Source organism: Yinghuangia aomiensis, from assembly GCF_039542225.1.
Classification (GTDB): Bacteria; Actinomycetota; Actinomycetes; order Streptomycetales; family Streptomycetaceae; genus Yinghuangia; species Yinghuangia aomiensis.
The window spans coordinates 115344-172494 of record NZ_BAABHS010000006.1 but is presented as its reverse complement, the minus strand read 5'-3'; the positions used below and the strand labels follow the sequence as shown (position 1 = coordinate 172494).

52 protein-coding genes and 1 pseudogene (2 of these 53 only partly in view) are annotated in these 57151 nt (G+C 73.1%); 25 read left to right on the top strand and 28 right to left on the bottom strand.

Going from position 1 to position 57151, the window contains the following annotated elements; translation table 11 throughout:
• On the bottom strand, positions 1-247 hold the start of the coding sequence (locus tag ABEA93_RS10260) for a cobalt-precorrin-5B (C(1))-methyltransferase (protein ID WP_345675072.1). It extends 842 nt beyond the left edge of the window; only the first 247 of its 1089 coding nucleotides appear in the window; its start codon is at positions 245-247; its stop codon lies beyond the left edge, outside the window.
• Between the two features lie 71 nt (positions 248-318).
• Between ABEA93_RS10260 and ABEA93_RS10255 the strand changes: the two genes are divergently transcribed.
• Positions 319-1059 (top strand): cobalt-precorrin-6A reductase, encoded by a 741-nt coding sequence (locus ABEA93_RS10255; protein ID WP_345675071.1) that lies wholly within the window; start codon positions 319-321, stop codon positions 1057-1059.
• A 113-nt stretch (positions 1060-1172) separates the two neighbouring features.
• Here the strand turns inward: ABEA93_RS10255 and ABEA93_RS10250 are convergent, their stop codons facing one another.
• From ABEA93_RS10250 to cobG, 3 genes are all read right to left on the bottom strand, one after another.
• Positions 1173-2753: a precorrin-2 C(20)-methyltransferase gene (locus tag ABEA93_RS10250; RefSeq protein WP_345675070.1), complete on the bottom strand. Its 1581-nt coding sequence runs from the start codon at positions 2751-2753 to the stop codon at positions 1173-1175.
• Between the two features lie 117 nt (positions 2754-2870).
• Positions 2871-3497, bottom strand: coding sequence for a precorrin-8X methylmutase (locus ABEA93_RS10245; RefSeq protein WP_345675069.1), 627 nt, complete (start codon positions 3495-3497; stop codon positions 2871-2873).
• A gap of 62 nt (positions 3498-3559) precedes the next feature.
• The gene (cobG, locus tag ABEA93_RS10240) at positions 3560-4873 is read right to left on the bottom strand and encodes a precorrin-3B synthase (protein ID WP_345675068.1); all 1314 of its coding nucleotides are present in this window, start codon (positions 4871-4873) and stop codon (positions 3560-3562) included.
• Between the two features lie 100 nt (positions 4874-4973).
• Between cobG and ABEA93_RS10235 the strand changes: the two genes are divergently transcribed.
• Positions 4974-5474, top strand: coding sequence for a Fur family transcriptional regulator (locus tag ABEA93_RS10235; RefSeq protein WP_345675067.1), 501 nt, complete (start codon positions 4974-4976; stop codon positions 5472-5474).
• Here the strand turns inward: ABEA93_RS10235 and ABEA93_RS10230 are convergent.
• From ABEA93_RS10230 to ABEA93_RS10220, 3 genes are read right to left on the bottom strand one after another with little or no spacing between them, the layout of a single operon-like run.
• A complete protein-coding gene (locus ABEA93_RS10230) occupies positions 5471-5893 on the bottom strand; it encodes a PIN domain-containing protein (RefSeq protein ID WP_345675066.1) in 423 nt (140 codons plus the stop codon). The two genes, ABEA93_RS10235 and ABEA93_RS10230, sit on opposite strands and share 4 nt — an antisense overlap.
• Positions 5890-6108: a hypothetical protein gene (locus ABEA93_RS10225; protein ID WP_345675065.1), complete on the bottom strand. Its 219-nt coding sequence runs from the start codon at positions 6106-6108 to the stop codon at positions 5890-5892. Before ABEA93_RS10225 ends, ABEA93_RS10230 begins: the two co-directional genes overlap by 4 nt.
• Positions 6109-6161: 53 nt before the next feature.
• Positions 6162-6413, bottom strand: a complete 252-nt coding sequence (locus tag ABEA93_RS10220; RefSeq protein ID WP_345675064.1) for a hypothetical protein — start codon at positions 6411-6413, stop codon at positions 6162-6164.
• A 154-nt stretch (positions 6414-6567) separates the two neighbouring features.
• Between ABEA93_RS10220 and tsaD the strand changes: the two genes are divergently transcribed.
• From tsaD to ABEA93_RS10205, 3 genes are read left to right on the top strand one after another with little or no spacing between them, the layout of a single operon-like run.
• Positions 6568-7626, top strand: a complete 1059-nt coding sequence (gene tsaD / locus ABEA93_RS10215; RefSeq protein WP_345675063.1) for a tRNA (adenosine(37)-N6)-threonylcarbamoyltransferase complex transferase subunit TsaD — start codon at positions 6568-6570, stop codon at positions 7624-7626.
• Positions 7627-7631: 5 nt separating this feature from the next.
• Positions 7632-8666 carry an aminoglycoside phosphotransferase family protein gene (locus ABEA93_RS10210; RefSeq protein WP_345675062.1) on the top strand — a complete coding sequence of 345 codons (1035 nt, stop codon included), beginning with the start codon at positions 7632-7634 and terminating at the stop codon, positions 8664-8666.
• 44 nt (positions 8667-8710) lie between these two features.
• On the top strand, positions 8711-9244 hold the full coding sequence (locus ABEA93_RS10205; RefSeq protein ID WP_345675061.1) for a DUF1697 domain-containing protein: 534 nt from the start codon (positions 8711-8713) through the stop codon (positions 9242-9244).
• A 16-nt stretch (positions 9245-9260) separates the two neighbouring features.
• Here the strand turns inward: ABEA93_RS10205 and ABEA93_RS10200 are convergent, their stop codons facing one another.
• From ABEA93_RS10200 to ABEA93_RS10190, 3 genes are all read right to left on the bottom strand, one after another.
• Entirely contained in the window at positions 9261-9800 is a 540-nt protein-coding gene (locus ABEA93_RS10200) for a DUF5134 domain-containing protein (RefSeq protein ID WP_345675060.1), read from the bottom strand.
• Positions 9801-9871: 71 nt separating this feature from the next.
• On the bottom strand, positions 9872-10534 hold the full coding sequence (locus tag ABEA93_RS10195) for a response regulator transcription factor (RefSeq protein ID WP_345675059.1): 663 nt from the start codon (positions 10532-10534) through the stop codon (positions 9872-9874).
• The gene (locus ABEA93_RS10190; RefSeq protein WP_345675058.1) at positions 10531-11883 is read right to left on the bottom strand and encodes a sensor histidine kinase; all 1353 of its coding nucleotides are present in this window, start codon (positions 11881-11883) and stop codon (positions 10531-10533) included. Before ABEA93_RS10190 ends, ABEA93_RS10195 begins: the two co-directional genes overlap by 4 nt.
• Positions 11884-12161: 278 nt before the next feature.
• Here ABEA93_RS10190 and ABEA93_RS10185 point away from each other — a divergent pair, with 278 nt between their 5' ends.
• From ABEA93_RS10185 to ABEA93_RS10175, 3 genes are all read left to right on the top strand, one after another.
• Complete coding sequence (locus ABEA93_RS10185) at positions 12162-12923, top strand: ABC transporter ATP-binding protein (RefSeq protein WP_345675057.1); 762 nt, start codon at positions 12162-12164, stop codon at positions 12921-12923.
• A complete protein-coding gene (locus tag ABEA93_RS10180; protein ID WP_345675056.1) occupies positions 12920-15520 on the top strand; it encodes an FtsX-like permease family protein in 2601 nt (866 codons plus the stop codon). Before ABEA93_RS10185 ends, ABEA93_RS10180 begins: the two co-directional genes overlap by 4 nt.
• 84 nt (positions 15521-15604) lie before the next feature.
• Positions 15605-16129 carry an NUDIX domain-containing protein gene (locus ABEA93_RS10175; RefSeq protein ID WP_345675055.1) on the top strand — a complete coding sequence of 175 codons (525 nt, stop codon included), beginning with the start codon at positions 15605-15607 and terminating at the stop codon, positions 16127-16129.
• 9 nt (positions 16130-16138) lie between these two features.
• Here the strand turns inward: ABEA93_RS10175 and ABEA93_RS10170 are convergent, their stop codons facing one another.
• Complete coding sequence (locus ABEA93_RS10170; protein ID WP_345675054.1) at positions 16139-16699, bottom strand: YceI family protein; 561 nt, start codon at positions 16697-16699, stop codon at positions 16139-16141.
• Between the two features lie 347 nt (positions 16700-17046).
• On the opposite strand from ABEA93_RS10170, the gene ABEA93_RS10165 reads away from it, so the two are divergent.
• The 3 genes from ABEA93_RS10165 to ABEA93_RS10155 all read left to right on the top strand — a co-directional run bounded on the left by ABEA93_RS10165 (position 17047) and on the right by ABEA93_RS10155 (position 20332).
• Positions 17047-18330, top strand: coding sequence for a hypothetical protein (locus tag ABEA93_RS10165; protein ID WP_345675053.1), 1284 nt, complete (start codon positions 17047-17049; stop codon positions 18328-18330).
• Positions 18331-18447: 117 nt separating this feature from the next.
• A complete protein-coding gene (locus ABEA93_RS10160; RefSeq protein ID WP_345675052.1) occupies positions 18448-19461 on the top strand; it encodes a serine hydrolase in 1014 nt (337 codons plus the stop codon).
• Positions 19462-19516: 55 nt separating this feature from the next.
• Positions 19517-20332 carry an enoyl-CoA hydratase-related protein gene (locus ABEA93_RS10155; RefSeq protein ID WP_345675051.1) on the top strand — a complete coding sequence of 272 codons (816 nt, stop codon included), beginning with the start codon at positions 19517-19519 and terminating at the stop codon, positions 20330-20332.
• Between the two features lie 9 nt (positions 20333-20341).
• Here ABEA93_RS10155 and ABEA93_RS10150 read toward each other — a convergent pair whose 3' ends face one another.
• Together ABEA93_RS10150 and ABEA93_RS10145 are read right to left on the bottom strand one after the other, a co-directional pair.
• A complete protein-coding gene (locus tag ABEA93_RS10150; RefSeq protein WP_345675050.1) occupies positions 20342-21250 on the bottom strand; it encodes a LysR family transcriptional regulator in 909 nt (302 codons plus the stop codon).
• A 194-nt stretch (positions 21251-21444) separates the two neighbouring features.
• Positions 21445-23643: a terpene synthase family protein gene (locus ABEA93_RS10145; protein ID WP_345675233.1), complete on the bottom strand. Its 2199-nt coding sequence runs from the start codon at positions 23641-23643 to the stop codon at positions 21445-21447.
• A gap of 182 nt (positions 23644-23825) precedes the next feature.
• Between ABEA93_RS10145 and ABEA93_RS10140 the strand changes: the two genes are divergently transcribed.
• Positions 23826-24587 carry a helical backbone metal receptor gene (locus ABEA93_RS10140; protein ID WP_345675049.1) on the top strand — a complete coding sequence of 254 codons (762 nt, stop codon included), beginning with the start codon at positions 23826-23828 and terminating at the stop codon, positions 24585-24587.
• A 52-nt stretch (positions 24588-24639) separates the two neighbouring features.
• Here ABEA93_RS10140 and ABEA93_RS10135 read toward each other — a convergent pair whose 3' ends face one another.
• The gene (locus ABEA93_RS10135; RefSeq protein ID WP_345675048.1) at positions 24640-26406 is read right to left on the bottom strand and encodes a bifunctional 3'-5' exonuclease/DNA polymerase; all 1767 of its coding nucleotides are present in this window, start codon (positions 26404-26406) and stop codon (positions 24640-24642) included.
• 192 nt (positions 26407-26598) lie between these two features.
• Between ABEA93_RS10135 and ABEA93_RS10130 the strand changes: the two genes are divergently transcribed.
• Positions 26599-28812 carry a CRISPR-associated endonuclease Cas3'' gene (locus tag ABEA93_RS10130; RefSeq protein ID WP_345675047.1) on the top strand — a complete coding sequence of 738 codons (2214 nt, stop codon included), beginning with the start codon at positions 26599-26601 and terminating at the stop codon, positions 28810-28812.
• A gap of 10 nt (positions 28813-28822) precedes the next feature.
• On the opposite strand, the gene ABEA93_RS10125 is transcribed toward ABEA93_RS10130, so the two are convergent.
• Together ABEA93_RS10125 and ABEA93_RS10120 are read right to left on the bottom strand one after the other, a co-directional pair.
• Complete coding sequence (locus ABEA93_RS10125) at positions 28823-29488, bottom strand: class F sortase (RefSeq protein ID WP_345675046.1); 666 nt, start codon at positions 29486-29488, stop codon at positions 28823-28825.
• The gene (locus tag ABEA93_RS10120) at positions 29488-30003 is read right to left on the bottom strand and encodes a hypothetical protein (RefSeq protein WP_345675045.1); all 516 of its coding nucleotides are present in this window, start codon (positions 30001-30003) and stop codon (positions 29488-29490) included. Before ABEA93_RS10120 ends, ABEA93_RS10125 begins: the two co-directional genes overlap by 1 nt.
• Positions 30004-30380: 377 nt before the next feature.
• On the opposite strand from ABEA93_RS10120, the gene ABEA93_RS10115 reads away from it, so the two are divergent.
• Positions 30381-31640 (top strand): hypothetical protein, encoded by a 1260-nt coding sequence (locus ABEA93_RS10115; protein ID WP_345675044.1) that lies wholly within the window; start codon positions 30381-30383, stop codon positions 31638-31640.
• Positions 31641-31740: 100 nt separating this feature from the next.
• Here ABEA93_RS10115 and ABEA93_RS10110 read toward each other — a convergent pair whose 3' ends face one another.
• From ABEA93_RS10110 to ABEA93_RS10100, 3 genes are all read right to left on the bottom strand, one after another.
• Entirely contained in the window at positions 31741-32691 is a 951-nt protein-coding gene (locus tag ABEA93_RS10110; RefSeq protein ID WP_345675043.1) for a zinc-dependent alcohol dehydrogenase, read from the bottom strand.
• 129 nt (positions 32692-32820) lie between these two features.
• The gene (locus ABEA93_RS10105; RefSeq protein WP_345675042.1) at positions 32821-34017 is read right to left on the bottom strand and encodes a sensor histidine kinase; all 1197 of its coding nucleotides are present in this window, start codon (positions 34015-34017) and stop codon (positions 32821-32823) included.
• Positions 34014-34670, bottom strand: coding sequence for a response regulator transcription factor (locus ABEA93_RS10100; RefSeq protein ID WP_345675041.1), 657 nt, complete (start codon positions 34668-34670; stop codon positions 34014-34016). Before ABEA93_RS10100 ends, ABEA93_RS10105 begins: the two co-directional genes overlap by 4 nt.
• A gap of 129 nt (positions 34671-34799) precedes the next feature.
• On the opposite strand from ABEA93_RS10100, the gene ABEA93_RS10095 reads away from it, so the two are divergent.
• The 5 genes from ABEA93_RS10095 to ABEA93_RS10075 all read left to right on the top strand — a co-directional run bounded on the left by ABEA93_RS10095 (position 34800) and on the right by ABEA93_RS10075 (position 39327).
• The gene (locus ABEA93_RS10095) at positions 34800-35405 is read left to right on the top strand and encodes a hypothetical protein (RefSeq protein WP_345675040.1); all 606 of its coding nucleotides are present in this window, start codon (positions 34800-34802) and stop codon (positions 35403-35405) included.
• On the top strand, positions 35402-36496 hold the full coding sequence (locus ABEA93_RS10090; RefSeq protein WP_345675039.1) for an efflux RND transporter periplasmic adaptor subunit: 1095 nt from the start codon (positions 35402-35404) through the stop codon (positions 36494-36496). The genes ABEA93_RS10095 and ABEA93_RS10090 overlap by 4 nt, the downstream gene beginning before the upstream one ends.
• On the top strand, positions 36493-37218 hold the full coding sequence (locus ABEA93_RS10085) for an ABC transporter ATP-binding protein (RefSeq protein ID WP_345675038.1): 726 nt from the start codon (positions 36493-36495) through the stop codon (positions 37216-37218). The genes ABEA93_RS10090 and ABEA93_RS10085 overlap by 4 nt, the downstream gene beginning before the upstream one ends.
• A 1-nt stretch (position 37219) precedes the next feature.
• Positions 37220-38425 (top strand): ABC transporter permease, encoded by a 1206-nt coding sequence (locus ABEA93_RS10080; RefSeq protein WP_345675037.1) that lies wholly within the window; start codon positions 37220-37222, stop codon positions 38423-38425.
• 131 nt (positions 38426-38556) lie between these two features.
• Positions 38557-39327, top strand: coding sequence for an SDR family NAD(P)-dependent oxidoreductase (locus tag ABEA93_RS10075; protein WP_345675036.1), 771 nt, complete (start codon positions 38557-38559; stop codon positions 39325-39327).
• Positions 39328-39418: 91 nt separating this feature from the next.
• Here ABEA93_RS10075 and ABEA93_RS10070 read toward each other — a convergent pair whose 3' ends face one another.
• The 4 genes from ABEA93_RS10070 to ABEA93_RS10055 all read right to left on the bottom strand — a co-directional run bounded on the left by ABEA93_RS10070 (position 39419) and on the right by ABEA93_RS10055 (position 45728).
• On the bottom strand, positions 39419-40129 hold the full coding sequence (locus ABEA93_RS10070; protein WP_345675035.1) for a hypothetical protein: 711 nt from the start codon (positions 40127-40129) through the stop codon (positions 39419-39421).
• Between the two features lie 93 nt (positions 40130-40222).
• Entirely contained in the window at positions 40223-40861 is a 639-nt protein-coding gene (locus ABEA93_RS10065) for a hemerythrin domain-containing protein (RefSeq protein ID WP_345675034.1), read from the bottom strand.
• Between the two features lie 87 nt (positions 40862-40948).
• The gene (locus tag ABEA93_RS10060; protein WP_345675033.1) at positions 40949-42088 is read right to left on the bottom strand and encodes an acyl-CoA dehydrogenase family protein; all 1140 of its coding nucleotides are present in this window, start codon (positions 42086-42088) and stop codon (positions 40949-40951) included.
• Positions 42089-42194: 106 nt separating this feature from the next.
• On the bottom strand, positions 42195-45728 hold the full coding sequence (locus ABEA93_RS10055; RefSeq protein ID WP_345675032.1) for an indolepyruvate ferredoxin oxidoreductase family protein: 3534 nt from the start codon (positions 45726-45728) through the stop codon (positions 42195-42197).
• A 246-nt stretch (positions 45729-45974) separates the two neighbouring features.
• On the opposite strand from ABEA93_RS10055, the gene ABEA93_RS10050 reads away from it, so the two are divergent.
• From ABEA93_RS10050 to ABEA93_RS10035, 4 genes are all read left to right on the top strand, one after another.
• The gene (locus ABEA93_RS10050; RefSeq protein WP_345675031.1) at positions 45975-46421 is read left to right on the top strand and encodes an Lrp/AsnC family transcriptional regulator; all 447 of its coding nucleotides are present in this window, start codon (positions 45975-45977) and stop codon (positions 46419-46421) included.
• 141 nt (positions 46422-46562) lie between these two features.
• Entirely contained in the window at positions 46563-47945 is a 1383-nt protein-coding gene (locus tag ABEA93_RS10045) for a ferredoxin reductase family protein (protein ID WP_345675030.1), read from the top strand.
• Positions 47946-48007: 62 nt separating this feature from the next.
• Entirely contained in the window at positions 48008-48520 is a 513-nt protein-coding gene (locus ABEA93_RS10040; protein WP_345675029.1) for an FMN-binding protein, read from the top strand.
• 157 nt (positions 48521-48677) lie between these two features.
• Entirely contained in the window at positions 48678-49424 is a 747-nt protein-coding gene (locus tag ABEA93_RS10035; protein ID WP_345675232.1) for an FAD:protein FMN transferase, read from the top strand.
• A 24-nt stretch (positions 49425-49448) separates the two neighbouring features.
• Here ABEA93_RS10035 and ABEA93_RS10030 read toward each other — a convergent pair.
• Together ABEA93_RS10030 and ABEA93_RS10025 are read right to left on the bottom strand one after the other, a co-directional pair.
• A pseudogene (locus ABEA93_RS10030) lies at positions 49449-49616 on the bottom strand (AMP-binding protein); the annotation flags it as partial.
• A gap of 41 nt (positions 49617-49657) precedes the next feature.
• Positions 49658-51094, bottom strand: a complete 1437-nt coding sequence (locus ABEA93_RS10025; RefSeq protein WP_345675028.1) for a recombinase family protein — start codon at positions 51092-51094, stop codon at positions 49658-49660.
• A gap of 243 nt (positions 51095-51337) precedes the next feature.
• Between ABEA93_RS10025 and ABEA93_RS10020 the strand changes: the two genes are divergently transcribed.
• Positions 51338-51634 (top strand): DUF1876 domain-containing protein, encoded by a 297-nt coding sequence (locus ABEA93_RS10020; protein WP_345675027.1) that lies wholly within the window; start codon positions 51338-51340, stop codon positions 51632-51634.
• 107 nt (positions 51635-51741) lie between these two features.
• On the opposite strand, the gene ABEA93_RS10015 is transcribed toward ABEA93_RS10020, so the two are convergent.
• The 3 genes from ABEA93_RS10015 to ABEA93_RS10005 form a co-directional block, all read right to left on the bottom strand.
• The gene (locus tag ABEA93_RS10015; protein WP_345675026.1) at positions 51742-53934 is read right to left on the bottom strand and encodes a (Fe-S)-binding protein; all 2193 of its coding nucleotides are present in this window, start codon (positions 53932-53934) and stop codon (positions 51742-51744) included.
• 158 nt (positions 53935-54092) lie between these two features.
• The gene (locus ABEA93_RS10010; RefSeq protein ID WP_345675025.1) at positions 54093-55124 is read right to left on the bottom strand and encodes an electron transfer flavoprotein subunit alpha/FixB family protein; all 1032 of its coding nucleotides are present in this window, start codon (positions 55122-55124) and stop codon (positions 54093-54095) included.
• Between the two features lie 46 nt (positions 55125-55170).
• Complete coding sequence (locus ABEA93_RS10005; RefSeq protein ID WP_345675024.1) at positions 55171-55983, bottom strand: electron transfer flavoprotein subunit beta/FixA family protein; 813 nt, start codon at positions 55981-55983, stop codon at positions 55171-55173.
• Between the two features lie 264 nt (positions 55984-56247).
• On the opposite strand from ABEA93_RS10005, the gene ABEA93_RS10000 reads away from it, so the two are divergent.
• Positions 56248-57151: the 5' portion of an MBL fold metallo-hydrolase gene (locus tag ABEA93_RS10000; protein ID WP_345675023.1), read on the top strand. Its footprint extends 32 nt past the window's final position; only the first 904 of its 936 coding nucleotides appear in the window; the start codon lies at positions 56248-56250; its stop codon lies beyond the right edge, outside the window.

The following is a 57151-nucleotide window of genomic DNA, read 5'->3' as shown; positions in this document are numbered from 1 at the left end:
GGATCAGGGCGCCGTGGGTGGCGTCCGGGTCGTCGCCCGCGTCCTTGACCACGCCCGCCATTGCCGCGTCGTCGGACAGCGACTCGACGGCGAGGGCGAAAGCCGGGGTCTGCCCGCCCGGCAGCGTGATCGTCACCGGGTCGGGGAACTCCCCGGTCAGCAAGGCCTGGTAGGCCGCGGTGGTGGCGGCCGTCGCACACGCCCCCGTCGTCCAGCCGCGGCGCAGCGGTCCCGAAGGGCGGGTCATCGGCGAGCCTCCGAACCGCGGGTGATGGGATGGCGGGGAAAAGCGGAGCGGGGAGCAGCAGAGGAGTACCTGTGCACGTGTTGATCCTCGGCGGGACGTCGGACGCCCGCTCGCTTGCCACGCACCTGCACGGCACCTCCGGCCTCCGCGTCGTCTCGTCGCTCGCCGGGCGCACCAAGGCGCCCGTGCTGCCCGTCGGCGAGTCCCGCATCGGCGGGTTCGGCGGTGCGGACGGGCTCGCGGTCTACCTCGCCCGTGAAGGTGTCACGGCCGTCGTCGACGCCACCCACCCGTTCGCCGCGCGGATCTCCGCCAACGCCGTCGCCGCGTGCGCCCGGGCGGACGTGCCGCTGCTGCGCCTGCAGCGCCCCGGATGGGCGGCGGAAGCGGGCGACGACTGGCGCCGGATCCCCGACGCCGATGCCGCCGCCGCACTGCTCCCCGCGCTCGGCCGCCGCGTCTTCCTCACCACCGGACGCCTGGAGACCGCCCCCTACGCCGGAGCCGCACTCGACGACCTGTGGTTCCTCCTCCGCAGCGTCGAACCCCCCACCGGCCCCGTCCCGGCGAGGCTCGAACTGCTGCTCGCGCGCGGGCCGTTCACCGTCGAGGACGAGATCGCGCTGCTGCGCCGCCACCGCATCGACGTACTCGTCACCAAGGACAGCGGCGGCACCCAGACCGCCGCCAAGCTCGCCGCGGCGCGGGAACTCGGCGTGCCGGTGGTGATGATCGACCGCCCGCCGGTGACCGCCGAGCGGTGCGTGGCGAGTGCGGACGAGGCGGAGGCGTGGGTGCGCGGCCTCCGGTAGGACCTGGACCTGGGCCTGGACCGGGACCTGGGTCGGCCCGCCGCAAAACCGGTGGGACGTGATGGCGCTCATGGCGCGCCCACTGTCCCACGCCCGCCCCCTGCCGCCGTGGTTCACGCCGGGTAGCGGCGCGGCGTGTAGACCCCCGTCGTCCCGTCCGGGCGGGCGTACGTGCGGGTCGTCGACGCGCCGACGATCAGCATCGTGCGCATGTCGACGATCTCCGGGTCGAGGTCGCCCAGCGCCACGATCCGCACCGCCTCGGTCGGGCCGCCGACGTCCCGCGCCACCACGACCGGCGTCGCCGGGTCGCGGTGTTCGAGGAACAGGTCGCGGGCGTCCGCGACTTGGTGGCGGCGCGTCTTCGACGCCGGGTTGTAGATCGCGACCGCGAGGTCGGCTTGCGCGGCGGCGGTCAGGCGGCGGGCGATGACGTCCCATGGCTTGAGCCGGTCGGACAAGCTGATCACCGCAAAATCGTGTCCCAGTGGCGCACCGGCCCGCGACGCGACGGCCTGCATCGCCGACAGCCCGGGCACCACGCGCACCGGCACGGGGCTCTTCGTCTCGTCCGCGGCTTCCAGCACCGCCGACGCCATCGCGAATACCCCGGCGTCGCCGCTCGACACCACGGCCACCCGGGCGCCCGCCTCGGCGAGCGCCAGCGCGTGCCGGGCGCGTTCCGCCTCGACGCGGTTGTCGGTCAGGTGGCGGCGCTGCCCGGGGCGGGGCGGTACGCGGGAGACGTACGGGCCGTACCCGACCAGGTCGTCCGCGGCGGCCAGCGCGGCATGCGCCTCCGGCGTCAGCCATGCCGGGCCGGCCGGGCCGAGGCCGACGACGTCGACCGAGCCGAGGATGCCGGTGGGTGCGGGGACCGCGTACTCCGCCACCGGCTCGACCGGCGTACGGTTCGTCGCAAACGGGGTGCCCGGCGATGCCGACGGGGCCACCACGAGGGCGAAGTAGGGGACGGATCCGGCTGCCACGTCCGGGAGTTGCTCGATCCGCTGACGGTCGGTCGTGGCCCGCTCGACGTACCACGTCCGTTCGGCGATCCCGGCTTCCTCGAACGCGGCCCGCACGTCCGGGAAATGCCGCTTGCCGAGCTTGATGACCGCCGCCGAGTCCGACGTACGCAGCCGGGCCGCGAGCACCTCCGCGGGCAGCGTGCCCGGGAGGATCGTCAGCACCTCGTCGTGCTGCACCAGCGGCCGCCCGAGCACCGCGGCCGCGCCGCTGACCGACGTGACACCCGGCACGACCTCGGCGGGATAGCGGTCGGCCAGCCGCTCGTGCCAGTACATGTACGAGCCGTAGAAGAACGGATCGCCCTCGCACAGCACCGCCACGTCGCGCCCCGCGTCGAGGTGCGCGGCGATCTCGGCGGCGGTGGTGTCGTAGAACTCGGCGAGGGCGCCGTCGTAGCCGCCCGGGTGGTCGGTCGTGCCGGTGGTCACCGGGTACTCCAGCGGCAGCCGTACCTGACCGTCGTTCAGGTAGCGGCCCGCGATGGTGATCGCGACCCCCGGGGCGCCTTTCTTGACCGGGTACGCCACGACGTCCGCGGACGTGATGATCCGGTGCGCCTTGAGCGTCATCAACTCCGGGTCGCCGGGCCCGAGTCCGACACCGTACAACCGCCCGGTCGGCGGCACGGCGGAAACGGGGGCGGGCGGGGCGGACTCGGTCACAGGGGTCTCCGGGGTCGAGCGGGGGACGTGCGGATGCGGGGGGACGTGGGGGAGCAGGGACTTCGCGGTAGGGCGGGCGGTGTGGCGGGCGGCGCGGCGGGTCGCGGTTCCGGTGGCCTATTCCTTCTCGCTCGCCATCGCGTTGAGCGCGGCGGCCGCCATGGCGCTGCCTCCGCGGCGGCCGTGTACGACCAAGTACGGGATGTCGCGCGCGCGTTCGGCCAACGCCTGCTTGGACTCGGCGGCGCCGATGAAGCCCACCGGAACGCCGACGATCGCGGCGGGCCTCGGCGCACCCGCGTCCAGGACTTCGAGCAGCCGGAACAGCGTCGTCGGCGCGTTGCCGACGGCGACGACGGCGCCGTCGAGGTCGTCGCCCCACAGGTCGACGGCCGCCGCACTGCGGGTCGTCGCCTGCGCTGCGGCGAGTTCCGGTACGCGCGGGTCGGACAGCAGGCACTTGACGTCGTTGTCCCGCGGCAGCCGTGCGCGCGTCACTCCCGAGGCCACCATCTGCGCATCGCACAGGATCGTCGCCCCACCGCGCAGCGCGGCACTCGCGGCCCGTGCGACGTCCGGGTGGAACCCGATGTCCTGCGGGAGGTCGGTCATGCCGCACGCGTGGATCATGCGGACGACGACCCGCGACACGTCCTCGGGAAACCGCGCGAGGTCCGCCTCGGCCCGAATCGTCGCGAACGAACGGCGGTAGATCTCGGCGCCGTCTTTGATCCAGTCGTCCACAGGGGGCCTTTCGGGGAGACGGGTAAGAGCAGGGGAATTCCACAGGCCTGACGGAGAGCCGCTCAGCGGTCAGGCGGGGGGAAGCCGGCAAGGGTCGCGGCGGCGGCCTCAACGCCCGCGGAGACCTCCGCCGACGCACCGACGACGGTGACCTCGGCGGCATTGCCGTGCGTGATCGCGGTCGCCGCTCCGGCGGGCTTTCCGCAGGCTCGTTCGCACGCGGCGAAGTGGACAGAGGTGCGGGGAAGTTCCTGGCAGTCGGGCAGCCGGCGAGGGGGGACCGCTGCCGGACCGTCATGCCGCGTCGCGGCCACGCCGCCGGCCTCCGCGAATGCCCGCGCCAACCCCCGGACATCCGCCGCCGCCCGGCGGCACTCGCCGACGCCGCTGCACGCGCTGATGCCCCGCCAGGGCGAGTCCGGGTCGGCGGGCACGTCGATCGCGGCCAGCGCGGCAATCACGTCGGCCACCTGCGATGCCGGTACGTCTCCGACGACGATGCCACGCCACGGGGAAACCCGGAGGCGGCCGTGGCCCGGGGCACTCACCCGGTCGGCAAGGTCGGCAAGCGCGATGAGCTGACGCGACGTCAAGCGGCCGAGCGGGACGAGCGCGGAGACGGCCCAGCGGCCATCGGTTTGCCGGTGGCGACCGAGCTTCGGGCCGGCGCGCCGGGGTTCGGGTGCCGTGGGGGTGCCGCCCAGTGCGTTCGCCACCTCCTCGGCGGCGCCGGGGAGTTCGCGGACATGCCAAGCGCTGCTGTCGGCAGCCGCCCGCAGCCGCAGAAAGGCTTTGGCCGCCGCGAGCGCTACTCCCGGTGCTTCGGCGGCGGTCGCGCGGAGTCCGGTGTCGGTCCCCCCGACCCACAGCGCGACAGCGCCTGGGCCGGCGGCGACCAGGGCCACGTCGTGCCGACGCGTCGCCACCGGGAAGCCCCCGTCGTCGACGGAGAACAGGAATCTCCCTGGAAGTGCGGCGAGTTCGGGTATACGGCACAACGCGGTGTCCAAAGCGACGACGATCGCCTCGCCGTCGACCAGCGCGCCCGGGTCCCGGCCCGCGAACGGCGACGCGACGATGTTCCGGACCCGGTCGTGGGTCCGCGACGGCAGCAGCCCGGCGGCGGCGAGGCGCGGCGCGAGGGCGGTGACGCCGTCGGGGGTGAGGCCGCGGAGCTGGAGGTTGGCGCGGACGGTCAGGTCGACGTGGCCTTTGCCGAGCGCGTCGGCGCACGCGGCGAGCGTGCGCGCCGCGGCGGGGGTGAGCCGGCCGCCGGGGAGGCGGACGCGGGCGATCAGTCCGTCGTCGGCGGGCGCGGCGTCGAGCGCACCGGGGCAGGCGTCGGCGCGGTCGCGGACCACGGGTGTGCCGTCCATGCGCTGCTCCCTCCGGTGTGCGGTGCGGGCCTTCGCCGTGAAGGCTTCCGGCGCCCGGCCCGGATCGCCGGGTGGCGGGCTACATGCAACACTGTTGCATATGGACCCCGCATCGCCACACCCCACCCCGGCGCAAACCGTCGACGAAGCGGTCCGCCGGATCCGCGCCCACGGCGAGCGGGTCACCGTCGCGCGCACGGCGGTTCTGCGGGTGTTGGCCGACCCTTCGGCTCCCGGCTACCTGACCGCGGACGGCATCTTCGCCGAGGTCAACCGCGCGGCGCCGGGGGTGCACCGCACGACGATCTACCGCGCGCTGGACGCGCTCGAACGGCTGGGGCTGGTCGTCCAGACGCGCATGGGCCAGGACGCGGCGGCCTACCGGTTGGCCGGTGAACTGACCGGGGAGGACGAGACGTTCGTCCACGTCCGCTGCAACGTCTGCGGCACGGTGACACGGGCCGCGGGAGACCTGCTCGACGACGCGGCCAAGCGCCTGGCGGACGACTCGGGCTTCAGACTGGACCCGATGGGGGTGGCGCTGACGGGAGTGTGTGCGAACTGTGCGACGACCCCCGCCAGCAGACGTGCTGCGCCTTAGGACACGGACCCGCGCACGGCGATCCAGCGGTGGGGCTGGCCGGTGACCTTGGCGATGGTTTCGAAATCGGCGTCGTAGTGCAGGAGCGTCAGCCCGAGGAGCTGGGCGGTCGCTGCGACCAGCAGGTCCACGACGCCGGGGCCCTGATGCCAACTGCGCTCACGCAGCATGCCCTGGACCTGCTTGGCTCGTCTCACAACACCGTCGGGATCGACGGTCCATGTGAGCGCATTCAGCAGATCGCGTTCCACGAACGCCGGATGGGCGCGGTCGCTCATGCCGTGGACGAGTTCGAGTTGGGTATATCCGCTGACGCCGACCCGACCCTTTTCGACTACCTCGTTCCACTCGCGCGCAACTGCTGCATTGCGGACGAGCCGGTGGCAGGCGCTCGCGTCGATCAAGTAGCTCTCGCTCACGCCGGCCGCTTCTCCCGGACGTTCTCCGTGAACAGGTCGCCATCGGCCGCCATCTGCTGCATCCGCTGCAAGGCGGCGCGGCGTTGGTACACGGCGCCGATGGCCACGGTCACGGCCTCGAGCAGCGTCTCCTCGTTGCCCTCGGTGCGCATCAACGACTTTGCTTCGGCCAAGACCGCTTCGTCGATGCGAATGGTGATTTCGACTTCGGCCATCTGCCCCTCCATGTCACAAGTGGTGCGGCTCTCGCCACAGAACGTAGCAACATTCACGCATGGCCCAAACCATGATGTTGCTGTTCGCTCACCGTTCCACTCAATCCGGTGAGCCACGCGGCCAGTTCGGCCCGGCCGGACATCGAGGGGCCGCACAGCGCGGCGACCTGGGCGTCCGACAAGCGGTTCGGGGTGTCGACGGTCATGCGGGCGAGTTCGTTGACGACGGCGAGCAGGCGTTCCGCGTCCGTGTGGTCGAGAAAGGTCGCCGAGGCGTGGCGGCTCAGGGTGGTCGATCCGGGCATTGGACGTCTCCCTCGATGGCGCTGGAGTTGCCCCTCGCTCCACGCTACGCCGATCGGGGGACCGCGGCCCTGCGGTGGCGGCCCGCTAATCTTGCCCCGGTGCGGCGCAGGAGCCGCGGTTTCCCAGGGTGAGGGCGGTGTCACGGTGGGTCCGGTGGTTCTCGGGATCGAGACGTCGTGCGACGAGACCGGGGTCGGGCTGGTCCGGGACGGGGTCGTGCTCGGGCAGGCGGTCGCGTCGAGCATGGACGAGCACGCCCGGTTCGGCGGTGTCGTGCCCGAGATCGCCGCCCGCGCGCACCTGCACTCCGTCACCCCGGTGGTCCGTGCCGCGCTCGCCGACGCCGGCCTCACGCTCGCGGACGTCGGCGCGATCGCCGTCACCGCCGGCCCGGGTCTGGCCACCGCGCTGCAGGTCGGGGTCGCCGCCGCGAAGGCCTACGCGCTGGCGCTGGACGTGCCGCTGTACGGCGTCCACCACCTCGCCGGGCACGTCGCCGCCGCCACGCTCGACGGCGAGCCGCTGCCGAACCCGTCGATCGTGCTGATCGTCTCCGGCGGCCACACCTCGCTCCTCTACGTCCGCGACCTCGCCACCGACCCGATCGAGCACCTCGGCGACACCGTCGACGACGCCGCGGGGGAGTGCTTCGACAAGGCCGCGCGCGTGCTCGGGCTGCCGTACCCCGGCGGCCCCAACGTCGACCGGGCCGCCAAGACCGGCAACGCGAAGGCGGTCGCCTTCCCGCGGCCGATGACCGGGCCGCGCGACGCCGCGTTCGGGTTCTCGTTCTCCGGGCTCAAGACCGCCGCGGCGCGGTGGGCCGAGGCGGAGCGGCGTGCCGGGCGCGAACCCGCCGTCGCGGACGCCGCCGCGTCGCTGCAGGAGGCCATTGCGGACGTGCTGACCCGCAAGGCGGTGGCAGCCTGCCGGGCCCGCGGGGTCGACACCCTCGTCGTCGTCGGCGGGGTCGCGGCGAACTCGCGGGTGCGGGCGCTCGCCGAGGAGCGCTGCGCGGCCGCCGGGATCGCGTTGCGCGTGCCGCCGCTGCGGCTGTGCACCGACAACGGGGCGATGACCGCCGCGGTCGGCGACCTGCTGATCCGGGCCGGACGCCCGCCCGCGCCGCTCGATCTGACGATCGACCCGTCCGCGCCCCTCGTCGACGCCCTGCTCCAGCCGCGTCCCGCCGGCCTGCGCGCCGCGAGCTAGCAACCGTGCGCGCGGACTGGAAGCCGCCGCGGGCTTTCCGCGACACGATCAGCAGCCTGTACGGAGCCGAAGGCCGGGCCTGGCTGGCCGGGCTGCCCGCGCTGGTCGGCGCGTACGCGGACGCCCACGGGTTGACCGTCGGCGAGCCCTATCCGCTCTCCTACAACTTCGTCGCCTCCGCCGACGCGGCCGACGGCACCGGCCACGTGGTCAAAGCCGCACCGCCCGGCGCCGAGACCGCCGCGCGAGAGGCCGCCGTGCTCGCCGCCTGGCAGGGCCGCGGCGCGACGCGGCTCCACCACCACGACCCCGACGCCCGGATCATGCTGCTGGAACGCGCCGAGCCGGGGTACACCGCCGAGACGCTCGCCGACGCCACCTGGCCGCCGCGCGCCGCAGCACTCGGCATCAAGGCGGACGACGCCGCGGCCACCCGGGCCCTGGCCGCCTCGATGCGCGGCCTGTGGCAGCCGGCCCCCGAAGCCCTCGCGGTGCCCGGCACCACCGACACCGTCCGGATTCCCGAAGTCGTTGAGTACGCCGAGGACTTCGACTGGTACGCGGACACCCACCCCGCCGCCGGGCCCCTCGACCCCGACCTCTTCGCCGCCGCCCGCGGCCTCTTCCGCGACCTGGCCTCCGCCCCGCACGCCGGACTGCTCCTGCACGGCGACCTCCACCACGGCAACCTGCTGCACGCCACCCGCGACGGCGCCCCGGCCTGGCTGGCGATCGACCCCAAGGGGCTGCGCGGCGACCCCGGGTTCGACACCGCGGTCATGCTGTGGAATCCGGGGCTGCTGCCGAGCCGCTCGACCGGCTGCGGTGCCGCGCGCATTCTCGACAGCCGGATCGGCGTGCTCGCCGAGGAACTCGACGGCGCGGTGCCGGGCGCCGATCTCGGCCGCGACATGCTGACGATGTGGGGGTTCGTCGTGGCGGTGCTGTCCGCCGTGTGGGACGTCCAGGACGCCACGCTCCCCGAGTCCGGCAAGCCGGAGGTCATGCACGTCGCCTGGATGCTGTACTCGTCGCTCTGACCACCGGCACGACCTGCCGCACGGCCCCCGAAAGGACGCCCCCTGTGACCCGCTTCGTCGCGCTGCTCCGCGGTATCAACGTCGGCGGCAAGAACAAGATCCCGATGGCGGAACTCCGCGCGATGCTCGACGGGTTGGGCTATGCCGAAGTCGCCACGCTGCTGCAGAGCGGCAACGCGGTCTTCCGGGCCGACGCCGCCGATCCCGCCACGGTGTCCGCCGCCGTGGAAGCGGCGATCACCGAGACCTTCGGCGGCAGCATCCGCGTCATGGTCCGCACCGGCGCCGAGATGCGCGCGGTCGTGGACGCCAACCCGCTCGACGTCGGCCACCCGTCGAAGTTCCTGGTGACGTTCTTCGCCGAGCCCGTCGACACCGCCAAGCTGGCCGACGTCGACGCCGCCGCATATCCGCCGGACGAAATGGCCGTCACCGGCCGGGAGATCTACTACAACCTGCCGCGCGGCATCAACGAAGCCAAGCTGCCGCTCGTCGTCGAACGCAAGCTGAAGGCGGGCGGGACGGCGCGCAATTGGAACACGGTGACCAAGCTGGCGCTGATGGCGGACGAGGACTGACCGCGCGGCAAGGCCGCTACGCCGCGAAAGCCATCACCGCCATCGACGTGATCATCGCCGTCGAACACGCCGACGACACCGATGGATTCGCGCAGCCGTCGAACCGCGGACCGGACGCGGGCACGGCCGCGTAACGGCGGTACTCGGCGGTGGCCAACGCCACGCGGGCCGCGAACCACACGGCAAGCAGCGCCGCATACGGCGGCACCCACCACGTCGAATCCGCGCCGCCCCCGTGGTGCGCGTGCCCGCCGCCGTGCACGGCCGGCATCAGCAGCGTGAGGACGCCCATCGCGTACAAATCCAGGGCCGCGGCGGCCCGGCCCGCCCCGCGCCGCGTCCCCGGACGCCCCAGCGCCCAGGCGGCGCCCACGCCGAGCAGCAGCATCCAGCCCGCCGGCCCCAGCGGATCGCGTTCGGGGAGTGCCATCGCGGCCATGGCGGCGGCCATGAACAGATGCGGCAGCCACGCCCGCACCCGCCCGCGGCGATGGAGGTACGCACCGGCCAGACCCGCGGCGGCCCCGAGCACGGCGGCCAGGCTGTGGACGTCCATGCCGGGATGCTTTCCCCGCCGACCGCCGGTTTTCCCTCGAACGGGCTTAGTGAGAAGCCGAATTGCCGGATTCAGCGGCGCCCCGGCCGGACCAGCCCGGTCTCGTAGGCGAACACGACCAACTGCGCGCGGTCCCGGACGGCAAGCTTCACCATGGCGCGGCTGACGTGCGTCTTGGCGGTCAGCGGGCTCACCACCAACTGGTCCGCGATTTCCTCGTTCGACAGGCCTTGGCCGACCAGGCCGACGACCTCGCGCTCGCGGCCGGTCAGGAGTTCCAGGCCCGGGGTCTGCGCGGGCGGGGTGGCCTGCGCGCTGTACTCCTCGATGAGGCGCCGGGTGACGCCGGGCGACAGGAGCGCGTCGCCGGAGGCCACGGAGCGTACGCCGCGCACCAGTTCGGCCGGCTCGGTGTCCTTGACCAGGAAGCCGCTGACCCCGTGCCGGAGCGCCTCGAACACGTACTCGTCGAGGTCGAACGTGGTGAGGATGATGACCCGCGTCGCGGTCAGGTCCGGGTCCGCGGTGATCCGGCGGGCCGCTTCCAGGCCGTCGACGCCCGGCATGCGGATGTCCATGAGCACGACGTCGGGCCGGTGTTCGCGGACCGCGGCGAACGCCGCCTCGCCGTCGGCGGCCTCGGCGACCACCTCCATGTCCGGCTGCGCGTCGATCAGCGCCCGGAATCCGGCGCGGACCAGCGCCTGGTCGTCGGCGAGGACCAACCTGATCACGCGGCACCGTCTCCCTCGTGGGCGTCCGCGCGGCCGTCCCGCGCGTCGCCTGCATTGTCGCCGGTGACCGGCAGCACGGCCACCACCCGGAAGCCGCCACCGGGACGGGCGCCGCTGGACAGCGTGCCGCCCAGGGCACTTGCCCGCTCCCGCATGTTGCGCAGGCCGTGGCCGCCGGACGTGCCCGCGGCCCCGGTGGGCCCGCGCCCGTCGTCCTCCACGGCGACCCGCAGTGCGCCGCCGCCGTCCGCGAGCGACAGGCGCACGGTCACGTGCGCGGCACCGGAATGCCGCACCGCGTTCGTCACCGCCTCCTGCACGATGCGGTACGCGGCCAATCCGACCGGTCCGGGCAGGTCCCGCACCGCGTTGTCGCGTTCCAGCCGCACCGCGAGATGCGCGGTCGAGGCTCGTGACACCAGATCGTCGAGGTCGGCGAGTCCTGCGGTGGGCGTACGCGGCGCCGACTCGCCCTCGCCCTTGAGAATCGCCAGCACGCCCCGGAGTTCGCCGAGCGCTTCCCGGCTCGCCTGCTTGACCGCGGTGAGCGCGGTGCGGGCCTGCTCGGGGTTCGCGTCCATCAACTCCAGGCCGACCGAGGCCTGCACGTTCATCAGCGAGATGTGGTGGGCGAGCACGTCGTGGAGTTCGCGGGCGATGCGCAGCCGCTCCTCGCCCGCGCGGCGGCGTTCGGCCTCCTCGCGGGCGGCCTGCTCCTCGGCGGCACGCTGCCGCTCGGCGGCCACGTACGCCCGCCGCACCCGCACGACCTCGCTGAACGCGGCGAGCACCATCAGCCATGCCGCGACCCCGCCCGCCCAGGCCGCGCTCGGCGGCTCGTCGTCGCGCACCCACGGCACGATCCAGCCTATGACCACGTAGCCCGCGACCAGGACGACGTAGGACACCGTCCGGCAGCCCGCGGTCATCGCGGTGAACAGCGCGACGACCAGCGACAGGTACACCGGGCCGGGCGGATAGTCGCGCAGCGCGTACACCAGCGGAGGCAGCACCGACGCGATCAGCACCGGCACCGGGTAGCGGCGCCGCACGAGCAGCAGCAGCGGGCCGATGCACGCCAGCACGATCGCCAAGGCGTCCAGACCGCGCAGCCCGGCGGTGTGCCGCTGGCCGCGTGCCGCACCGAACGTGCCGGCGATCTGCAGGGCCCCCAGGAACACGGACAGCAGCACATCGCGCGGCAGCCACGCCAGCGGCGGCGGGAAACGCGGACCGAACAGCCGCGGACCGAACGGCGGACCGCCGGCGTCGGCCGGCCGGGCACCGCCCGCAGGCCTGCCGTCCGGATCGGGTTCCGCCTCGGGGAGGACTCGGGACGTTCTGCTCACCTTCGCCACTCTAGGGCGCGCGACCTGCGGCTTCCGTCCCGCGCACGGCGGCATCGCCCGGACTCCGCACGGCGCAGCCGGCCCACGCGGACTGCTCCCCGGGGAGTACGCCGGACACCCCCGCGGCAGACCCGCCGCCTCCGCCGGGAGACCGCCACGAGCCTCCCGCCGCCGGACGATTCCGCACCGCCGCACGACAAGGCTGGAGGCATCCAAGGCGGCCCGGTCGCACGACCGGAAAACCCGCCTCCCGCCCCCTCTCATCCGGGAGCCCTGTCATGTCCGGTACGTCTCCCCGGTACGCCGCATGCGTACGGAACGGCGTGCGCGCCTACGGCGCGGGCGCCACCGAAGTCCGCGCCCTCGACGACGTCACCGTGGGCTTCACCCCCGGCCGCTTCACCGCGGTCATGGGCCCCTCCGGGTCCGGAAAGTCCACCCTCCTGCACTGCCTGGCCGGCCTCGACACCCTCACCGGCGGCCAGGTGCTGCTCGGCGACACCGACCTCGGCACGCTGTCCGACAAGCAGCTCACCCGGCTGCGCCGCGACCGCATCGGCTTCGTGTTCCAGGCGTTCAACCTGCTGCCCACCCTCACCGCGGGCGAGAACATCACCCTGCCCGCGTCCCTCGCCGGGACCCGGCTCGACCCCGCGTGGGTCGACCGCGTGGTCGACGCGGTCGGCCTGCGCGACCGGCTCGGCCACCGGCCCGCCGAACTGTCCGGCGGCCAGCAGCAGCGCGTCGCCGTGGCCCGCGCCCTGGCCACCCGGCCCGAACTGATCCTCGCCGACGAGCCCACCGGCAACCTCGACTCCCGCAGCGGCGCCGAAGTCCTCGCGCTGCTCCGGGAATCCGTCGACACCCTCGGCCAGACCGTGCTCATGGTCACGCACGACCCGGTCGCGGCCGGCTACGCGGACACCGTGGTGTTCCTCGCCGACGGGCGGATCGCCGACCGCATGGACGCGCCCACCCCGGACGCCGTCCTCGACCGGATGAAGGCCTTCGACGCGGTCAAGACGGGTGTGCGGTCATGAGCACCACGACACCGGAAACACCGGGAACACCGGGAACACGGACCAAGGAACTTCCCCGACTCGGCGTCGGCAGGCTGACGCTGCGCAACCTCGCCGCCTACAGGCGCCGCATCGCGGGCCTGATGGTCGCGGTGCTGCTCGGCACCGCGTTCCTGTCCGGCGCGCTCATCCTGTCCGACACGCTCAAGTCGTCCGTCACCGGCCTGATCCGCGACAACGGCGCGGGCACCGACGTCGTGGTCCGCAACGCCACGGACGTCACCGACCAGCCCGGCACCAGCCGGGCGGGCATCCCGGCGGGCGTCGCCGACGCCGTCCGCGGCGTGCCCGGAGTGGCCGCCGCCGAACCCGTCGTCGTCGGCTACGGCCAACTCGTCGGCAAGGACGGCGACATGCTCACCGGCAACGGGCCTCGCCTGGCCGGGAACTGGATCGGGGACCCGGCGCTCAACCCGTACAAGCTGGCGAACGGCCATGCGCCGCGGACCGCGGACGAGGTCGTCGTCGACCGGGCCTCCGCGAAGCAGGGGCACCTCAAGGTCGGCGACCGCATCACCGTCCTGACGCCCGCACCGGTGCCGGTCACCGTCGTCGGCATCGCCACCTTCGGAGACGCGGACGCGTTCGGCGGCAGCTCCTACACCGCCTTCAGCCTCGACGGCGCCCGCGCGCACATCGCCCGCGACCCCGGCCAGGTCACCTCGGTGTCGGTCAGGCTGAACGGCCAACCCGACAAAGCCGCGCAGGAGTCCGCCGCGGCGGCGATCCAGCGCGTGCTGCCGCCGGGTGTGCAGGCGACCCCGGGCAGCGAGGCGACGCAGGAGCAGGTCGACGCGGTGTCGGACGGGTTCCTCACCATCTTCCGGACGTTCCTGTCCGCGTTCGCGGCCATCGCGCTGGTCGTCGCGGCGTTCTCGATCAACCACACGTTCTCCGTGGTCACCGCGCAGCGTATGCGCCAGGCCGCGCTGCTGCGGGCGCTCGGCGCGTCACGGCGGCAGATCCGGGCGCAGGCGCTCGCCGAGGCGCTGGTGATCGGCGTGACCGCGTCGCTGCTCGGGCTGGCCGCCGGGGCGGGGCTGGCGGTCGGGCTCAAGGAACTGTTCTCGGCGTTCGGGTTCGCCTTCCCGATCAGCGGCATGACGTTCCGCGGACAGGTCGCGGTGATCGTGCTGCCCGTCGGCATCGTCGTCACGCTGGTGTCGGCGCTCGTCCCCGCTGTCCGCGGCTCGCGTGTCGCGCCCATCGCGGCGCTGCGGTCGACCGCGGCGGAGGACGCGGGTATCCCGCGGCGCCGGACGGTCGGCGGGTCGGTCCTGTCGGCCGCGGGCATCGCGGTCGCGGCCACCGGATCGGCGGCCTGGGTGTTCGGAATCGGCGCGCTGCTGTGTCTGGCGGGCGTACTGATGGTCGCGCCGGTCGTGGTCCGGTTCCTCGGGGGGCTGCTGACCGCGCCGTTCGCCCGGCTGGGCGCCGGGCCGATGCTGGCCCGCGGGAACGTGCTGCGCAGCCCGCGCCGCACGGCGGGCGCGGCGACCGCGATGGTCGTCGGTATTGCCGTGGTCACCGTCGTGGCGATCTTCGCCGCGTCGCTCAAGCAAGGTGCGGAGGGGGAGACCCGCGACACCGTGACCGGCGACTTCGTGGTCGCCACCAGCACCGCGGGCTGGGCGAGTTCCGGACACAGCCCGGAGCTGACCCGGCGCATCGGCCGACTGCCCGGCGTGGACGCGGTGGTCGGCATGCAGCGCGGCAACGCGCTGGTGGACGGGGCGAGCAAGCAGGTCATGGCGGTGGACACCGGGCGGCTCGACCGCGTCCTCGATCTGGGGCTCGACGCGGGGACCGCCACCGGCCTGGGCCCGGACCAGATCGCCGTGGCGGACTCGGTGGCGTCGGACCGCGGCTGGCGGGTCGGGACCGCGGTGCCGGTCGTCTACCCCGACGGCGCGCGGGCGTCGCTGACCCTGGCCGGGATCTACACGCGCACCACGGTGACCGGCGACTACCTGATCGACCGTCAGGCCTGGGCGCCGCACTCGGTGGCGGACGTCGACGCGATGGCCGTGGTCGGACTCGCCGACGGGGCGGCGGCCAAGCAGGTGAAGGCCGAGATCACGAAGGCCGCCGCGGCGTACGGCAATCCGCCGGTGCGTGACCGCGACGCCTACATCGACGCGTCCCTGGCCATGGTCGACCAGTTCGTCACGGTGGTGTACGTGCTGCTGGCCCTGGCGTTGCTGATCGCGCTCGGCGGCATCGCCAACACCCTTGCGCTGGCCGCCCACGAACGACGCCGCGAACTGGGCCTGTTGCGTGCGATCGGTGCGGAACGCGGCCAGGTCCGGGCCTCGCTGCGCTGGGAGTCGGCGTTCGTCGCCGTCCTCGGCGCGCTGACCGGGCTGGCGCTCGGCGCGTTCCTGGCCTGGGCGGCAGTCGGCGTGCTTGCCGGAGACCAGCCGGTGCCGTACCGGGTTCCCGCCGGGCAGCTGGCGATCCTGCTGGCCTCCGGGGCCCTGGGCGGACTGCTCGCGGGGACGCGGCCGGCGGCGCGGGCCGCCAAGCAGGACATCCTCGGGGCGGTGTCGGCACCGTAACCGAAGGGGTGGTGCCAGTAACGTCGGTGCGGGCGGCCCTGACCCGGGCGGCCCGCATCGGCGTGGGAAGGCACGGTGGGCACGGTGGGTGTGGACCAGGGCGAAGGGGTCGCCGATCCCGAGGTTCCGCAGGACGTCAAGGACTTGGTGGCGGACTTCCCGGCGGCGCCGTACTCGGCCGCGGTGGTGGTCACCGACGCGGCCGGTCGGCTGGTGGTGGTGAACCCCGCCTACAAGGACGGCTGGGAGCTGCCGGGCGGGATGGCCGAGGAGGGCGAGGCGCCGCACGAGAGCGCGGCCCGCGAGGTCGCCGAGGAGATCGGGCTCGACCTGCTGATCGGGCGCCTGCTGGTGTGCGACGTGACGTCGGCGGCCGTGTACGGGCGCCCGGTCCTGCACTTCGTCTTCGACACGCGTCCGCTCACCGACGCCGAGGTCCGCGACCTGCGCGCGGTCGACCTCGAACTCGTCGGCGCCGCCGCACTGCCGCCGGACGACGCGCTGGCCGCGCTCCACCCGCGGGTGGCCCGGCGGGCGGCGGTGGCGCTGGAGATGCGCAGGTCGGGCGGCACGGTCTACCTGGTGGACGGCCGCCCGACCGCGGAATGAGCAGCCTGGTCAGCCGGCGAGCGCGGCCTGGATCTCCAGCTCGATGCGCACCTTGTCGGCGATCGCGAGCGCGCCCGACGGGAGCGACATCTGCGGGCCGACGCCGAAGTCGCTGCGCAGGATGTTCGCGACCGCGCTGAAGCCGGCCTTCTCGGCGCCGGACTGCGGGTCGGTCTGGGTGCCGTTGTAGGCCAGCGTCAGCTCGACGGACTTGGTGACGCCGCGGAGCGTCAGGTCGCCGGACAGGACGTACTCGTCGCCCGCGACCTGCTTGACGCCGGTGGACGCGAAGACGACGGTCGGGTGGGCCTCGGCGTCGAAGAAGTCGGGGCTGAGGAGGTGCCCGTCGCGCATCTCGTTGAGCGTGGTGACGGACGCGATCGCGATCTCGGCGCGTACCGACGCGGCCAGCGGGTCGTCGCCGACCGTGATCTCGCCGGAGAACTGCCCGAAGGCGCCGCGGACACCCGCGAGGCCGAGGTGCCGTACGGTGAACGAGACCGCCGAGTGCACCGGGTCGACGACCCAGGTGCCGGCCGCGAGTTCGGGGCGCTGGAGAGCGGTGGTCATGCGGAACTCCCTGGAGTGATGGGGGGAAAACGACGGCGCGGGCCGATGCCGGGGAGGAACCCGCGGGTGCCGGTCGTTGTGAATTCAACCATCGAGTCGTTGTGTGTTCAACAATTTGGTGGAATCTTGAGGGTGAATTCACCGGGGACGGCGGCGGGCGGCACCGCCGGCGGCGGGTGAACGGGGCGCGCGAGTCGGGCCGACTCGCCGGAGGGCGGCGTGGCGCGGCTGGGCCGGGCGGGTGAACTTCCCGCCGGGGTGCGGCGATCGGGCGGATCGGAGGGGCGGTCGCCAGGCAACGATCTTGTAACGTCGACGGCCCGACATCCCCCGAAAGGAGCCGTGGCATGCGTACGCGCGGCAGGGCGGTCCTGGCCGCCGCAACGGCGGCGGTCACGCTGACCCTCGCCCACCCGGCCGGACCCGCCTGGGCAGGCAACTCCCGTGCCCAGGAACCCGGTTGGCATGTCTGGCCGCTCGGCTCCGGGCAGGACGACCAGGAACTCCGCGCGGTCGCGGCCCTCGGGCCCCGCGATGCGTGGGCGGTGGGCTATCAGGGCGATACCGGCGGCGGACCGCCGATCGTCCAGCACTTCGACGGGACCGCATGGCGCAACGTCCCGGTGTCCGGCCACGACGGCAAGGGCCAGTTCGACGCGGTGCTGCCGGTCGGACCGCACGACGTGTGGGCGCTGGGGCACTGGAACGACGCGGCCGCGTACAACGACCGGGCGCTGGCGATGCACTTCGACGGGCGGACGTGGCGCGAGACGCCGGTGCCGGCGACGCCCGCGAACGTGTCGGCCTACGCCTTCGGTGCGGCGGCGCTCGGGCCGTCGGACGTGTGGATGGTCGGTGCGACCGCGGTCGACCGCCTCGACGACGCGAAGCCCTTGGCGTACCACTGGGACGGGCAGGCGTGGACGGATGTCCCGACCCCGGACACCGGCGGCCATGCCCTGCTGTTCGCGGCCGCGCCCGACCGCACCGGCGGCGTGTGGGCGGTCGGCGTCGCCTACGACGCGAACGGCACCGGGCGGCCGCTGGCCGAGCGCTGGGACGGCCGGGCGTGGCGGATCGTGGACGTGCCGCACGACGCCGACAAGGCGTACAGCCTCGAAGGCGTGACGGTGCTGGCTCCCGACGACGTGTGGGCGGTCGGAAGCGTGAGCACGGCCGTGGGCGCGTCGCAGCCGCTGGCCTACCACTGGGACGGCCGGACGTGGACGCGTGCCGCGATGCCCGCGGTCGACGGAACGCTGCACGGGGTGTCCGGCGAGCGCGGTGACGTGTGGGCCGTGGGCGAGCGGGCCGATGCGGCGAACAAGGCGCTGACCATGCGCTGGGACGGCCGCACGTGGCAGGAAGTCGCCGCCGCGCCGGAGGCCGGGGTGTCGCTGTTCTCGGTGGCCGTGGTGCCGGGCGCCCGGCCGGGACGGGCCTCGGTGTGGGCGGTGGGATCGACCCTGCCGAGCCTGCACCTGCCGTGGCACGCGGTCATCGAGGGTTTCGGCGCGGCCCCGGCGTCGGGGCCGATGGTGTCGGCGCCCACCGGGACCGGGACCGGCAGCGCGGCCGGGACCACGGTGCGGGCGGCGCAGCGCGCGGGCCGGGTGGCCGTCGGGCGCTGACGCTTCGGCGGTATCGCTCGAACGGCCCGGTTTGAGGTGCGGGGCGGCTGGTGATTCTCAGCCCCTGTCAAGAGTCCCCTCAGCCTCTCTCCAGGTCCGGTTGCCACCGTGGGTGTCATGAGCAGCAGGCGTACCACCCGCATCGGCAACGCCAACCGTATGCACCCCTCCACGATGCTGTTGGCCGCGATCATCGCGCTCATCGTGCTGCTCGCGGGGCTGTTCCTCACTCCGTGGGGCCGGGTCGGCGGATCCAGGACCGCCACCGCCGCGGCGACTCCGCCGACCGCCGCCGCCCCGGCCCCGACCGCGACTCGGACCCCGACGGCCACCCCCACCGAGAGCCCCCGCGCATCCGCGGCCGAAACCGCCCAGCAACGCGCTCTTCCCGCCGCCACCACCGTCGACCTCGACGCCTCGCTCGCCGCCGCCCTGCCCACCACCGCCGGGGGCAACCTGACCGTGGCGGTGCTCGACACCGTGTCCGGCCGTCGGGCCACCGCCGGGGCGACGGGGCACATGTACGCGACCGCCAGCATCGTCAAGGTCGACATCCTGGCCGCGCTCCTCCTCGAAGCGCAGCAGCAAGGCCGCGGCCTCACGGCCGACGAACGCGCCGGCGCCACCGCGATGATCGAGAAGAGCGACAACGACGCCGCCGACGCGCTCTGGACCGACATCGGCGGGGCCGCCGGACTCAACGCCGCCAACACCGTGTTCGGCCTCACGTCCACCACTCCCGGCACGGACACTTACTGGGGTCTGACCACGACCACCCCCGACGACCAGCTCCACCTCCTCACCGCCGTCACCTCCGACAGTTCGGCCCTGAACGGCGACGCGCGCGCCTACCTGCTCGACCTCATGGACTCCGTCGACGCCGACCAGGCCTGGGGTGTCTCCGCCGCCGACGAGGCCGGGCCGACCGCGCTGAAGAACGGCTGGCTGCCGCGCAGCGACACCGGCCTCTGGGTGGTCAACAGCATCGGCCGGGTCACCCGCGGCGGCCGTGAGCTCCTCGTCGTGGTGCTGTCCGACGGCCAGGGCTCGATGGACGCCGGGGTCGGCCAGGTCGAAGCCGCCGCCAAAGCGGCCACGTCCGCCCTGGTGACGGCGCTCGCCTCGGCATAGCGGAGCCAAGTAAGTTGACTTCGTCAAGTTAAAGCGCGACAGCGGAGGCGCCCCCATGGCGGACACCAAGGACAGCTCGGACGGCGCGGACGGCTCGACCGCCAAGGCCGGCTCGGACACCCCCACCGTCACCCACGCCCGCCACGGCCGCGTCCTCGTCATCTCCCTCCGCCGCGAGCACAAGCGCAACGCCGTCGACCAGCAGATCAGCGACGGCATCGAAGCCGCCCTCGACGTGCTGGAGAACGACCCCGATCTGTGGGCGGGGATCCTCACCGGCACCTCCACGGTGTTCTCCGCGGGTACCGACCTCTCCGCCGGCTACGCACCCAAGACCGAGCGAGGCGGCCAGTACGGCATCATCCGCCGGCCCCGGACCAAGCCGCTCATCGCCGCGGTCGAAGGCCTCGCGCTCGGGGGCGGGTTCGAGATCGTGCTCGCGTGCGACCTGGTGGTGGCCGCCCGCGGCGCCCGGTTCGGGCTGCCGGAAGTGCGCCGGGGACTGCTGGCGAACTGCGGCGCGATCTTCCGCGCCCCGCGCACGCTGCCGCTCAACGTCGCGCGGGAACTCCTCGTCACCGGCGACCCCGTCGATGCCGAACGCCTCCACGGGCTCGGTGTCGTCAACCGCCTCGCCGACCCCGGCCACGCCCTCGACGCCGCCTTCGAACTCGCCGAGCGCATCTGCCTGAACTCGCCCACCGCGGTCTCCCAGACCCTCCAAGCCGTGGAGCGCGCCGTCACCGCCGACGACGACCTCGGCTGGCAGGCCACCGAGGACGGCTTCCGCACCGTCACCGCCTCCGCCGACGCCCGCGAAGGCCTCACCGCGTTCCTGGAGAAGCGCCCGCCGCAGTGGACCGGCCGATAGCCGGGCCGCTCACTCCTGCGGGATCCCCTTCGCCAGCGACACGGCCTCCGCCGCCTCGGCGAAGGCCCGCACCCGGTGCAGCTCGCCCGCGCCGCGCCACACCAGGCCCCACCGGATCGGCGCGGCGTCCGAGATCGGGATGTAGGTGATGCCGGGCCGCACGTAGAAGTCCTTGGCGTGCTCCGAGACGAACGACACCTCCGGCCCGGTCACCACCGCGGCGAGGATCTCCTGGAACGTCGTCGCCCGGTCGCCGCGCGGGATCGCCCGCCCGCTCCGCGTGTGCCGCGGCGCGTGTGCGATCTCCCAGTACTCCGGCACCTCCGGCCGGTCGACCCCGATCACCCGCTCGTCGGCGATGTCCTCCAGCGACACCGTCTCCCGCCCGGCCAGCCGGTGCCGCGACGACACCGCGAGCACGTTGCCCTCCCGCACCACCACCGGCCCCACCCGCAGATCCGGCTCCCGCACCGGAAGCCACACCACCGCGACGTCGATCTCGCCCGCGCGCAGCGCCCCGAACGGGTCGCTGAAGTGGATCTCCCGGATCTGCACCTCGCACTCCGGGTGCCGGTCGGTGAAGGCGTCGATGACATCCAGGATCAGGTGCCCGAGCGCGCCCATGATGCCCAGCCGCAGCGTCCCGCCGACGCCGTGCGCCGCGTCCCGGGCCCGGTCCAGAGCCGCCTGGATGCCGTCGTACAGCGGCCGCACCTCGGCGTAGAGCCGGGCGCCGAGCGGGGTCAGCCCCACCCGCCGGCTCGTCCGCTCGAACAGCGGCGCGCCGATACGCCGCTCGACCTTCTGGATGGCCTGGCTCACCCGGGCCGGCGACACGCCTATCTGCTCGGCGGCGCGCCCGAAGTGCAATTCCGAGGCGACGGCGAGAAAAGCCTCCATCTCGTGGCGTTCCAGCACGCTTCCCCCCTCGGTGTGACCGGCCGGGACATACGCACCCGGGCCGCGGACCGCGATTCTCGCATCCGCGGCGCCGTGCCGCGGAAGGGGAGCCACCCACGTCACCGCACCCTGCCCGGGGCCGCGCGGCACCCCGGCGCGGCCGTGCCCCGGCGGCCTCCCATCCGCCGGGGCACGACGACCGCGCCGACCCGTCAGCCGACCGCCTGCATGCGCTGCAGCATCGCCGGGATGCGGATGCCCGACGTGCCCAAGCCCGTCGGCCCGTCGACGTACGTCGCCGCCGGCACCGCCTCCGCGGGGGCGAAATGCCGCCGCAGCGACTCCTCGTCGTACCGCTTCACGTTGCGGTGCCAGTGCAGGATCCCCGACATCCAGTTGCGCAGGTCGTCCACGTACGCGTCGAGCGCCTGGCGTGAGCCCGCATCGAACTGGAAGTCGTCGTACAAGACCGGGAGCTCGTGCGAGACGACGTGCTGGAATTGCCGGATCCGCTGGTTCACCAGATCACCGACGATCCGCACCGCCGTCGGATAGTCGCAGCCGAAGAACTGCTCCACCACCAGCACCGCGTTGTGGATCTCGCCTTCGAACTCGACTTCCTTCTGGTACGAGAACAAGTCGTTCATCAGCGCCGCATAGTCCGCCGCCGAGTTCTCCAGCGACTGGATCGGCCCCGACCGGAACACTTCTTCCGGCAGGTCCGCGTGGCTGTACCGGGCCTGAAGCTTCGTCAGGTCCGAGCCGAAGGTGTGCCGCCGCATCTCCACGTAGTCGACCGGGTCGGGCACCCTGCGGTGCTGCAGGTTGGCGACCTCCCACACCCAGGCTTCCATCATGCTGCGCAGCGACTGCCGGAGATTGCGCCGCTTGACCTCGTCCAACGGGGCCGCGGTGCGCTGCCACACGTCGGCGAGCGCGCGTTCCATCGCGGTGCCCGGTTCGGGGCCCGGGGTGCCGTCGAGGGTGAGCTGGGCGAGCAGCCGGTCGGTGGCGGCTTTGGCGCCCGCGACGTCGCCCATGCTGCCGTACACGGCCGCGTAGTAGTCGTCTCCGTACGTCCCCCACGTCAGCCACATCGCCGAGGTGTCCAGCTCGTCCGGAGTGGCGTCCGGATCGATGCCCGCCGAGCACAGCGCGAAGTCGAAGTCGCGGAGCTTGGCCTCCGTCCAGATGTGCGAACCCGGGTCGCCCGGACTCGGGTCGAGCAGGCCCATCTCCTTCGCCCACGCCACCGAGTTGTGCAGCGCCTGTTCGTGGTGCGGGCTGATCTGCACCGGATACGGCATCTCGAACTCGGGCAGCAGGCTCGGTCCGACCGCGTGCGGCGCGTGCATGCGCCGCTGGATGCGGCCCAGCGTGGCCACGATGTTCGCCGCCGACATGCCGAACCCGGACGGCAGGAACGGCGCCGCCGGGTCGCCGCCGACGACCGCGTTCTTGTTCATGTAGCGGCTCGACCGCATGTGCCATTCGTGGCCGCCGGACTGCCAGTCCTGGAGGCCCTTGACGTACGCCAGCACATCCGCCGCCTGCTTGGCGTCCATCCCGTACTCGGCGAACAGCGGCCCGAGTTCGGTGAACACGGTGTCCTCGAACTGCTGGAGCCGGGACGTCAGGAGGTCGTTGACGGCATCCGCGGACTCCTGGGTCCCGCATGCGAAGAACGTCTCCAACACCAGGACACCGTTGCTGAGTTCGCCTTCCTCCCGGGTCTCCCGCTCATACGAGAACAGGTCGTTGCGCAAGTGCACGGCGTCCGAGAACGACTCGCGCAGCACCCGCAACGGCCGCGATTCGGCGATCGCCGCCGGGACTTCCGCCCCCACCGCGAATTCCACGAGATTCGCCGACCACGGAGCCCCGCCGACCTTCCGGCGCATCTCGATGTACTCCACCGGATTGGGGATCCGGCCCGCATTGATGTTCGACAGTTCCCACAGCGATTCGTTGAGCAGATTCGCGGTGTGCTCGGCGAAGCGGGCCCGCCATTCCGCCGACATCGACGGTACGGTGCGCATCCACAGGTCCTTGAGCCCGGCCTCCACCGGGTTCGTCGGCTCCGGCGTCTCGGCGCCCGGGTCGAGCGGCATGAACAGCGGCATCCGGTCCAGATAGGCCTTGCCGCCCGCGCGGTCCTCGGTGCGTTTGAACACTTCGAGGAAGTGGTCGTCGAAGAAGAACACCCACGTGTACCAGTCGGTGACCAGCGACAAGTCCGGCCCCGACGTGTCCGGATGCGTGTAGGCGCACAGCAACGCGTAGTCGTGCGCGTCCAAGTCCTCCCCGGTCCAGACTCCCGAACCTTCCAGCATGCCCATCTCCCGGGCCCACGCCTTGGTGTGCGCCCGTGCTTCGTCGACATGCGGGTTCAGCCGTGCCGGATACGGCATGTAGAAATCCGGCAGTTCGAACGGCTGCTGCGCCACGAATCCCCCCTCGAAATTCCCCCGTGTCCGCCTCCCGGTCGCCGGGGGATTACCCGGGCGCTTCGGGCGGTATCCGGGCCGGGAAACAGTCATATGAACGCCCCGCGTGGCCCGACAATGTGCGCCGGATGCGTCAGGATGGCGGCATGTACGACGACCTCGGTTCCCCCGTCGACCCGCCCCCGCGCATCGGCCGCGTGGTCTCCCTCGTGCCGTCGCTCACCGAGGCCGTGGCGGCCACCGCGCCGGGCCTGCTCGTCGGTGCCACCGACTGGTGCACGCACCCGGCGGGGCTCGACGTCGCCCGCATCCGCGGGACCAAGAACCCCGACGTCGACGCCATCGCCGCGCTGGCGCCCGACCTCGTCCTCGCCAACGAGGAGGAGAACCGCGTCCCCGACCTCGATGCGCTCCGCGACCGCGGCCTCGCCGTGTGGACGACCCGCATCCGCACCGTCGACGAAGCGTTCACCTCGCTCGGCCGCATGCTCGCCGACGCCTGCCGCCTCGGTACGCCGTCGTGGCTGGCCGAGGCCCGCACGGTGTGGGCCGACGTCCGGCCCCCGGCGGGCGGCCCGCGCCGCGCGGTCGTGCCCGTGTGGCGGCGGCCGTGGATGGTGCTGGGGCGCGACACGTTCGCGGGCGACGTCCTCGCCCGACTGGGCATCGCCAACGTGTTCGCCGACCACCCCGAGCGCTATCCGAAGATCCCCCTCGCCGAACTCACCGCCGCCGCCCCCGACCTGGTCGTCCTCCCCGACGAGCCCTACCGGTTCACCGCGGACGACGGCCCGGAGAGCTTCCCGGGCACCCCGGCCGCGCTCGTCAGCGGACGGCATCTCACGTGGTACGGGCCGTCGTTGGTCGAAGCACCCGGACTGCTCGGGGCGGCACTCACCCGCGCCTGACACCGCGACCGCGACGACAGCACACGGTACGGCCCCGCGCCCGCCAGGCCCGCTACTTCGCCGACGCGTAATCGTCCACGACCGCCGGGACCACCGGGAGGCGTACCGGAACGTCGCCGAACACCAGCTGCTTCGCCTCGTCCGCCGCGGCCTCGACCGCGGCGACCACGGCATCCGCCATCACCCGCGGCGTGTGCACGATCACCTCGTCGTGCTGGAAGAACACCAAATGCGGCCGCCCCGGCGCGCCTTCGGCCAACGCCGTCAGCCGCCCGCGCAACACCGCGAGCAGCACCAGCGCCCAGTCCGCCGCACTCGCCTGGATGACGAAGTTGCGGGTGAACCGGCCCCGGGCGCGCGCCCACCGCGCGGTCGCGCTGTCCGAAGGCTCGGCGGCGCCCGGTGTGGCGCCGTCGGCCAGGTCGAGGAAGTCCGCCGACGGGGGCGGGCACGCGCGGCCGAGCACCGAGCGGACGATCCCGCCGTCCTCGCCGGTCCGCGCCGCGGCCTCGACGAAGCCCATCGCGTTCGGGTAGCGGCGCCGCAAGGTCGCCAGCAGGGGGCCGATGTCGCCGCTCGTCTGCCCGTACATGGCACCGAGCAGCCCGAGCTTGGCCTTGTCGCGGTCGCCCTGGAACGCGGCCGCGGCCAGGGCCTCGTACAAGTCGCCGCCCGCCGCCATGCGCGCCAGCCCCCCGTCGCGCGACATCGCGGCCAGCACCCGCGGCTCGACCTGCGCCGCGTCCGCCACCACCAGGCACCAGCCGGGATCGGCGACCACCGCGCTCCGCAGAATCCGCGGGATCTGCAACGCCCCGCCGCCGCGGCCGGCCCACCGACCGGACACGACACCGCCCACCACGTACTCGGGCCGGAACCGGCCGCCGTGCACCCAGGTGTCCTGCCACGCCCACCCGTGTGCGGTGTGCAGCCGGGACAATTCCTTGTAGCGGATGAGGAGTTCCGCGGCCGGATGGTCGATCTCGCGCAGCACGTAGCGTCGCGTCGAGGTCAGCCGGACGCCTTGGTCCGCGAACGCCTTCACGACCTGGGTGTGCGAATCGGGGTTGAACGCCTTGCCGCCCAGCGCCTCGCGCAGCCGGGCCGCGGCCGCGGCCAGCTTCGCCGGCGGCGCACCGGCGATCGCGGGTCGCGGGCCGAGGAGTTCGGACAGCACGGTGTTGTGCGCCTCGACGCGCCAGGGCAGACCGTCGTACGCCATCTCCGCCGCGGTCAGGCCGCCCGACGACTCCGCGGCGACCAGCAGCCGGAACCGCGCCCGCGCCGCCGGATCCTCGATCGCCTGAATCCGCCGCTGCTGATCGGCATGCACCGCCACGACGGCCGTCAACGCATCCACACCGGGCGGAAGTCGGCGCCGGTCGGGCGCGAACAGGCTGTCCTGGCCGCCGTGCGGGTCGGCGTGCGCGGGCAGGTCGTCCGGCACCGGAAGGCCGTGCAGCCGCGCCCACACCGCGCCGAGCGACCGCGGCAGCCCGAAACCGCCCTCGTGCGCCAGCAGCAGCGCCTCGACGAGTGCGAGGTCGTGGCAGCGGGTGACCCGGACCGGCAGGATCGGGGCATACGCGTCGTCGGCCGCCGCCCACACCCAGCGGGGCGCCCGCCCGGACCCCTCGACCTCGGCGACGGCCCGCGCGACGTCCGCCACCGCGACCGGCTCGCCGATCGGCCGACCGTCGTCCGTCAGCCCCTGGAGCCGCCCGCCGGGGCCGTCCCCGTCGGGGACGAGCGCGGCCCGGGGACAGCCGACCAGGACATGCGGCGCACCGACCGGGGCGGGGGAGGACCGGGCGGTCATCGGACGGTCTCCATTTCCGGGCGGGTCGGTGGCTTGCAATGGTTCTGGTGGCTTCGATGTCTTCGGTGCCGGCGCAGGGCGGCTGCCGGGTCGACATTAACCGTTGGGTCGGACAAGTCGGACGACCGGTGACCCTCTCGTTTCGCCCGCCGGGCCCCTACAGTCGGGAGGCTTACGGACGAGGAGTCGTGAATGACGCACGGATTCGGGGAGTTCTTCCGGACAGCCACCTGCCATCGGCCCCACTCCTATCAGTCCGGACTCGCGGCGAGCGGGCTTCCGCGCTCGCTGCGGGTCCCGTCGGGCGGCGGGAAGACCGCGGCCGCGGTGCTGGCCTGGCTGTACCGGCGACTGATATCCGCACCCGAGACGACGCCGCGGCGGCTGGCCTACGTCCTGCCGCAGGGCAGCCTCGCCGACCCCGCCCATGCCCGCATCGCCGACTGGCTGCACCGCCTCGGCCGCGCGGACGAGGTCGACCTGCACCTGCTCGCCGGGCCGGACGCGCAGAACGGCACGTGGCGCCGCCACCCCGAACGGACCGCGATCCTGGTCGGCACGCACGACGGCCTGCTCAGCCGGGCCCTGCTGCGCGGATTCGCCGACGCGCGGACGATGGCACCCGTCTCCTTCGGCCTGCTCAACACCGACACGCACTGGGTGTTCGACGAAATGCGGCTGATGGGACCCGGGTTGCCGACGAGCGAGCGGCTGCAGTCGCTGCGCGACTCGCTCGGCACGGTGGCGCCGACGGCAAGCACGTGGATGTCGTCGGTGGGGGACAGCAGCGACGCGGACGGCCCTGCGGCGGTACGCCGCATCAGGCGCGTGCACCCGGACCCGAACCGGTACACGGACGACCTCGCCGCCGTGCTGATGGCGGCCCATGTGCCCGGCACCCAGACCATCGCCGTCCTCGGTTCCGCACGCCGCGCGCGCGAGGTCTACGGCGCTCTGCGCGTTGCCCGGCCCGACCGGGAGACCGTCCTGGTCCACCCCTACGCCCGATCGCCCGACCGCCGCGCCCGGGCCGCCGAGCTGGACAGCGCCGGCCGGGACCGGATCCTCGTCGCGACCGGCGCGCTGGACGTCGGCAGCGACGTGTCCGCCCGCACCCTCCTGACCGAACTCGCCTCGTGGAGCGCGCTGGTGCAACGCGCCGGCCGCTGCAACCGGCACGGCGAACACCCCGAAGGCGGCGACCTGCTGTGGTGCGTCCCGCCGGACGCACCCGGGGCCGACGCGGACGCCGCCGCGTGGCTGGACGCCCTCGACGGCAAGGCGGTCACGACCACCGACCTGTTCCGCGCGCGGGTCGGCCACGGCACAGCACCCTCTCCGTTGCTCGCCGAGCGCGACCTGCTGGCGATGTTCGACAACGCCCGCGGCGCCGCGCCGACCGACGCCAGCCCGTGGATCTGCCCCGACGACGAGCGCACGGTCTTCGTCGCATGGCGGGCCTGGGAGTCGGGCGAGCCGGCCGAGGACGAGCCGGAACCCGCCCGTACCGAGCAGTGCGAAGCACCGCTGGCGGACGTCCTGGAGCTGGTCCACAACGGCAGGGTGTGGCGGCGCGACCCCGCCGACGGCCGGTGGCGGCACGCCGCGGCCGAGGATCTCCGGGCCGGGTCCCTCGTCGTCCTCGACGCGGCGCGCGGCGGCTACCTCCCCGACGCGGGATGGGCGCCGGAAAGCACCGTGCCGGTCGAATCGCTCTTCACGGGACGCAGGCCGTCCGCGTACGCATGCGTCGCGTGGGTGAGCCTCGACCAGCACTTGACCGAGACCGAGGAAGAGGCCCGCGCGGTCATGGCCGCCCTGCCCGGACTCACCGAGGAGCAGCGGGAAGCCGTGGCCCGCGCCGCGCGCTTCCACGACCTCGGCAAGTGCCACGACGTGTTCCAGGCGATGCTGCGCTCCGGCGAGGGCGGCGATCCGCCGACGTACCTGCTGGCCAAGTCCAAGGCGCCGTGGAGCACCGGGGTATCGACGCGCCCGTACTTCCGGCACGAGCTGGTCAGCGCGCTGATCCTCCTGAACGGCGAGCACTGGCACACGCCGCGCCTCGACCCGGAGCTGGTGGCCTACCTGGTCGCGGCGCACCACGGCCACGTGCGGGTGTCGGCGCGCCCAGGCTCGGACGAGGACGCGGCGACGCTGCTCGGCGTCCGGGACGGCGACCGCACGCCGCCGGTGGACGTCTCCACCGGCGACCGCTTCCCCGCGCAATCCCTCGACACCGGGGCGTTCCGGCCCGGGGGTTCGTGGACGCCGCGGGTCGTGGCGCTGCGCGACCGCCCGGACCTGGGGCCGTTCCGGCTGGCGTTCCTGGAGTCGTTGGTGCGGGTCGCCGACTGGCGGTCGAGCGCGCGGCACGACGGTCCGGTCGACGGACTGCCGCCGTGAGTGCGGGCGGTCAGCGGCTCGCCGTCAGGCGGGCGAACACGACCACGTTGCTGCTGTAGCCGGTGCCGGGGGTGAAGGTGCCGCCGCAGGTGATGACCCGCAGTTCGGGGCGGTGCGCGTCGGTGTAGACCTGCTTGCTGGGGAAGGACGTGCGGTCGTACATGTCGATCCCGTACACCGTGAAGACCGCGGTGCGGCCGTCCTTGCGGGCGACTTCGATGGTCGCGCCCTTGCGCAGGCGGCCCAGGTCGTAGAAGACCGCGGGGCCGTCGCGGCTGTCGACGTGGCCGAGGACCACCGCGGTGCCGAGCTGGCCGGGCGTGACCCCGCCGTCGTGCCATCCGGCCATATCCGCCTTGTCCGGCGGGGGAACGGCCAGCTCGCCGGAGGCCGACGCCTCGAGCGGCATCATCGCGGCGTTCACCCCGATCGCCGGGATCCGCACCCGGGTCGGCACGGAACGCTCCATCGGGTCCGCGGTCGGCGCACCGTCGTCGGCGAACACGGAAGCCGCGGTGGGTGGTTCGGGCGGGCCGTCACTGCGCTGGGCCAAGCCGTGCCCGATGAGCACGATGCCGACCACGATGCCGAGGACGACCGTGGTCAGGCCGGAACGCGCGCCCTTCGCCCGGTGGGCGGAGGACGCGCGTTCGGTGTCGGTTGCGGCGTCGGCCATCAGGCGCCGGAACCGCCGCGGCGGCGGAGCAGCAGAATGCCGCCGCCGAGTGCGGCCGTGGCGATGGCGGCGCCGATCGCGACCTGCGTGGTGTCGGGACCGGACACCGAGCCGCCGAGGCCGGTGTGCACACCGCCGCTGACGGTCTTGCTCGCCACGACGACGGTGGTCTTGACGGTCACCGGGGCGGGGGCGGGTGTGCCGGACGACGACGTGCAGTTGGCGACGACGGCGTACTGGCCGGCCGGGGTGGACGCGGCCACCGCGAGCGTGCCGGTGAACACGCCGCCGTTGTGCGGGCCGAACACGACGGGCCCGGCCTCGGACTGCGCGTCGGCGGCGATGCCGTTCGCGGTGGGACACGTGAGCACGATCTTGACGGTTTCGCCGGGCTCGACGCTGCCCGGACTGACCTGCATATTCGGCTGACCGGGCGTGGGAGCGGCCGCGGCGGGAGTCGCGGCGAGCAGCGCGGCCGCGGCGGCGGCGCCGACGGCGAAGCGGGCTGCGAACACGGGGGACCTCCAGGGGACAGGCGAGCGCTACAAGCCGCTCGACAAGCCCAGCCAAACCTTCCCGACCGTGACGCGCCCCTCACCCGAGTCCCCCGAACGGCCGTACGGTCACGCCAAGACCCGCCTCAGACAAGGCATTCCGCTTCGGAGACGCGACGCACCGACGATCGCCCGAACGGGGGAGGGAGGGCGGGGCGGCGTGCGGTGGGGCGCAGCAGAGGGAGGGGGCGACGCGCGCCGGCGGCGACCGGGGCAACCGGGACGCGGGCCGAGACCGGCGGGGGAAGCGCGGCGTGGGCGAGAGGCTTGCCGTGCGGCCCTGCCGCAGTCCCCTGTCGCCGGGACGGTGATCCGCCGCATCGCCATACGATCGAAGCGTGTCAGCGATCGATTACGAGCCCGCGGAGGCGCGGAAGGTGGTTGCCGAGGCGCGCCGTCTCGCCGCGGATGACCCCGCGGTCGTTCTCGCGGGTGACCAGAACAGCAACGTTCCCGTGTGGGACGCGCGGCGAGGGATGAAGGTCGTCGCGCGATTCCCGATTCCCGGGCGAAGCCCGCTTGCGATGCGCACCCAGCGCTCCGAGGCGGCCATCCTGCGTGCGGTGCCCGGAGTAGCGCATTTCTTTCCGCAGGTGCTGTACGAGGACCCGGACGGCGCCTTCGCCATCCATACCTGGGAAGAGGACGTTCTGGTCGGCAACGTGCCCGGTGGACCGGCACCGCTGCGCCTCTTCCGGCCCATCGCCCGCGTGTGGGCGGACCTTCAGTCGTACCAGATGGGGGGAGGCGTCCAAGCGAGGCGGGACCTGCCCCCGGAGCTGATCCGCAACCAGGAAGTACGCCGGCCTGATCGACCGCCGGTGCGGTCCGCTGCCACCACGCAAGCCGCCTACATCCAGCTCCACCGCCGCGAAACCGCAATGCGGTTCGACAAGGCGGTGGTTGCCACGGGCGATTACCTGCACACCGTATTCGGCTTTCCCGCACACCCCGAACGGTTCGCGGCGGGTGCTGTGGAAGAACTTGAAGACGTCCCGCTCACGATCGCCATCCCCGACCTTCACCGGGGGAACTACGGCCGGCGTCCTGACGGTTCGCTGCTGCTGTTCGACCCCGAAGGCATCGGCTACCACCCGCCGATGTACGCGCTGGCCGTGGCAGCCGTGTTCGGCGAGTACACCGACGACGATTCCGCGGCATTCGTCGCGGAGCACAGAGCGGCGGCGCCCGCCGGGCTGCTGCCGTTCTTCGACCGTCACTTCGAAGCATGGGAGCAGTTCGCGACCGTCCAGCGGGCGATCGGAATCACGTGTGGAGCCGTCAACCAGATGGCTCGGAAGGGCCGCTCAGGCTACGACGAGGCCCTTGAGGCGTGGACGGGACGGCTGCACCGGATCGTCAACGCCGCGGGACGGATATGGGGAGGACCAGAGCTGTCACCCGGCTTCGTGCGGGACCATCTCGACCGTGCGGCGCAGGTTCACCGGCGCACGCAGTCGCTGGGCGGCGGACCGGCTGCGGCGCTCGCGGGATTCGGGGTTGCGCGTGCCCGGTCGGTGACCCCGCCGCGTGGCCGTACAGCGGTACCCGGTAGGCAAGCCACCGGCATGGGACGAGCCTTGGAACTGTCGAAATGACGGGCAGTTCGGCACAGCACGCCGTATCAGCGCCTGCCGCCCGAATTGCCCGGCAGGGCACGTCAGCCGCGTAGTCGGCTGCCGACCGCCCGTCGACCCCCTACGGCTCCAGCACCACCTTGATCGCGCCCGTTCCGCGGTCCGCCGCCACGCGGAAGGCTTCCGCGGCGGCGTCCAGCGGGAAGCGGTGGGTGATGACCGTTGCCGGGATGTCCGGTCGGGTCGCGAGCATGCCCGCCGCGGCGTCGACGTCGCGGGTGCCGTCGGGGGCCGTGCCGTAGGCCATCGACGTGACGACGCGGGCCTCCTTGATGAACGCCGGGAGGAACGGCAGCGGCAGCGTGTCGGCGTGCAGGGCGGCGATCGAGAGGGTGCCGCCCGGGGCGAGGAGGTTCACCGCGTCGGCGAGCGCGTCCGGGGTCCCGGCCGCGTCGATGACGATGTCGTACTCGCCCTTGGCGGGCAGCGCGCCGAGGCGTTCGCCGGCGGTGATGCGTTCGGCGCGGCGCGCGATCAGGGCGACGTCGTCGGCGCCTTGGGCCTGGGCGGCGGCTATGGCGAGGAGGCCGATGGCGCCGCCGCCGATGACGGCGACGCGGCTGCCAGGGGCGCAGCCCGCGAGGCGCACCGCGCGCCAGGCGACCGCGGCCGGTTCGACGAGGCACGCGTCGGCGAGGGCGAGGCTGTCGGGCAGCGGGACGAGGGAGGCCGCGGGCACGGCATACGTGTCCGCCATGCCGCCGTCGATGGTCATCCCCGGCACCCGCATCCCCACGGTCCGGCACAGGTTCCGGCGGCCCGCGCCGCACTGGTCGCAGGTGCCGCAGCCGAAGATCGCCTCGACCGCGTACGCCTGCCCGTCCGGCCCCACCCCGGCCAGTTCGTGGCCGAGCAGCAGCGTGCTGCCCATCGCCAGGTAGCCGAGGTCCGAGCCGCAGATGCCCGCCGCCGCGATGTTCAGCCGCACGTCGCCGTCCGGCACCGCGGGCGCGTCCGCGACCTCCACGACCTCGACTGATGCCGACGAGCCCAGGCCTCGTACCGCGCGCATGCTGTGTCCCTCTCGACGTGCCGATCTCCCGGGGCGGAAAGTAGCGCGGGGGAGGGGAGAGCGCAAGAGGCGGCTTCGAATATGGGATCGCGGTGTTCGGTTTTCGGAACGGAGCGGGTGGAAGGACGATCACGCGCCGGGCAGGCGCACCACGACCACCAGCCCGCCCCCGTCCCGCGGCTCCGCCGTGACCTCGCCGCCGTGCGCCCGCGCGACCGCGCGGACGATCGACAGGCCCAGTCCCGCGCCCGGAGTCCGGCGCGCCACCCGCTCCTCGCCGAGGCGGCGGAACGGTTCGAACAACGACGGGACTTCGTAGCGCGGCACGGCCGGCCCGGTGTTCGCGACCTCGACCACCGCCCATCCGTCGGCCGCGGTGCGGCTGCTCACCCGCACCCACCCGCCGTCCCCGTCGGGCACGTTGTACCGGATCCCGTTCTCCACGAGGTTCTGCACGAGGCGCTCCAGCAGGACCGGGTTCCCCGTCGTCGCGGCCTCCTCGGGATCGGCTTCGACCTTGACCGGCCCGCCGGAGAGGACCTGCGAGGCGACGTGGTCGACGATGTCCGCCAAGTCGACGAACGACCTTTCCACCACATCGTGTTCCGAACGGGCGAGGAGCAGCAGCCCGTCGATGAGCCGCTCGTGGCGGCTGTTGATCTCCAGCAGGGTTTCGCCCAGGTGCCGGACGTCGTCCGACGCGTCCCGCCGGTAGACCGCGACCTCCAGCAGCGCCTGGTTCAGCGCCAGCGGCGTCCGCAGTTCGTGGGACGCGTTGGCGATGAACCGCCGCTGTCCGTCGAACGAGTGGTCGAGCCGGGCCAGCATCAGATCGAACGTGTCGGCGAGCCGCTTGAGTTCGTCCTCCGGCCCGGCCAACGCGATGCGTTCGTGCAGGTTGCGGTCGGCGGCCGGGGCTTCGGCGATACGGCGGGCGGTGTCGGTCATCCGCTGCAACGGCTGGAGCATCCGTCCGGCGATCAGCCACGCCAGCAGTGTCGCGGCCAAGCCGACCGCGGCGAGCGCGATGCCGCCCTGGGTGAGCAGCGCGTTGAGCGCGTCGCTGCGTGTGCTGCCGTTCGACGCGTGGGTGAACTGCGCCCCCGGATCCGGAGCACCGCCCGCGGGTGGCGCCGGTGCGTTGGGGCCGCTCATCGTGACCTGGGAATCCGACGGCAGCTGCTGCGACACCAGCAGATACGTCACCGCGAGCACGACCACCCCGGCGAGGAAGAACAGCACGCCGTAGACGAGCGTCAGCCGGGCCCGGATCGCCCACCGGGAGGGCCGCGCCCAGCGCGGCGCGAACCGGGCCGGCCGTGTCACCGGATCCGGTACCCCACGCCCGCCTCCGTCTCCACCACCTGCGGGTCCCCCAGCTTCCGGCGCAGTTTGAGGATCGTCATGCGGACCACGTTGGTGAACGGGTCGGTGTGTTCGTCCCATGCCTTCTCCAGGAGCAGTTCGGCCGACACCGCGGCCCCGTCGGCGCGCAGGAGTTCGGCGAGGACGGCGAACTCCTTGCGGGACAGCGGGACGTACCGGCCGTCCCGGTAGACCTCGCGGCGGTGCAGGTCGAGCCGGATCCCGGCGCGGTCCAGGACCGGGGGCGCGGCCGGGCGGGCGCGGCGGCCGAGGGCGACGACGCGGGCGCCGAGTTCGCGGAAGGCGAAGGGCTTGGCGAGGTAGTCGTCCGCACCCAGAGCGAGGCCCGAGACCCGGTCGTCGAGGGTGCCGGCGGCGGTCAGCATGAGGACGCGGGCGGTCGCCGGTCCGGCGGCGATCGAGCGGCAGACGTCGTCGCCGTGCACGACCGGCAGGTCGCGGTCGAGGACGACCACGTCGTAGTCGTGCACGGCAAGGTTCTCCAGGGCCGTGCCGCCGTCGTGGACGACGTCCACCGCGTGCGCGTCGCCGCGCAGCCACTCCGCGACCGCGTCCGCGAACAGCGGTTCGTCTTCCACCACCAGGATGCGCATCCGCCCATCGTGGCGGGCGGCGTGTCACGTCCGCGTCAACGGAAACGGTGACGGCCGGGCGACGCGCGTCCGGCTCGAATGGCGTCCGTCGCCGCCGACCGGGCGGCCGGACGAAACCGAGGACCGACGATGACGAGCACACGCACCAAAGCGGGTGTCCTCTTGGCGCTGTTCTTCCCCCTCGCCGCCGCGTGCGGGGGAAGCGGCGGTGGCGGCGACGACCGGGTCGCCTCCGTCGGCAGCCCCACCGCGACGGCCTCCGCGGGCGGCGGCGCGACGCCCAAGCCGGGCGACGAGAAGGAGGCCATGCTCAGGTACGCCCAATGCATGCGCCAGAACGGCGTCCCGGCCTTCCCCGACCCGCAGTTCAACGGCGAAGGCGGCGTCTCCCTCGACCTGCCCGAAGGCACCGACCCCAAGGCCGTCGACGCGGCGCAGGGCAAGTGCAAGGACCTCATGCCGAACGGCGGCGAGAACCAGAAGGTCGACCCGGCGGTCACCGAGAAGCTCCGCCAGTACGCCAAGTGCATGCGCGAGCACGGCATCCCGCAGTTCCCGGACCCGGCGCCGAACGGCGGGCTGCAGATCAACAACGACCAACTCGGCTTCGGCCCCGACGACCCGAAGTTCAAGGCCGCGGACGAGGCCTGCGCGCAGTACATGCCGCAGCCGCCCGGCGGCGGCGCCGGCAAGGCGACTCGCAACGCGGGCGGCAACCCGGGGAGCGGCGCGTGACGCCCCGCCGCAAGCGCCGTACCGGCCGGATCGCCGTCGGGGTGACCGCCCTCCTCGCCGCGGGCGCCGCCGCCGCGGCCACCACCGGCATCGGCCTGCCCGCGAAGAGCGACGACCCGAAGCCGTCCCGCGGCACGCTCCCGCCCGCGACCGGCACGGTCACCCGGCAGACGCTCGTCGACACCACGACCAAGTCCGGCAAGCTCGACTACGGCGGCACCGCGACGCTCAACGGCGGCAAAGTCGCCGGAACGCTCACCTCGGTGGCCGCGCCCGGGTCGACCGTGGTGCGCGGCAAGGCGCTCTACAAGGTCGACAACACGCCCGTCCTGCTGCTGTACGGCGGCCTCCCGGCCTACCGGGACCTCGCCGTCGGCACCGAGGGCCCCGACGTCCGGCAGTTCGAGGAGAATCTTGCCGCGCTGGGCTACACCGGGTTCACCGCCGACACGAAGTACACCGACGGCACGGCGGCCGCCGTCAAGAAGTGGCAGAAGGCCAACGGGCTGACGCAGACCGGCACCGTCGAACTCGGCCGCGTGCACTACGCACCCGGCGAACTCCGCGTGGAGACGGACAAAGCGGTACTCGGCGACGCCGTCCAGCCCGGGCAGGCCGTGCTCACCTACACCGGCACACGCCGGGTGGTCAGCGTCGAACTGGAGATGGCGTACGCGAGCCTCGCCAAGACCGGCACCGCGGTCGCCCTGAAGCTGCCCGACGGCAAAACCGCCCCCGGCAAGATCACCGCCACGGCGACGATCGTCGACCCCGGCAAGGACAGCGGCGGCACCCCGGCGACGCCCACCACCAAGCTCAAGGCGACCGTCGCACTCGACGACGAGACCGTGGTGGCCGGGCTCGACCAGGCCTCGATCGACGTCGGATTCACCGCCTCGCGCCACGAGAACGTGCTCACCGTGCCGGTCGCCGCGCTGCTCGCGCTCGCCGAAGGCGGCTACGGCGTCCAGGTCGTCGACGGGGCCGCCACGCGGCTCGTGCCGGTCGAGACGGGCATGTTCGCCGGCGGCCGGGTCGAAGTGTCCGGCCAGGGGCTCGCCGAAGGCACCGTCGTGGGGATGCCGTCGTGAACGAGCCCACCCGGCACCTCGTCGAACTCACCAAGGTGGGCAAGGAGTACGACGGCGGCGTCGTCGCCCTCGCCGACGTCGACCTGGCCGTCGGCTACGGCGAACTCCTCGGCATCGTCGGCCCGTCCGGCTCCGGCAAATCCACCATGCTCAACCTCGTCGGCACCCTCGACCGCCCCACCGGCGGCACCGTGCGCATCGACGGCCACGACGTCGCCGCCCTGTCCGACCGCCGCCTGTCCGCGCTCCGCGCGCACCGCATCGGCTTCGTCTTCCAGCAGTTCCACCTCGCCCCCGGCCGCACCGCGTGCGAGAACGTCGCCGACGGGCTGCTCTACGCCGGACACCCGCCCCGCGAACGCCGCCGCCGCGCCCGAGCCACCCTCGAACGCGTCGGCCTCGCCGACCGCATGGACCACCTCCCGCACGAACTCTCCGGCGGACAACGCCAACGCGTCGCCATCGCCCGCGCCGTCGCGGGCGACCCCGTCCTGCTGCTCGCCGACGAGCCGACCGGCAACCTCGACACCGCCTCGGGGCACGGCGTCATGGACTTGCTCCGGGAACTCCACGCGGCCGGGACGACCGTCCTCGTCATCACCCACGACCGCGACATCGCCGCCTCGCTGCCCCGTCAGGTGACGATGCGCGACGGCCGGATCGCCGCACCCGACAGCCGCAGCCACCCGGGAGCACTCGCCTCCACCGGCACGGAGGCCTGACATGACCACCACCACCTACCACCCCAGCCGCCTCCGCCCCCGCGACATCGCCGCGGTCGGCGCCGTCGGGCTGCGCACCCGGCCGATGCGGGTCTTCCTGTCCGCGCTCGGCATCGCCATCGGGATCGCCGCGATGACCGCGGTCGCGGGGATCTCCGCGTCCAGCCGGGCCGACCTCGACGCCCGGCTCGCCGCGCTCGGCACCAACCTGCTCACCGTGGCGCCCGGCAACGCGCTGAGCGGCGGCACGGCGTCGCTGCCGCTCGACGCCCCCGCGATGATCTCCCGCATCGGACCCGTCCGGCAGGTCGCGGCCACCGGCGCCGTCAAGAACGCCAAGGTGTACCGCAACGACCGGATCCCGGCCGCGGAGAGCGGCGGCCTGTCCGTGCAGGCCGCCGACCTGAAACTGCCCGAGACCGTGGGCGCCCGGCTCGCGGGCGGGACCTGGCTCAACGCGGCCACCGAGCGCTACCCGGCCGCGGTCCTGGGGGCGACCGCCGCCGACCGGCTCGGCATCGGCCGCGCCGGACCCGACATGCGCGTCTACCTCGCGGGACGCTGGTTCACCGTCGTCGGCATCCTCGACCCGGTGCCGCTCGCCCCCGAACTCGACTCCGCCGCCCTCGTCGGGCAGCCCGCCGCGGCCGCCTACCTCGGCTTCGACGGCCACCCCACCACCGTCTACACCCGTACCGCCGACTCCGCGGTCGCCGCCGTCCGCGACGTCCTCGCCCGCACCGCCAACCCGCGCAACCCCAACGAGGTCAAGGTGTCCCGCCCCTCCGACGCGCTCGCCGCCCGGCAGGCCACCGACGAAGCCTTCACCGGCCTGCTGCTCGGCCTCGGCGCCGTCGCGCTGCTCGTCGGCGGCGTCGGCGTCGCGAACACCATGGTCATCACCGTCCTGGAACGCCGCGGCGAGATCGGCCTGCGCCGCGCCCTCGGCGCCACCCGCGGCCAGATCCGCGGCCAGTTCCTCGTCGAGTCCCTCATGCTGTCCGCCCTCGGCGGCCTCGCCGGAGTCACCCTCGGCATGGCCGTGACCACCGGCTACGCGAGCACCCGCAACTGGGACGCGGTCATCCCCGCCTGGGCCACCGCCGGCGGGCTTGGCGCCACCCTCGTCATCGGTGCCGTCGCCGGGCTCTACCCGGCCGTCCGCGCCTCCCGCCTGCCCCCGACCGAAGCCCTGGCGGCCGTCTGACCGGATCCCTTCCTCACGAAACCAACCATGGAATCCGCCACCGCCCTGTGGCACGATCCGTGAGCACTGGCCGCCTCCGCCGCGCCGGGCCCCGCAGCACAACTAACAGCACGTCAATTGGGAGTGAGCGCATGTCGGTTGTCCATGTTCCCGGCCGGTTCGACGGCAAGACCGCACTGCTCTCCGGGGCCGGCTCCGGGGTCGGCCGCGCGACCGCGCTGCGCCTGGCGGCCGAGGGCGCCAACGTGTACCTGCTCGACATCAACGCCGAGACCCTCGCCGAGACCGCGAAGCTCTGCGCCGACCTGCCGGGCAAGGCCGCCACGCGCGTCACCGACGTGTCCTCGCGCGACGAGTGCTTCGCGGCGGTGGCCGACGCGGTCGCCGAATTCGGCGGGCTGGACGTCCTCGGCAACATCGCCGGCATAGCCCGCGCCGAGCACCTGCTCGAGGTCAGCGAAGCCGACTACCGGCGCATGATGGGCGTCAACGTCGACGGCTACTTCTTCCTCGCCCAGGCCGCCATCCCGCACCTTCTGGAGCGCAAGGGCAACATCGTCAACATCGCGTCCAACGCCGGTGTCATGGGCCTCGCGTACAGCGTCGTCTACACCATGAGCAAGGGCGCCGTCGTCCAGCTCACCCGGTCGCTGGCCTGGGAGTTCATCAAGCAGCCGCTGCGCGTCAACGCGATCGCGCCGGGCGGCATCGACACCAGCCTGGTGGCCAACTACCAGATGCCGAGCGACGTCGACTGGGACCTCGTCGGCCGCGCGATGGTGCCGCGCGAGATGGCGCAGCCGGAGGACATCGCCGCGATGTTCTCGTTCGTCGCCAGCGACGAGGCGCGCAACGTGCACGGCGCGATCCTGCACAACGACGGCGGCCTGACCGCGGGCTGATCCGCGCGGGGCTTCTCGGGATGCGGTCGGGCCGGACACACCTCGGATATGTCCGGCCCGACCGCGCGCGGGTACGCGGCCTTGTTCCCGCTCAGCCGACGAACTCGCGAGCTCCGTAGTGTACTTCCGCCTGGGACCAGTCGCCGCCAAGGCGGCCCACGAAGCCCCGCACCGCGCCCTCGTCGGCGCGCGAGGCCACGAGGACGAGCTTGCCGCCGCGGACGGTCACCGAACCGCCGTAGAGCGTGTCCCGGGCCTCCGGGTCGGCGAGCAGCCCGTCGTGCAGGCGTCGGACGCCGAATCCGGGGACCTCGGCGATCAGCGCGTCCGCGCCGGGCGCGTCGGCGGCCAGGTATTCGAACGTCAGCACGGACTCCTGCCGGTACTGCTTGCGCACCGTCTCGGCGATGTCCCGCAGCTGCGCGGACGTCACGCCGTCGACGTCGAACTCCCGCGACCGCTCGTAGGTCGCGGCCTGCAGGTCGCTCGACCAGAACACGCCGTCCAGCAGCGTCGACGCCTCCGGGTCGGCGCCCTGCGCCCGGATCGTCGCCCGCACGTCGCACGCGAACCGGTTGAGGCGGGTGTTCAGCCGCGGATCACCCGGGTCGGTGATCACGGCGGTGTTGTCGGTCGCGAAGATCTCCGCCTCGGGCAGGCTCCGCGGGTGCCCCGGCTTGGCGTCCCCGACACACGAGGCGCCCGAACCCGGGACCGCGACGGCTTGCGCGCCGCCCGCGCCGACGGTGAGACCGAACGCCAGGACGAGCGCGGCAGGCCAGCGCTTCAACGACGCATACACGTGCAAACTCCCCAGGTGCTCCGGCGGCCGTTGCGGCCGCGCGGCGCACCAAGGTAGCGGAGAGTTGTTGCATACCCGGCAATTGGCACCCGTTCAGCCGCGGATCCACAGCTCCGTTTCGGCATAGGCGGGTGCCCAGTGCTGCGCGTACGCCTGCCGGACCGGCTCGGGGAGCCGGCCGAGCACGGTCTCGGCGTACTCCGGCTTGGCACCGTCGAGCATCCACGGCACGAACCGCGGCGCGTCGGCGCCCATCCGGGAACTGTGCTCGGCGCCGAACCGGACGAGGAGTTCCGGCGTCGCGTACGTGTCGAGCACGGCGAGCGCCTGCTCCTCCTCGTCGGTGAGATGACCGCCCAGCCCGGCGACCAGCCGCTCCACGATCACCGGCAGCCGGGCCGCCCCGGCCTCGCCGTCGTCCAGCGCCGCGTCGAGGAACCGCAGCCCCGGCCCTACCGCCGCGTGCTGCTCCTCCATCGCGTCCAGCACCGCCAGATCCGCGGCATTACCGGCCGCGGCCGCCCGGACCTCCGGCCACAGTGCTTCGTCCTCGGCGTGGTGGTGGACATGCAGGGCCCGCTTGAACATCGCCCACCCGGGCGACTCCCGCAGGACCTTCTGCGGGTCGTCCGCGGTCGCCACGATGTCCGCGATCCGGCCCAGTTCGCGGCGGAGGGCATCGTGCATGACGTACATCATCGTGAAGTCGTGGGTGAAGGCCTGCTCGGTCATGGTCGCTCCCGCCGTCGGCGTTCTTGTGTTGTCACCCCCATGACGGACGCCGGGCGGCAAGTGTGACGGGCCTTCCCGGGAGGCGAGTTACCGGGCGAGCGTACGGCTGATGACCAGGCGTTGGATCTGGTTGGTGCCCTCGAAGATCTGCATGATCTTCGCCTCGCGCATGTAGCGCTCGACGGGGAACTCCCGGGTGTAGCCCGCCCCGCCGAAGACCTGGACCGCGTCGGTGGTGACCTTCATCGCGGCATCGGTGGCGACGAGTTTCGCGACCGACGCCTGGCGACTGTACGGGCGGCCCGCGTCGCGGCGGCGGGCCGCGTCGAGGTAGGTGGCGCGGGCCGAGTCGACGGCTGCGGCCATGTCGGCGAGGAGGAAGCCGAGGCCTTGGTGGTCGACGATGCGGCGGCCGAAGGTGGTGCGTTCGTTGGCGTAGTCGACCGCGGCGTCCAAGGCGGCCTGGGCGAGGCCGGTGGCGCACGCGGCGATGCCGAGGCGGCCGGAGTCCAGCGCGCTGAAGGCGATCGACAGGCCTTGGCCCTCGGCGCCGACGAGGCGGTCGGGGGAGACGACCGCGCCGTCCCAGTGCGCGGTCGTGGTCGGGATCGCGTGCAGGCCCATCTTCTGCTCGGGCTTGCCGAACGTCAGCAGCTCGTGGCGGCCCGGCGCGAGGAAGCACGAAATGCCGCGGCTGCCTTCGCCGGTGCGGGCGAACAGCGTGTAGAAGTCGGCGCGGCCGCCGTGCGTGATCCACGCCTTGGTGCCGGTGATCGCATAGCCGTCCTCGTGCTTCACCGCCTTGCAGGTCAGCGCGGCCGCGTCGGAGCCCGCATGCGGCTCGGACAGGCTGTAGCCGCCGACCAGTTCGCCGCCGAGCAGGCGCGGCAGCCACGTGGCGCGCTGCTCCTCGGTGCCGTACGTGTCCACCGGGTAGCAGGCGAGGGTGTGCACGCTCGCCGCCACCGCGACCGCCGCCCACCGCGCGGCCAGCTCTTCCAGGACCTGCAGGTAGACCTCGTACGGCTGACCGCCTCCGCCGTACTCCTCCGGATACGGCAGTCCCAGCAGCCCCGCCCGGCCCAGCGTCGCGAACAGCCCTTCCGGGTACGTCTCGTCCCGCTCGTGCCCGGCCGCCCGCGGCGCGAGTTCGCGGTCTGCGATCGCGCGGGTCAGGTCGAGCAGGTCCTCCGCTTCCTCGGTGGGCAGCAAGCGGTCGACGGCCAAGGGAGCCTCCTGGTCACGAACACGAACACGAACACGGACACGGACACGGACACGGACACGGACACGGACACGGACACGGACACGGACACGGACGGACGACGGTGGATCAGCGTGCGGCGGCGGATGCGGCCGGCGCGGACGCCGGCCGGGCCGCGGCCGCCAGCTCGGCCAGCGCTGTGCGGGCCTGCGTGCGGAACTCCGCGACGCGCGCCAGTTTGATGTCCTCGTAGCCGCGCACGACGTCCGGCAGCGCCGCGATCGCGGCCACCGCGTCCGCGGTCTCCGGCGTCAGGTGCGTCAGCGCCGATCCGACCAGCGACCGGTACTCGTGCACCAGTTCCCGCTCCACGCGGCGCACCTCGGCCATGCCGAACACGTCGAACCGGGTGCCGCGCAGCCCGCGCGCCGCGTGCAGGGCGCGGAACGCCGGGACCGCGGTGCGGCGCAGCCGGATCTTGCGCTTGACGCCGAGCGCGCGCAGCACCGGCGGGTGGAGCAGCACGGACACGTCCGCGTCCGCGCCGAACTCCGCGTCGCGCCGGGCCTTCTCGACGGTGTCGAGGTGGAGGCGGGCGACTTCGTACTCGTCCTTGTACGCCATGAGCTTGTGCAGGCCCTTCGCGTACGCGACGCCGATCCGCTCCCCGTCCGCCTCTCCGGTGCGCACCGCGGCGGCGGATGCCACGCGCCGCACGTCGTCGGCGTAGCGCCGGGCGTAGGCCGTGTCCTGGTAGCCGGCCAAGTCGGCGATGCGGGTGGCGAGCACGTCGCGCAGCGCCTCGCCCGAGCCCGCGGAGGCGGCGAGCGCACGGGCGTCCTCGCCGACGGCTACGACGGCCGGTTCCGGCACGGCGACCGCGGCGTGCACGGCGTCGCGGTCGACGACGGCCGCGCGGCCCCAGCGGAACGCGGCGAGGTTCTTGTCGACGGCCGCGCCGTTGAGCCGGATCGCGGCTTCCACGGCGTCGGCGCTCAGCGGCAGGCAGCCGTGCTGGAACGCGGCGCCCACCAGCAGCATGTTCGTCGGCATGTGGTCGTCGAACAGCGCCTCGGACAGGGACTGCGCGTCCAGGTACAGGTTCCCGGCGGGTCCGGTGGTGGCTTCGATGCGGGCGATCGCGTCGTCCGGGGAACCGGGCGCCGCGAGTTGGTTGGTGACCATGGCCGCGGTCGGCACGATCGCGGTGTTCACGACCGCGACGGCGTGTCCCGGGCGGGCCGCGGCGAGGTTGGCGTCGGCCGCCGCGCCCAGCAGGTCGAGGCCGAGGAGCAGGTCGACGGTGCCGCGCGAGGCGCGCAGCGAGCCTTCCACCGGCTTGGCGGAGATCCGCAGGTCGCTGACCACCGGGCCGCCCTTCTGCGCGAGCCCGGTCTGGTCGAGGCCGGCCGCGTGGCGGCCGTCGAGGTGCGCGGCCATCTGGAGGATCTGCGACACGGTGACCACGCCGGTGCCGCCGATGCCGGGCATTCGCACGAGCACGTCGTCCGACGCGAAACGCGGCGACGGCTCCGGGAGTTCCACGGGAAGAGCGGGCAGTTCGCGGCGCTTGCGGGTGCCGGGCTCGACGAGCAGGAACGACGGGCAGTCGCCCTTGAGGCAGCTGAAGTCCGAGTTGCAGGACGCCTGGTGGATGCGGGTCTTGCGGCCGAACTCGGTCTCGACGGGCTGCACGGACAGGCACGTCGACTGGTCGCCGCAGTCGCCGCAGCCCTCGCACACCCGCTCGTTGACCACGACGCGCTCGGCGGGTGTGGGGAGCTGCCCGCGCTTCCGCAGCCGCCGCTCTTCGGCGGCACAGCGGTCGTCGTGGATCAGCACGGTGACGCCGCCCAGGGCCGCCAGCTCGCGTTCGACCGCCGGGATGTCGTCGCGGTGCCGGACCGACGCGATCGGGTCGAGCGTCCGGCCGCGGTAGGCCTTGGGGTCGTCGGTGGTGACGACGACGCGGCGCACGCCTTCGAGGGCGAGCCAGTACGTCAGCGTGGCGACGTCCAGGCGGCCTTCGGCGCGCTGGCCGCCGGTCATGGCGACCGCGTCGTTGTAGAGCAGCTTGTAGGTCATCGACACGCCGGCCGCGACCGCGGCCCGGATCGCCAGCGACCCGGAGTGGTGGAAGGTGCCGTCGCCGAGGTTCTGCACGAAGTGCCGGTCGCCGGTGAACGGCGCGAGGCCGATCCACTGTGCGCCTTCGCCGCCCATCTGGGTCAGGCCGAGCTGGTTGCCGCGGTTCTTGCCGTCGAGCGCGATCATCACGTGGCAGCCGATGCCGACGCCCACGAGCGTGTCGTCGGAGGTGCGCGTCGAGGTGTTGTGCGGGCAGCCCGAGCAGAAGTACGGGGTACGCGAGGCCACCATCGGCAGCGCGATCCGCGCCGCCCGCTTGGGGGCGATCGACTCCAGGTGCCCCGCGGCGGTGTGCGGCAGCCGGTCGGCGCCGATCCGGGCGGCGAGCGCGCGGGCGACGTCCTCGGCGCCGAGCGTGCCGCGCGCGGTCAGCAGCGGCCTGCCGGTCTCGTCGCGGCGGCCGACGATCTCCGGCGCGTCCGCCCGCCGGTACAGCGCCTCCTTGAGGTGCCCCTCCAGGAACGGCACCTTGTCCTCGACCACCAGCACCTGCCCGAGCCCCGCGGTCAGCTCGGCGAGTTCGGCGGGGTCCAGCGGGAACGGCATGCCCAGCTTGATCAGCCGCAGGCCCAGGGCGGCCATCTCGGCCTCGCCGATGCCGAGGTCGGCGAGCGCGCGCAGGACGACCGCGTGCTGGGTGCCGGATGCGAGGATGCCGAGCGTCGCGTCGGGGGCCCCGAAGGTGATCCGGTTGAGTCCCGCGGTGCGGGCGTAGGCGCGGGCCAGGTCCAGGCGCCGGGTCAGCATGTCGTGTTCGGCGTCCAGCGATGCCGGGCCGACCAGCGTCGGGGCCCCTGGTCGGCCCGAGCCGCGGGTGGCCCGGGCGGGCTCGGGGATGCGGTGCGCGAGGCCGCCGACGTCGACGGTGGCGGACGCGTCGGCTATGTCGGTGACGATCTTCAGGCCGGTCCACAGGCCGCTCGCGCGCGACATCGCGACCGCGTGAAGGCCGTACTCCAGGATCTCCGCGATCGAACCGGGGGCGAGCAGCGGCATCGCCAGGCTCTGCACCATCGGCTCGCACGAGCTGGGCACGGTGGACGACTTGCTCGCCGGGTCGTCGCCGATCCAGGCCACCGCGCCGCCGAGCGGGGCGGTGCCCGCCAGCATCGCGTGCCGGATGGCGTCCGCGGCCCGGTCCAGGCCCGGGTTCTTGCCGTACCAGAAGCCCACCACGCCGTCGTGGCGGCGGCCGGGGGCCTGGTCGAGCAGCTGGGTCCCGGCGACCGCGGTGGCCGCCAGCTCCTCGTTCAGGCCCGCTTGGAACAGCACACCCGCGGGGTCCAGGTACTTCGCCGCGCGACCCATCTCCAGGTCGACGGTGCCCAGCGGGGAGCCCTGGTAGCCGGACACGAAGACCCGGGTGTCCAGGCCGCGCGCGGCGTCCAGGCGGCGCTGTTCCAAGGTGAGCCGGACCAGGGCCTGTACCCCGGAGATCAGGACGCGGCCGGACTCGGCGGCGTACTTGTCGTCGAGCGACCCCCGGCCGGAGAGCGGAGCGGCGGCGTTCGGCATGGAGACCTCCGTCGGCGCGGGCGTCCGGGCCGGATCACGGCCTACGGAGCGCCTGAGCAAGGAAAACCAGGAAAACCAGCAAAGGGGGACTACGTGGAGCGCGGTGGTCGAAAGCACACCAACGCGGTGGCCCGGCACGCAAGACCCGCTCGGGAAATCCCGGCGAAGACGCAAAGAGTTGACGGCCGGAGCCGGATCGGGGTGAATTGTTTGCGTCCCGCACCACGAAATCAGGGGTAGGAAACCATGGCTGAAGCCGACGTCGACGACACCGACCGCAAGCTGCTCCAGCTCCTGCGCGAGGACGGCCGGCGCACCTTCTCCGAGATGGCCGCGGACGTCGGCCTGTCCGTCGCCGCCGTCAAACGCCGCGTCGACCGGCTCCGCGCGATCGGCGTCATCACCGGCTTCACCGTGCAGATCGACCACGCCAAACTCGGCTGGGGCGTCGAGGCCTTCACCGAGCTCCGGTACGCGGGCAGCACCTCGGTCCAGGAGATCCTGCGCTCCACGACCGCCCTCAACGAGGTCCAGGCCGTGCACACCATCGCCGGCGACCCCGACGCGCTCATCCAGGTCCGGGTCCGCGACATCGCGCACCTCCAGCAGGTCATCGACACCCTGCGCCGCGGCGGCAACGTCACCGGGACCAAGACGCTCATGGTGCTGGGGTCGTGGACCCGGGACGCCTGACCGCGGCGCGGCCGGGCCCGCGGCGAACCTAAGAATCTCCTGGGAATCCTCCGGCAGCCCCCGCTTTTAAAGCCTTCTCCCAGACTCGGCGGCAACCATCGCCTGCGTCCGCAAGAAATCCCGACGGACCGCAGGAGCCCCATGAGTACCACCGTCCCCACCCGCACCGCACCCGGTGCGTCCGGCGCCGCCGCGCCCCGGCCTCCCGGTGCCTTCCTGGAACCCGGCGTACTGCTGGCCGCCGTCGCGGCCGGCGGCGCCGGGGTGCTCGCGCTGTGGTGGACCGGCACCGACGCCGTCGTCGGTGCGGACGGCTGGCTCACCGGCGCCGGGCGCATCACCGGGCTTCTGGCCGGCTACACATGCGCGATCCTCGTGCTGCTCATGGCCCGCGTCCCGGCGATCGACCGCGGCGCGGGCACCGACCGGCTCGCCCGCTGGCACGCCTACGCCGGACGCTGCGCGATCAGCCTCGTCCTCACGCACGCCCTCCTCATCACCTGGGGCTACGCGCTCACCACCCATACCGACGTGCTCACCCAGACCGGCACGCTCGTCGTCGACTACCCGGACATGATCCTGACGACGATCGGCTTCGGCCTCCTCGTCGCCACCGGCGTCGTCTCCGCGCGAGCCGCGCGCCGCCGCCTGCGGTACGAGACCTGGCACCTGCTGCACCTGGCCACCTACGCCGCGCTCTACCTCGCCTTCTGGCACCAACTCGCGCTCGGCAACGACTTTCTCGGCAACCGGGCCGCCCGCGTCGCCTGGTACGCGCTCTACGGCGGCGTCGCCGCGCTCGTCCTCTGGTACCGCGTCCTCGTCCCGCTCCGCACCGGCCTTCGCCACCGCCTCCGCATCGCCGCGGTACGCGAGGAAGCGCCCGGCATCGTGTCGCTCTACTTCACCGGCCCTCATATCGACGAACTGCAGGCACAGCCCGGCCAGTTCCTGCGCTGGAGGGTCCTTGCCCGAGGGCTGTGGCACAGCGCGCACCCGTACTCGCTGTCCGCGCCGCCGTCGAACGGCACGCTGCGCATCACCGTCCAAGCCGCGGGCCCGCACAGCACCGCCTTCGCGTCGCTGGCGCCGGGCACCCGCGTGTGGGCGGAAGGCCCCTACGGTGCGCTCACCGGACAGCATCAACGTTCCGGCAAGGTGCTGCTGATCGCGGGCGGCGTCGGCATCACGCCGCTGCGCGCGCTGCTGGAGACCCTGCCGGGCCGCATCACGCTGATCTACCGGGCGCGCACCGAGGCCGAGGTGGCGTTCCGCGGCGAGATCGACACGATCGCCGCCCGGCGCGGCGCCACCGTGCACTACGTGGTCGGCCGTCCCGAAGGGCAACCGGCGGGCAGTGCCTGGCCGTTCCACCCGGACCTGCTGACCCGCGCGCTGCCCGACCTGGCCGAGCACGACGTCTACGTGTGCGGACCCGACGGCATGGCCGAGGCCGCCATCGCCGCCATCCGCAAGACGGGTGTGCCGCGCTCCCGCATCCACCACGAGTCGTTCGCGCTGTGACCGACCCGCTTCGGCTCCGTCCCCGACACAGACAACCGCGCCCCGCAGCAAGGAGGCCCCGTATGCGCCGCGCCGCCCTCACCACTGTTTCGTCCGTGGCCGGAATCGTGCTGCTGCTGTCCCTCAAACCGCACAGCACCGCGCCGATCACCGCGGCGACCGACGACGGGCAATCGGGCTCGTCCGGGAACTCCTCGGCGGCTGCGCCGGATTCCGGGACCACGGGGAGCTCCGGAGGCTCGTCCGACTCCGGCGGCACGGGCACCGGATCGGGGACCACCACCGCCGCCGGGGCCCGCGACGGCACCTTCACCGGCAGCGCGATCAGCACCCGCTACGGCCCTGTCCAAGTCGCCGTCACCGTCGCCAACGGCCGCATCACCAACGTCGACGTCGTGCAGGTCCCCACCCGGGACCGCCGCGACCGCGAGATCAACGACTACGCGGTCCCGCAGCTCACCAGCGAAACCATGGACGCGCAGAGCACGGCGATCGACGCCGTGTCCGGCGCCACCTACACCAGCCAGGGATACATCCGGTCCCTGCAGAGCGCATTGGACCAAGCCCATGCGTGACATCACCGCCGCCGTCACCGCCTCACCCGCCGGCACCGCCGCCGGTCTGCCACTCGGCCTCGGCCTGGGGAACGGGCGAGCCGCGGCGGCCGGTGCCCGGCCCGCGGCCGCCGCGCCCGAGGCCGCCCGCGCCGGACTGCGGCATGCCGAACACGTCATGGGCACGGTGTTCTCGTTCGACGTGCGCGACACCCCGACCCCGGCGATCCGCGACGCCCTCGGGCGGTGCGCGGCCTGGCTGCACCGGGTCGACCGGGTGTTCTCGCCGTACCGCCCGGAAAGCCCGGTCAGCCGGCTGGCCCGCGGCGAACTCGGGCTCGCCGCGTGCCCGCCCGAGGTCGCCGAGGTCCTCGCCCGGTGCGCCGCCGCGGAACGCGTCACCGACGGCTGGTTCAGCAGCACGTACGGCGGCCGCCTCGACCCCAGCGGCCTGGTCAAGGGCTGGGCCGTCGACCACGCCTCCGACCTGCTGCACGCCGCCGGGGCGGGCAACACGTGCGTCAACGGCGGAGGCGACCTGCGCACCCGCGGCGAAGCCGGGCCCGGCCTGCCGTGGCGGATCGGCATCGCCGACCCCGCCCGGCCCGGCGCCCTGGCGGCCGTCGTCTCCGGTACCGACCTGGCCGTCGCCACCTCGGGCACGGCGGAACGCGGCACGCACATCCTCGACCCGCACACGCGCCTGCCCGTCCGTACCTGGGCGTCGGTGACGGTGGTCGGGACGCGGCTGGCCGAGACCGACGCATACGCCACCGCCGCCTTCGCGATGGGCGATGCCGCGCATGCCTGGCTCGACGGCCGCCCCGGCTACGCGGGCCTCACCGTCGCCGCCGACGGCACGACGTGGCAGACCGGCGGCTCGGACGACCTGATTCGCGTGCTGCCGCAATCGGACGCGGCCTGAACCCCCGCCGCCGAAACGCCGCCGTCACGCGTGCTTCGTGCGCGCCGCCGCGTCCAGGCCGAGCAGCCCGATGGCCGTCTCGCGCATCTCCACCTTGCGGATCTTGCCGGTCACCGTCATCGGGAACGCGTCGACCACGTGCACGTAGCGCGGGATCTTGAAGTGCGCGAGCTTGCCCGCGCAGTACCCGCGCAAATCCACATCGGATGCCGGGGCTCTGTTTTGTGCTCGGCCTACGCCTGCGCGCCGCTCTCTCGGGACCTGTCCGCATGCACCCAGTCAACGGACACGTGATCGTCGGCGGTCATCGTCCGTGAGTGCTTGCCCTTGGCCGGCTTCAGGATGACGATGACGAGGAACTGCACCCACGAACGTCTCACGTGCAGCGGTGCGACACCCCATCCCTCAAGGACTCCCGCGATGCCCGTGACGGGATCCATGGGAGGTAGACCGGTAACGCCAGTCAGCTTGGACTCGACATCGTTGAGCTTCGCGCTGAGTGCCTGGCTTCCTGCGGTCATCTGAGACAGGTTGATCGACCCGTCCGCGTAGGCCAGGGCCAGACCGTCGAGGCGTTCCCGAAGACTCTTCGCTTCAGCGTGCAAGTGGGCGATGCCGATGCCGTCACCCACTCCACTCGCGGCGATGATGTCCGAGAGCAGGTCAGGGAACACCATGCGCGCCAGCGCCGCACTCTCGGCCCGCTTGTCGGCAACATCCCGGGGGGTGCGTGTGTGGCTGTGGCGACAGCCGTAGACCATCGTCCCCCGATAGCCCCGGGCGCTGACCGTCTCGCCGCACTCAGCGCACACAGCGATGCCGGTGAGAAGCGTCGTCGCCATCCTGCCTGTTCTCGGACCGCCGCTGAACCTGTCGGGGTTGGACAGGATGGAGATCAGTCTGTAGTGCGTCGCTTCGTCGAGGATGGCAGGCCACTGCGCATCACCCATGACCTCGCCTCGGTAGGTGCGTTGGCCGATGTACCTCGGAGAGGTCAGTGCGTTCTTCACCCCGCGCAGGGTCCAGCCCTTCGCTCCTGCCGCGAGCGATCGTGGCGACAAACGACCGGCTTCATTCCACTTCCGGGCAACGGCCGACAGGGATTCGCCCGCGAGGATCATCGCGGCGCCTTCGCGGATGGCCCCGGCCTCGCCCGGAACGACCGTCACGTGATCCGCCCCGTAGCCAAACGGCCGGATGCCGGCCGTGTAGGGCTTCCCTGCCTTCGCCGCTTGCACGTTGGCGAGTGCCTGGCGCTCCGCCTTCTGCTCGCCTTCGTAGGTTGCCCACGCCGTGACAGTACGGGCGACGGCTCGACCGGCCGGCGTCGACAGATCCAGGTGTCCGGCGCGCACGGCATGAACGTTCACGCCGAGCGCGATCACTCGCTCAAGATCCTTGGTCACTCGGACGAGTCGGTCCGTGTGCCAGCACACGATTGCTTCCGGTCGGCTGGCCAACAACACTTCGAACCCGGGGCGCACCTTCGCCTTCGTGGCGCTGATGTCGTTGTCTGAGAACACCTTCGCCACCTCGAACCCGAGACGTGCGCAGAGGTCTCGACACTCCTTCTCTTGCCGTGCTAAGCCGAGCTCTTCGCCCGTGAGGTCCTTGGACACTCGGACATAGATGCAAGCCCGCACTCGGCTGCCCCCCTGGAGGTTCACCATGACAGGAGGCTAATCCAAAGGGGTGTCATTCAGGACAGTTGTAGAAGGGCACACGCGGGGCGTACGCATGGATGATGCCCACACAGGACGTCATCGACCAGGCCTTGACACGAGTGTCTTCCGCCGATTCCCCCGCGCGGCGCGGCCCCGGCGCGGACAGCCGCCGGGGAGCGCCCGGCGGCGCCGCCGGGCGCCCGGGGAGACACTGGGAGGTACCGGAACCACGGGAACGGAGGTACCGCGATGTCGGCTGCGAAGCACTGGACCGTGGACCTGTACCTGACCGAGAAGACCGCGACCGACGAGTACGACGGCGAAGCGGTGCGCACGCACGCCGAGGCCCGGCTGAGCACCGGCGACGACGAGGAGATGCGCGGCTGGGGCAACGCCCGCAAGCACCCGGCGGACCGCGACGTCCCGGAGATCGGCGACGAACTCGCCGCGGCCAGGGCGCTGTCCGACCTGGCGCACCGGCTGCTGCACGTCGCCGCCGCGGACATCGAAAGCTCGACGGGGCAGCGGGCGGCGCCGCGGTCGTAGGGCCGGGTCGGCCCCGGACGGCGCGCACCCGCCACGCGGACGATGCCGCGCTGCCGGTGCACGCGTGTGCCGATTTCGGTGACGGAGTGCGGTGACGGGGTGCGGCGTCAGCCCGCGGCGTCCGCGGCCGGGGAGGCCTTCGGCGCCGCCGGTGCCTCGGCCGGTTCGGCCGACTCGGGTTCGCGGACGCGGATCGACCGCAGCAGCACCTGCGAGACGTCGGTGACCTGGACCGCCTCGTCGGCCTTGCCCTCCTGCTTGCGGGTGGCGACGCCGTCGGTGAGCATCACGATGCAGTACGGGCATGCGGCGGTCACCAAATCCGGTTTCGTGCCCAGGGCTTCGTCGGTGCGGGTCTCGTTGATGCGGGTGCCGATGGTCTCTTCCATCCACATCCGCGCACCGCCCGCGCCGCAGCAGAACGAGCGCTCCTTGCTGCGCGGCATCTCGGTCAGCCGCACGCCCGGCACGCTGCCGAGGATCTCGCGCGGCGGGCTGAAGACCCGGTTGTGGCGGCCGAGGTAGCACGGGTCGTGGTAGGTGACCGCGGCGTCCACCGGCGTGGTCGGGACGAGCTTGCCGGCCGCGACCAGCTCGGCCAGCAATTCGGTGTGGTGGATGACCTGGTAGTTGCCGCCGAGCTGCGGGTACTCGTTGCTCAGCGTGTTGAAGCAGTGCGCGCAGGTCACGACGATCTTGCGGGCGCTCGCGTCGCGGTCGCCGAACGCCCGGTCGAGCGTCTCGACGTTCTTCTGCGCCAGTTCGTGGAACAGCATCTCCTGGCCCATGCGCCGGGCCGCGTCGCCGGTGCACGACTCCGACTTGCCGAGCACCGCGAACTCGACGCCCGCCGCGTGCAGGAGTTCGGCGACGGCGCGGCTGGTCTTCTTCGCGTTGTCGTCGAGCGAACCGGCGCAGCCGACCCAGAACAAGTACTCGACGTCCTCCGGGAATTCGCCCTTCGGGAGGACGCGGACCTCGAACGGCAGGCCCTTGGCCCACTCCAGCCGGGCCTTGCCGCCGCGCCCCCACGGGTCGCCGGAGCGCTCCAGGTTGCGCAGCATCGAACCGGCTTCCTTCGGGAACGCCGACTCCATGAGCACCTGGTAGCGGCGCATGTCGACGATGTGGTCGACGTGCTCGATGTCCACCGGGCACTGTTCGACACACGCGCCGCAGGTCACGCACGACCACAGCACGTCGGGGTCGATCACGCCGCCTTGGTCCTGGGTACCTACCAGCGGCCGGGCTGCCTCGGCGGCGTCCGCGGCGGGCAGGGCCTCGCGGGCTTTGTCGTCGGCGGCCAGCAGGTAGGGGGCCTTCGCGAGGGCGTGGTCGCGCAGCGCCATGATCAGCAGTTTCGGGCTGAGCGGCTTGCCGGTGTTCCATGCCGGGCACTGCGACTGGCAGCGGCCGCACTCGGTGCACGTCGCGAAGTCGAGCAGGCCCTTCCAGGTGAAGTCCTCGACGGCGCCGCGGCCGATCTTGTCGTCCTCGTCGGGGTCCTCGAAGTCGACCGCCTTGCCGCCGGAGTAGACCGGGAGCAGCGTGCCCAGCGCGCGCGGGCGGCGGGAGAACAGCACGTTGAGCGGGGCCAGGAAGATGTGCAGGTGCTTGGAGTGCACGACCAGCACGAGGAAGCCCAGGACGACGGCGAGCGTGCCGAGCAGGCCCGCGGTCTCGAGCGCGTCGTTGGCGCTCCCGCCGGCCGGTTCCAGCCAGTCGGCGACCGCCTGCGACGCGAACGCGCCGTGCTCGAAGGGGAAGTTGCCGGTGTTGATCTGCGCGGCCCGGCACAGCAGCAGCGTCCACATGACGTTGAAGATCATGAAGAGGACCACCCACGCGGCGGCGGTGTGGGAGCCGAAGAACCGCGACTTGCGGCCTTCCCGCGCGGGGGATTGCACCAGCCGGATGGCCGAGAAGGCGACCAGGCCGACCAGCACCGCGACGATGAAGGTGTCCTCCAGTGCGCCGAGCCACGTCATGGTGCCGATCAGCGGGATGTGGAAGTCCCGGTCGAACAAAGCCCCGTAGCCTTCGACGATCGTCGCGCCGAGGATGACGAAGCCCCAGAAGACCGCGAAGTGCGCCGCGCCCGCCCCTGTCCACTTCAGCAGCTTGCGCTGCCCGAAGACCTCGGTGGCGACGGCCCATAGCCGGGTTCCGACGTTGCGCGTGCGGTCCGGCTCCACTGGCTGGCCGCTTGCGCCCAACCGGTAGAGGGTGAACACGCGCCGGCCGGCGAGCGCGAACGCCGCCGCCGTCAACGCCAGACCGATGACGAGTCGTACAACCACGTGCGCCTCCGCGAAGGGTTGGGGGTGGTACGTGCTCCGTTCTCGGGGCCGGGCGCCGGATGCGCCCGGCGGATCCGGGCCGCGCTGTTCCTCGGGGGTGCCTCTGCGTTGCCGTGTGTTCCTCGGGTCTGCTTGCGTCCCTGCCGTCGGCGGGACAGTCAGGGCGTGGGGCCGCCGCGTTCCGCGGCGCGCTGCCGGGCGATCGCGGCCAGCAGGGCGGGCAGCACGTCGTGCAGGTCGCCGACCACGCCCACGTCGGCGATCCGGAAGATCGGCGCGTCCGGATCGGTGTCGATGGCCACGATCGTGGCCGCGTGGTGCATGCCCGCCCGGTGGTGCACCGACCCGGAGATGCCGCACGCCAGATACAGCCGCGGATGCACCACGGCGCCGGTCTGCCCGATCAGCGCGTCCTGCGGGCACCAGCCGCGGTCCGCCGCGGTGTGCGTGCCGCCGACCGCGCCGCCGAGCGCGTCCGCGACCTTCTCGATCAGCGTGAAGCCCTCCGCCGACCCGACGCCGCGTCCGCCCGCGACCACCACCGACGCACCCGCGACACCCGGCCGCCGGTCCGCCTTCGGCCGGCGCGCCAGGCGCCGAACGCGCCGTGAGGACTCCGCGACGGACACGAACATCCGCTCCACGACCGGGTCGACCGGGTCGGGTTCGGCCTCGCCGGCCCCGGTGTCCACGGCGATCACCGGCGTCCCGCCGCGCACCGCCGACTCCACCCGGTACGTCCCGCCGCACACTTCCTGTACGGCCACCGGCCCGTCGGGGCCCGGCCGTACGTCCACCGCGCCGGTCACGATGCCGCCGCCCAACCGCACCGCGAGCCGCGCCGCGACCTCGCGGCCCAGCCGGCCCGACGGCACCAGGACGGCGGACGCGTCCATCTGCCACGCCAGTTCGGTCAACGCCTCCAACGCCACGGCGGACTGCGCCGCGGTGTCCTTGCCGTCCGGATCGGCGGGCTCCGCCACGCAGATGCGTGCGGCACCGAACCGGGCCAAGGCGTCCACGCCGTAAGCCGCGACCGGATGGCACACCACCGCCACCGGATCGCCCAGGCGGCGCGCCAACGTCAGCAAACGGAACGCCGACGCGCGCACGGCACCGTCCGCACCACCGGCGGCGGAAGCGCCGCCGTCCCTTTCCGCACCTTCTACGAGCACGAGCACAGGTCGCACAGGGCCTCCCGCGCAAGGCCGGACACCCCCGGCCGATCGGAACCGATCAGATCAACTGGTGCTCCGTGAGATGCCGCGCGAGCCGGGCCGCCGCGGCGTCCGGTTCGCCGTCCACCAGCAGCGCGGGCCGCCGCGCCGCATGCGGGGCCACCCGGCGCACCGGACTCGCCGACGCCGCCAGCCCCACCTCGTCCGCCGGGATCCGCAGATTCGCCAGCGACCACGTGCGCACGGTCTTCTGCCGCGCCTCCACGATCGCCTGGAACGCCGGATAGCGCGGCTCGCCGACCCGGTCCGTCACCGACACCACGGCCGGCATCGGCACCGCGAAGTCCTCGACGTGGTCGCCGTCTTCGCGGCGCGCCACGATCACGTCGCCGTCCGCCCAACCGGGATCCGCCCACACGCCGTCCGCCTCGCACACCGACGGGACGCCGAGCCGCTCCGCGACCATCGCGGGGACCACCGACATGCCCGAATCGGTGGACGCCACCCCGCAGATCACCAGATCGAAACCACACCGGGCGAGTGCCGCGGCCAGCACCCGGGAGGTCGCCTGCGCGTCGGAACCGTGCAGCGCCTCGTCCACGATGTGCACACCCTCGTCGGCACCGAGCGCGAGCGCCCGGGTGAGCGTGCGGATCGCCTCCGGCGGTCCCATCGTGACCGCGGTGATCTGCACGTCCAGGCGGCGCCGGGCGATCCGCATCGCCTGTTCGACCGCGTACTCGTCCGCCTCGCTGAGCCGGCCCGTCAACTGCGCCCGGTCCACGGTCATGTCCGCCGCGAACACCGCTGCGCTGGAAGGGCGATCGACGATCTCGTCGGGCACGTGCTTGACCAGGACCACAAGCTTCACCGGGCTCGCCTCCGCTCGCCTGCGGATCGTGCTGCCGACGGCGAGTGTAGGGGGATCGATCGCGAACGGACAGAGCCAACGCCGAGCAGCCGCGGGCACTTTCCCCGCCACCCGCACCGGCCCGCGGCCCGCCGCAGGCAAAGTGACACGTTGTCAGTCCGGTTCTTGAAACCGCGGCCCACCCGGGGAAAGCTGCCGCGCGTAACACTGCGCACGTCGCGCGGCCGCGGTGCCGCGGACGCCTATCGAGGGGGACACGCCCACATGAGCGGACTGGTGCGACGGCGCCTGAGCGCGCACGTCTACGCGGCCGAGCAGACCCGCCCCGGCATGGGCATGTCCAACTCCGGCCTGATCACCGCAGGCGGCGGCCTCGTCGTCGACACCCTCTTCGACCTCGCCCTGACCCGCGACCTGGCCAAGCTCTACGCCGACGTCCATCCCGCGTCCCCGCGCCGCATCGTCAACACCCACCACAACGGCGACCACTGCTGGGGCAACCAGCTCTTCCCCGGCGCCGAGATCATCGCGCACCGCGGCTGCGCCGACCGGTTCAGCGCCACCGCTCCGGCCCACCTCGACGCGATACGCCGCATGACCGACCCGCCCGAACACCTGCGCGACCTGCACGAGGAACTCGCGCCGTTCGATTTCACCGGCGTCGAACTCGCCCCGCCCACCACGGTCGTCGACGGCGACACCGTCCTCGACCTGGACGGCATCCGCGTCGACCTCATCTACGCCGGACCCGCGCACACCGAAGGCGACCTCGCCGTCCACGTGCCCGACGAAGGCGTGGCACTCCTGGGCGACTTGCTCTTCCACGGCTGCGCACCCGTCGGCTGGGAAGGCTCGACCGCGCAGTGGATCGCCGCACTGCGCCGGATCGAGGCGCTGGAGCCGGAGCACGTCGTGCCCGGACACGGGCCGGTCTGCGGCGTGGAGGGCGTGCGGGTGCAGCGCGAATACCTGGAAGACGTCCAAGCCCTGGCGCGCGAGGCCTGGGCCGCGGGGAAGCCCGTGCTCGACTGCTGCCGCGGTCTGGAGCGCGGGCCCTACGCCGCGTGGGACGAGCCGTGGCGTGCGGCCGCCAACGTGCACCGGGTGTACCGCGAGTGCGAGGGCGCCGCGTGGGACGCTCCGTACGACACCGCCGCCGTGCTGCGCG

Coding starts and splice junctions, on each gene's coding strand:
- cobG (WP_345675068.1), bottom strand. CDS start 4,873: ATGGACGGCACACCCGTGGTCCGCGACCGCGCCGACGCCTGCCCCGGT.
- ABEA93_RS10235 (WP_345675067.1), top strand. CDS start 4,974: ATGGACCCCGCATCGCCACACCCCACCCCGGCGCAAACCGTCGACGAA.
- ABEA93_RS10225 (WP_345675065.1), bottom strand. CDS start 6,108: ATGGCCGAAGTCGAAATCACCATTCGCATCGACGAAGCGGTCTTGGCC.
- ABEA93_RS10220 (WP_345675064.1), bottom strand. CDS start 6,413: ATGCCCGGATCGACCACCCTGAGCCGCCACGCCTCGGCGACCTTTCTC.
- ABEA93_RS10200 (WP_345675060.1), bottom strand. CDS start 9,800: ATGGACGTCCACAGCCTGGCCGCCGTGCTCGGGGCCGCCGCGGGTCTG.
- ABEA93_RS10185 (WP_345675057.1), top strand. CDS start 12,162: ATGTCCGGTACGTCTCCCCGGTACGCCGCATGCGTACGGAACGGCGTG.
- ABEA93_RS10180 (WP_345675056.1), top strand. CDS start 12,920: ATGAGCACCACGACACCGGAAACACCGGGAACACCGGGAACACGGACC.
- ABEA93_RS10170 (WP_345675054.1), bottom strand. CDS start 16,699: ATGACCACCGCTCTCCAGCGCCCCGAACTCGCGGCCGGCACCTGGGTC.
- ABEA93_RS10165 (WP_345675053.1), top strand. CDS start 17,047: ATGCGTACGCGCGGCAGGGCGGTCCTGGCCGCCGCAACGGCGGCGGTC.
- ABEA93_RS10160 (WP_345675052.1), top strand. CDS start 18,448: ATGAGCAGCAGGCGTACCACCCGCATCGGCAACGCCAACCGTATGCAC.
- ABEA93_RS10155 (WP_345675051.1), top strand. CDS start 19,517: ATGGCGGACACCAAGGACAGCTCGGACGGCGCGGACGGCTCGACCGCC.
- ABEA93_RS10145 (WP_345675233.1), bottom strand. CDS start 23,643: ATGCCGTATCCGGCACGGCTGAACCCGCATGTCGACGAAGCACGGGCG.
- ABEA93_RS10140 (WP_345675049.1), top strand. CDS start 23,826: ATGTACGACGACCTCGGTTCCCCCGTCGACCCGCCCCCGCGCATCGGC.
- ABEA93_RS10135 (WP_345675048.1), bottom strand. CDS start 26,406: ATGACCGCCCGGTCCTCCCCCGCCCCGGTCGGTGCGCCGCATGTCCTG.
- ABEA93_RS10130 (WP_345675047.1), top strand. CDS start 26,599: ATGACGCACGGATTCGGGGAGTTCTTCCGGACAGCCACCTGCCATCGG.
- ABEA93_RS10125 (WP_345675046.1), bottom strand. CDS start 29,488: ATGGCCGACGCCGCAACCGACACCGAACGCGCGTCCTCCGCCCACCGG.
- ABEA93_RS10110 (WP_345675043.1), bottom strand. CDS start 32,691: ATGCGCGCGGTACGAGGCCTGGGCTCGTCGGCATCAGTCGAGGTCGTG.
- ABEA93_RS10100 (WP_345675041.1), bottom strand. CDS start 34,670: ATGCGCATCCTGGTGGTGGAAGACGAACCGCTGTTCGCGGACGCGGTC.
- ABEA93_RS10095 (WP_345675040.1), top strand. CDS start 34,800: ATGACGAGCACACGCACCAAAGCGGGTGTCCTCTTGGCGCTGTTCTTC.
- ABEA93_RS10080 (WP_345675037.1), top strand. CDS start 37,220: ATGACCACCACCACCTACCACCCCAGCCGCCTCCGCCCCCGCGACATC.
- ABEA93_RS10075 (WP_345675036.1), top strand. CDS start 38,557: ATGTCGGTTGTCCATGTTCCCGGCCGGTTCGACGGCAAGACCGCACTG.
- ABEA93_RS10065 (WP_345675034.1), bottom strand. CDS start 40,861: ATGACCGAGCAGGCCTTCACCCACGACTTCACGATGATGTACGTCATG.
- ABEA93_RS10055 (WP_345675032.1), bottom strand. CDS start 45,728: ATGCCGAACGCCGCCGCTCCGCTCTCCGGCCGGGGGTCGCTCGACGAC.
- ABEA93_RS10050 (WP_345675031.1), top strand. CDS start 45,975: ATGGCTGAAGCCGACGTCGACGACACCGACCGCAAGCTGCTCCAGCTC.
- ABEA93_RS10045 (WP_345675030.1), top strand. CDS start 46,563: ATGAGTACCACCGTCCCCACCCGCACCGCACCCGGTGCGTCCGGCGCC.
- ABEA93_RS10040 (WP_345675029.1), top strand. CDS start 48,008: ATGCGCCGCGCCGCCCTCACCACTGTTTCGTCCGTGGCCGGAATCGTG.
- ABEA93_RS10035 (WP_345675232.1), top strand. CDS start 48,678: ATGGGCACGGTGTTCTCGTTCGACGTGCGCGACACCCCGACCCCGGCG.
- ABEA93_RS10025 (WP_345675028.1), bottom strand. CDS start 51,094: ATGGTGAACCTCCAGGGGGGCAGCCGAGTGCGGGCTTGCATCTATGTC.
- ABEA93_RS10020 (WP_345675027.1), top strand. CDS start 51,338: ATGTCGGCTGCGAAGCACTGGACCGTGGACCTGTACCTGACCGAGAAG.